This window comes from Photobacterium kasasachensis (assembly GCF_050336885.1).
GTDB lineage: Bacteria > Pseudomonadota > Gammaproteobacteria > Enterobacterales > Vibrionaceae > Photobacterium > Photobacterium kasasachensis.
Window position 1 is genome coordinate 112,310 of record NZ_JAKJSH010000016.1, and the last position, 44,906, is coordinate 157,215.

Annotated in this window: 39 protein-coding genes and 11 tRNA genes (1 of these 50 cut by a window edge); 44 read left to right on the plus strand and 6 right to left on the minus strand. The window is 51.6% G+C overall.

All coding sequences use genetic code 11. The features are described from left to right. The 3 genes in view from L4D19_RS21290 to ygfZ are tightly spaced (at most 20 nt apart) and all read right to left on the minus strand, a layout consistent with a single transcriptional unit that may run on beyond the window. On the minus strand, positions 1-483 hold the 5' portion of the coding sequence (locus tag L4D19_RS21290; RefSeq protein ID WP_428454144.1) for a LysR substrate-binding domain-containing protein. It extends 456 nt beyond the left edge of the window; only the first 483 of its 939 coding nucleotides appear in the window; the start codon lies at positions 481-483; its stop codon lies beyond the left edge, outside the window. A 20-nt stretch (positions 484-503) separates the two neighbouring features. Continuing rightward, positions 504-965 carry an aminoacyl-tRNA deacylase gene (locus L4D19_RS21295; protein ID WP_428454145.1) on the minus strand — a complete coding sequence of 154 codons (462 nt, stop codon included), beginning with the start codon at positions 963-965 and terminating at the stop codon, positions 504-506. A gap of 3 nt (positions 966-968) precedes the next feature. Continuing rightward, positions 969-1,949 (minus strand): tRNA-modifying protein YgfZ, encoded by a 981-nt coding sequence (gene ygfZ / locus L4D19_RS21300; protein ID WP_428454146.1) that lies wholly within the window; start codon positions 1,947-1,949, stop codon positions 969-971. Positions 1,950-2,270: 321 nt separating this feature from the next. Here ygfZ and L4D19_RS21305 point away from each other — a divergent pair, with 321 nt between their 5' ends. The 3 genes from L4D19_RS21305 (at position 2,271) to L4D19_RS21315 (ending at position 4,977) form a co-directional block, all read left to right on the plus strand. Continuing rightward, on the plus strand, positions 2,271-2,531 hold the full coding sequence (locus tag L4D19_RS21305) for an FAD assembly factor SdhE (protein ID WP_428454147.1): 261 nt from the start codon (positions 2,271-2,273) through the stop codon (positions 2,529-2,531). Beyond that, on the plus strand, positions 2,500-2,934 hold the full coding sequence (locus tag L4D19_RS21310) for a protein YgfX (RefSeq protein ID WP_428454148.1): 435 nt from the start codon (positions 2,500-2,502) through the stop codon (positions 2,932-2,934). Before L4D19_RS21305 ends, L4D19_RS21310 begins: the two co-directional genes overlap by 32 nt. A gap of 213 nt (positions 2,935-3,147) precedes the next feature. Beyond that, on the plus strand, positions 3,148-4,977 hold the full coding sequence (locus L4D19_RS21315; protein WP_428454149.1) for a methyl-accepting chemotaxis protein: 1,830 nt from the start codon (positions 3,148-3,150) through the stop codon (positions 4,975-4,977). Between the two features lie 179 nt (positions 4,978-5,156). Here L4D19_RS21315 and nadB read toward each other — a convergent pair whose 3' ends face one another. Next, complete coding sequence (gene nadB, locus L4D19_RS21320; protein WP_428454150.1) at positions 5,157-6,776, minus strand: L-aspartate oxidase; 1,620 nt, start codon at positions 6,774-6,776, stop codon at positions 5,157-5,159. Positions 6,777-7,427: 651 nt separating this feature from the next. On the opposite strand from nadB, the gene rpoE reads away from it, so the two are divergent. From rpoE to acpS, 11 genes are all read left to right on the plus strand, one after another. Next, positions 7,428-8,006, plus strand: coding sequence for an RNA polymerase sigma factor RpoE (rpoE, locus tag L4D19_RS21325; protein WP_075763110.1), 579 nt, complete (start codon positions 7,428-7,430; stop codon positions 8,004-8,006). A 25-nt stretch (positions 8,007-8,031) separates the two neighbouring features. Beyond that, entirely contained in the window at positions 8,032-8,679 is a 648-nt protein-coding gene (locus L4D19_RS21330; RefSeq protein WP_428454151.1) for an RseA family anti-sigma factor, read from the plus strand. Between the two features lie 12 nt (positions 8,680-8,691). Then, positions 8,692-9,681 (plus strand): sigma-E factor regulatory protein RseB, encoded by a 990-nt coding sequence (gene rseB / locus L4D19_RS21335; RefSeq protein WP_428454152.1) that lies wholly within the window; start codon positions 8,692-8,694, stop codon positions 9,679-9,681. Continuing rightward, positions 9,678-10,175 carry a SoxR reducing system RseC family protein gene (locus L4D19_RS21340; RefSeq protein ID WP_428454153.1) on the plus strand — a complete coding sequence of 166 codons (498 nt, stop codon included), beginning with the start codon at positions 9,678-9,680 and terminating at the stop codon, positions 10,173-10,175. The genes rseB and L4D19_RS21340 overlap by 4 nt, the downstream gene beginning before the upstream one ends. Before the next feature lie 78 nt (positions 10,176-10,253). Then, a complete protein-coding gene (gene lepA / locus L4D19_RS21345; protein ID WP_160654182.1) occupies positions 10,254-12,050 on the plus strand; it encodes a translation elongation factor 4 in 1,797 nt (598 codons plus the stop codon). Between the two features lie 136 nt (positions 12,051-12,186). Further along, positions 12,187-13,086 (plus strand): signal peptidase I, encoded by a 900-nt coding sequence (lepB, locus tag L4D19_RS21350; RefSeq protein ID WP_075763105.1) that lies wholly within the window; start codon positions 12,187-12,189, stop codon positions 13,084-13,086. A gap of 10 nt (positions 13,087-13,096) precedes the next feature. After that, positions 13,097-13,771 (plus strand): ribonuclease III, encoded by a 675-nt coding sequence (gene rnc, locus L4D19_RS21355; protein WP_075763104.1) that lies wholly within the window; start codon positions 13,097-13,099, stop codon positions 13,769-13,771. Beyond that, entirely contained in the window at positions 13,768-14,673 is a 906-nt protein-coding gene (gene era / locus L4D19_RS21360; protein WP_160654179.1) for a GTPase Era, read from the plus strand. The genes rnc and era overlap by 4 nt, the downstream gene beginning before the upstream one ends. 8 nt (positions 14,674-14,681) lie before the next feature. Continuing rightward, positions 14,682-15,392, plus strand: coding sequence for a DNA repair protein RecO (recO, locus tag L4D19_RS21365; protein WP_075763102.1), 711 nt, complete (start codon positions 14,682-14,684; stop codon positions 15,390-15,392). Next, positions 15,389-16,120 carry a pyridoxine 5'-phosphate synthase gene (pdxJ, locus tag L4D19_RS21370; RefSeq protein ID WP_428454154.1) on the plus strand — a complete coding sequence of 244 codons (732 nt, stop codon included), beginning with the start codon at positions 15,389-15,391 and terminating at the stop codon, positions 16,118-16,120. The genes recO and pdxJ overlap by 4 nt, the downstream gene beginning before the upstream one ends. Then, complete coding sequence (gene acpS / locus L4D19_RS21375) at positions 16,120-16,500, plus strand: holo-ACP synthase (RefSeq protein WP_428454155.1); 381 nt, start codon at positions 16,120-16,122, stop codon at positions 16,498-16,500. The genes pdxJ and acpS overlap by 1 nt, the downstream gene beginning before the upstream one ends. A gap of 164 nt (positions 16,501-16,664) precedes the next feature. Here the strand turns inward: acpS and barA are convergent, their stop codons facing one another. Next, positions 16,665-19,433: a two-component sensor histidine kinase BarA gene (gene barA / locus L4D19_RS21380; protein ID WP_428454156.1), complete on the minus strand. Its 2,769-nt coding sequence runs from the start codon at positions 19,431-19,433 to the stop codon at positions 16,665-16,667. A gap of 156 nt (positions 19,434-19,589) precedes the next feature. On the opposite strand from barA, the gene rlmD reads away from it, so the two are divergent. The 13 genes from rlmD to rpoS all read left to right on the plus strand — a co-directional run bounded on the left by rlmD (position 19,590) and on the right by rpoS (position 33,585). Beyond that, positions 19,590-20,933 (plus strand): 23S rRNA (uracil(1939)-C(5))-methyltransferase RlmD, encoded by a 1,344-nt coding sequence (rlmD, locus tag L4D19_RS21385; RefSeq protein WP_428454157.1) that lies wholly within the window; start codon positions 19,590-19,592, stop codon positions 20,931-20,933. Positions 20,934-20,974: 41 nt separating this feature from the next. Beyond that, positions 20,975-23,200: a GTP diphosphokinase gene (gene relA, locus L4D19_RS21390; protein ID WP_428454158.1), complete on the plus strand. Its 2,226-nt coding sequence runs from the start codon at positions 20,975-20,977 to the stop codon at positions 23,198-23,200. Between the two features lie 80 nt (positions 23,201-23,280). Next, positions 23,281-24,084, plus strand: a complete 804-nt coding sequence (mazG, locus tag L4D19_RS21395) for a nucleoside triphosphate pyrophosphohydrolase (protein WP_428454159.1) — start codon at positions 23,281-23,283, stop codon at positions 24,082-24,084. Between the two features lie 210 nt (positions 24,085-24,294). Next, a complete protein-coding gene (pyrG, locus tag L4D19_RS21400) occupies positions 24,295-25,935 on the plus strand; it encodes a CTP synthase (RefSeq protein WP_428454160.1) in 1,641 nt (546 codons plus the stop codon). Between the two features lie 80 nt (positions 25,936-26,015). Beyond that, the gene (gene eno / locus L4D19_RS21405) at positions 26,016-27,317 is read left to right on the plus strand and encodes a phosphopyruvate hydratase (RefSeq protein ID WP_428454161.1); all 1,302 of its coding nucleotides are present in this window, start codon (positions 26,016-26,018) and stop codon (positions 27,315-27,317) included. A gap of 250 nt (positions 27,318-27,567) precedes the next feature. Next, positions 27,568-27,840, plus strand: a complete 273-nt coding sequence (ftsB, locus tag L4D19_RS21410) for a cell division protein FtsB (RefSeq protein WP_428454162.1) — start codon at positions 27,568-27,570, stop codon at positions 27,838-27,840. 89 nt (positions 27,841-27,929) lie between these two features. Continuing rightward, entirely contained in the window at positions 27,930-28,637 is a 708-nt protein-coding gene (ispD, locus tag L4D19_RS21415; protein ID WP_428454163.1) for a 2-C-methyl-D-erythritol 4-phosphate cytidylyltransferase, read from the plus strand. A 5-nt stretch (positions 28,638-28,642) separates the two neighbouring features. Then, on the plus strand, positions 28,643-29,116 hold the full coding sequence (gene ispF, locus L4D19_RS21420) for a 2-C-methyl-D-erythritol 2,4-cyclodiphosphate synthase (RefSeq protein WP_175577503.1): 474 nt from the start codon (positions 28,643-28,645) through the stop codon (positions 29,114-29,116). Between the two features lie 84 nt (positions 29,117-29,200). Beyond that, complete coding sequence (gene truD / locus L4D19_RS21425; RefSeq protein WP_428454164.1) at positions 29,201-30,265, plus strand: tRNA pseudouridine(13) synthase TruD; 1,065 nt, start codon at positions 29,201-29,203, stop codon at positions 30,263-30,265. Then, positions 30,246-30,995 carry a 5'/3'-nucleotidase SurE gene (surE, locus tag L4D19_RS21430; RefSeq protein ID WP_428454165.1) on the plus strand — a complete coding sequence of 250 codons (750 nt, stop codon included), beginning with the start codon at positions 30,246-30,248 and terminating at the stop codon, positions 30,993-30,995. Before truD ends, surE begins: the two co-directional genes overlap by 20 nt. Continuing rightward, positions 30,968-31,627 carry a protein-L-isoaspartate(D-aspartate) O-methyltransferase gene (locus tag L4D19_RS21435; protein ID WP_428454166.1) on the plus strand — a complete coding sequence of 220 codons (660 nt, stop codon included), beginning with the start codon at positions 30,968-30,970 and terminating at the stop codon, positions 31,625-31,627. The genes surE and L4D19_RS21435 overlap by 28 nt, the downstream gene beginning before the upstream one ends. A gap of 48 nt (positions 31,628-31,675) precedes the next feature. Next, entirely contained in the window at positions 31,676-32,542 is an 867-nt protein-coding gene (locus L4D19_RS21440; protein WP_428454167.1) for a peptidoglycan DD-metalloendopeptidase family protein, read from the plus strand. Between the two features lie 56 nt (positions 32,543-32,598). After that, complete coding sequence (rpoS, locus tag L4D19_RS21445) at positions 32,599-33,585, plus strand: RNA polymerase sigma factor RpoS (RefSeq protein WP_075763087.1); 987 nt, start codon at positions 32,599-32,601, stop codon at positions 33,583-33,585. 115 nt (positions 33,586-33,700) lie between these two features. On the opposite strand, the gene mutS is transcribed toward rpoS, so the two are convergent. Continuing rightward, on the minus strand, positions 33,701-36,265 hold the full coding sequence (gene mutS / locus L4D19_RS21450; RefSeq protein WP_489685921.1) for a DNA mismatch repair protein MutS: 2,565 nt from the start codon (positions 36,263-36,265) through the stop codon (positions 33,701-33,703). A 207-nt stretch (positions 36,266-36,472) separates the two neighbouring features. Here mutS and L4D19_RS21455 point away from each other — a divergent pair, with 207 nt between their 5' ends. The 17 genes from L4D19_RS21455 to L4D19_RS21535 all read left to right on the plus strand — a co-directional run bounded on the left by L4D19_RS21455 (position 36,473) and on the right by L4D19_RS21535 (position 44,772). After that, a complete protein-coding gene (locus L4D19_RS21455; protein ID WP_428454169.1) occupies positions 36,473-36,964 on the plus strand; it encodes a CinA family protein in 492 nt (163 codons plus the stop codon). Between the two features lie 131 nt (positions 36,965-37,095). After that, positions 37,096-38,142, plus strand: a complete 1,047-nt coding sequence (gene recA, locus L4D19_RS21460; RefSeq protein WP_428454170.1) for a recombinase RecA — start codon at positions 37,096-37,098, stop codon at positions 38,140-38,142. An 85-nt stretch (positions 38,143-38,227) separates the two neighbouring features. Further along, a complete protein-coding gene (gene recX, locus L4D19_RS21465) occupies positions 38,228-38,689 on the plus strand; it encodes a recombination regulator RecX (protein ID WP_428454171.1) in 462 nt (153 codons plus the stop codon). A 265-nt stretch (positions 38,690-38,954) separates the two neighbouring features. Then, positions 38,955-41,579, plus strand: a complete 2,625-nt coding sequence (alaS, locus tag L4D19_RS21470) for an alanine--tRNA ligase (protein ID WP_428454172.1) — start codon at positions 38,955-38,957, stop codon at positions 41,577-41,579. A 58-nt stretch (positions 41,580-41,637) separates the two neighbouring features. Then, the gene (locus L4D19_RS21475) at positions 41,638-42,834 is read left to right on the plus strand and encodes an aspartate kinase (RefSeq protein WP_428454173.1); all 1,197 of its coding nucleotides are present in this window, start codon (positions 41,638-41,640) and stop codon (positions 42,832-42,834) included. A gap of 97 nt (positions 42,835-42,931) precedes the next feature. Continuing rightward, entirely contained in the window at positions 42,932-43,129 is a 198-nt protein-coding gene (gene csrA, locus L4D19_RS21480; RefSeq protein ID WP_075763080.1) for a carbon storage regulator CsrA, read from the plus strand. 227 nt (positions 43,130-43,356) lie between these two features. Beyond that, positions 43,357-43,448: transfer RNA gene (locus L4D19_RS21485), tRNA-Ser, on the plus strand. Positions 43,449-43,469: 21 nt separating this feature from the next. Next, a tRNA-Arg gene (locus L4D19_RS21490) sits at positions 43,470-43,546 on the plus strand. Between the two features lie 52 nt (positions 43,547-43,598). Next, positions 43,599-43,675, plus strand: a tRNA-Arg gene (locus L4D19_RS21495). A gap of 11 nt (positions 43,676-43,686) precedes the next feature. After that, positions 43,687-43,778, plus strand: a tRNA-Ser gene (locus tag L4D19_RS21500). A gap of 48 nt (positions 43,779-43,826) precedes the next feature. Continuing rightward, positions 43,827-43,903 (plus strand) — tRNA-Arg (locus L4D19_RS21505). Positions 43,904-43,959: 56 nt separating this feature from the next. Then, positions 43,960-44,036: transfer RNA gene (locus tag L4D19_RS21510), tRNA-Arg, on the plus strand. 11 nt (positions 44,037-44,047) lie between these two features. After that, positions 44,048-44,139: transfer RNA gene (locus L4D19_RS21515), tRNA-Ser, on the plus strand. Positions 44,140-44,194: 55 nt separating this feature from the next. Then, positions 44,195-44,271, plus strand: a tRNA-Arg gene (locus L4D19_RS21520). 101 nt (positions 44,272-44,372) lie between these two features. Continuing rightward, a tRNA-Arg gene (locus L4D19_RS21525) sits at positions 44,373-44,449 on the plus strand. Between the two features lie 93 nt (positions 44,450-44,542). After that, positions 44,543-44,619, plus strand: a tRNA-Arg gene (locus tag L4D19_RS21530). Between the two features lie 76 nt (positions 44,620-44,695). Further along, a tRNA-Arg gene (locus L4D19_RS21535) sits at positions 44,696-44,772 on the plus strand. Positions 44,773-44,906: the final 134 nt, after the last annotated feature.

Consider the following 44,906-nt stretch of genomic DNA (forward strand, 5'->3'; position numbering starts at 1 on the left):
CGGTAGCTCCTTCATGGAGCCAATAACCAGGTTGATTTTCTGCTCCTCAATGGCGGACTGGTAATTGTTGCGGTCCACATTGCAGAAGCTGAGCTGGCACTGGGGAGCCTGTGCGGTAATTGCATCGAACAGGGCCGGGGCAAACAAAAGCTCGGCGTAGTCGGTAAGGCCGATACGGAAGCTGCCTTGATAGTCCTGGGGGGTAAAATCGCTCGGCTGAAGGATCTCGGTGGTGACAAGGTGAAGAATATTATCGATCACAGGGGCCAGCTCGACTGCTTTGTCGGTCGCGATCATCTGGTGTCCCTGACGCTCGAACAGCGGATCATTGATCAGTGCCCGCAGCCGAGACAGGTTATGGCTCATGGCAGACTGCCCGATGGATAACCTGGCAGCAGCCTTGGTGACGCTCCGGGTTTCCATCAGGGCGGAAAATGCAATTAAGAGGTTAAGGTCGACCCCCCGCCAGTTGATATTCTTCACGCTTGTTCCTACTCCCTTGATCAGCGACAGATATCGGCAAACATGGGATCGCACAGCAATAGCAGATCCTCGGTTTCTAGCTCGACGCCGGCCATACGATCACCGCTGCTGATATTGACTTTGTGGTGCTTTTTGATGCTGTGGTCAAAAATGACCGGCAGCGGACGTTTCAGTCCGACCGGTGCCACGGTACCGATCACCAGACCCGTGACTTTTTCGACATCACTGGCATCGGCGCAGGTCATACGGCGACAGCCAAACATGGCACGGACTTTTTTCGGATCAACTTGCGCGGGGCCCGGCACGCAGGCCAGCACATGGAATCCGCCCATGTCTCTGAGCAGGATGGATTTGACCATCTGCTCGGGGTTTACCCCACGTTCCTGGGCCGCTTCATCAACAGTTTTGGCTGGTTTGGTGTGGGGCAGGAGCCGGTATTCGACGCCTTCTTGCTCCAGATAGAAGGTAACAGGTGTTTGCATTGCTTATTGATCATCTTCCAGCGAGTAAGGCAGCGGCTGTTTGTGCCAGATCGATGCCTGTCCGGCAAGGCGGAACTGGCTGTCTTCATCCAAATCATTGGGTAGGCCAACAAGTGCGATAGCCTGGTCGTCGGTAAATTGGTAGGCGGCGATAATCGTTCCGCCCTTGCGCCAGTTCTCGCCGACACTGCGCTCGAGGGCATCACCCGGCTGCGGGCATTGCTCTGCTTCACCGCGAACAATATACATGGCCCGCTTGTTAATTCCGCGGTATTTGGCCCGTGCCACAGTCTCCTGACCGGTATAGCAGCCTTTCTTGAAGCTAATACCATCAACGGCCTGCAAGTTCATTGCTTGAGGAATGAACTCCAATTCGGTTGCCGCATCGACACGCGGGATCGCGTGCTGGATGTCGTAGAGATCCCACAGTGTACTGTCGGACAGCTCTGCGTCTGCTGCCAGCTTCTCGGCGATGGTTGCAGCCTGATCTGCCGCAACGGCAATTAGCCAGCGCTGCTGATCAATCTGTACTGCGGTCCCGCCAGGAATGGCACGGACATTACCTTCACCGCCAAACTCACGCTCAATGACCTCGCCTGCCTTGTTACCAGTTAGCCCTAGCAGAACATCGTCGCTTTGCTTGATGTCGACCTTGGAAAAGACAGCATATTTTTTCAGCTCTGGAAGCTGGGTAGCCATAACGCTCTGGCGCTGAAAGCAACCGTAGCCATCGCGGTGATGGAATAGGCGGAAAACCGTACGCATCTTGCCTTTGGCGTCGCAATGGGCACCTAACGTTGATTGGTCGGCAGCCAGGGTGGCAACATCGCAGGTAACCTGACCTTGCAGGTATGATTTTTTGTCTTCGCCGATCAGGGTGATCAGACTCCAGTCAGTGAGGTCGACCAGCGCCAGCTCCGGTAGGCTGTCTTGGGAAGATAAAGCAATAGGTTTGAAATTCAGAACGTTTGACCAGGTGCTCATAGGATTTCCATGATGTGCAGGTAACTTGCCGGAGGCTTTGCTCTTCTCGGCCTGAGAATTGGCAGAGCAAGGGCGGCGAGTTACTTTGGTTGGGTGAATATCTCTGTTTCTGCTATGTTAAATCGCCGGCAGGCATTTGTCAGCATATATACCCAAGCTACGGCAAAGTGCTTGAGTATACACCTGATTAGTTTGGCTGATTATTATGGATCATAGGTCTCATCTTGGTGCATTGCTTGTTCCTGCGCATAGTCGGCCTGGGCCTTGGCTGCTAGTATTGGGCAAATTGTAAAACGACCATATTGAACGTTGAGGTTGTATATGTTGAGTGCAGATGAAAAAGCACGGGTAAAGTGGGCATGCCGCCGCGGTATGCTGGAGTTGGATGTGATCATCATGCCTTTTTTCGAAGAGTGCTTTGATGCTCTGCCCGAGCAGGAGCAGCGGGACTTTATTTCTTTGCTGACTTGCGATGATCCGGATCTGTTTACATGGGTTATGCAGCACGGTAGGAGTGACAACCCTGCCCATGCGGCGATGGTGGACAGAATTGTCGCCCACAACAACAGCAAGCTTCGCTGATCTTGATATAACCCCATCTCGATTAATGGCTGTCGCACTGACACTCCTCTATGTTAGTGCGGCAAGCCTGTTATTGCTTTCCTGGTTTCGTAACACTCTTCCTTTTCCGCTGGTCATTGTCTGCCTGGAGTTCTTATGGTTCGAATGGTTGCAGCGTCTTATTGACTGCCGTCTGATGCAGGGAAGGCTGGTGGTCAAATCGTCTGGTGAACTGCAGTGGCAGCAGCAATCGTGGGTGGTTGAGCAGGTTAAAATTCGCTCTCGCTATCTGCTGCTTTGGCGACTGCGTCAGAATGATCAGCGATGTTGGTTATTGATTTGTCATGATGCATGTGAAGAAGCGGAATATCGTTCGCTGTCTTTGATATGCCATCACTTGGTTATTGATTCGGCCAGTAAATAATAAATATAAAATTTATTTTTACGGTTGATTTGATCGAAATCTAATTACCTTTCAGTGTTTTATTCCTTGTTTTGCGCTTTGTGACCATTCGCCATAACCTTCATTCCCTAAAGGTATTGCCTTCAGGGCCGATATCTTTTTCGTAATAGCACTGCCGAAACACGGTTATCTGCCCATACCTGGCGCAGGTGATTAGGCAAGGACGATGTAGAAATGAAAATTAAATATAAATTATTAGGACTTACCGCTCTGGCGGTTGTCGCTCTATTGGCTGTATTGGGAATGACCTGGAAGGCAAATGAGCGGGTGATGAAGATCAATGACTCTAGTGCGGCAGTTAGCCAGCTAGAGGTGATTTTGCTTAACTTGCGCCGTAACGAGAAAGATTTCCTGATGCGGATGGATATGAAGTATCAGGGCAAGTTCCAGAAAAACTATGATTCCTTTCAATCTCAGCTGACTGTGTTGAAAGGCGACTTAGCGTCGTTGTCTATTGCTATTCCGAGCCTTGAAACCTTGCCGGGTGCGATGCAGAACTACCAGGTAGGAATGATGGCCCTGATCAAGGGCTATCAGCAGCTTGGACTAACGTCTTCTGATGGCCTGTTCCGTGAGTTTTTTGAATCTTCAGAGCAACTGGTTAATGCCGCCAGCGATCAGGATCGAGACATTTTGGAAGCCTATAGTCTTGAGGAGGCAGCCAAGCTATTTCTTGTGACGGGTAAAAAGGAATATCTCGAGGACTATCAGGCAGCTTCTGCCCGCTATAGCCAAAAGCTAGCCGACGATTTTGGGCCTGTCTATACCCGCTTTGCCGATACGACTGAAAAAATCATTACCCAGCAGAAAACAATAGGCTTAAACCATAACCTCGGGTTGCGAGGAGAAATTCGTAAGCAATCCCATATGGTTGAGGAAGTCTTTTCAGAGGTTGTCCAGCAGCTTGAAGAAAAGGTTGCTGCTGAGCGGAGCTTGATCAGCCAGCTAACCATAGCTGCTGTGTTGGTGGTGATTATCGCATTGGTCAGCCTGTCATGGTTTATCAGTCAGTCGATCCAGCGTAGGGTGCAGACACTGAGTCAGTTGATGGCGAATATTGCGGCGAGCAACGATCTTACCCAAATCGCCGATGAGAGCGGTAATGATGAGCTTGGTGAAATGGCGACGAACTTTAACGGCCTGTTGGCAAGCTTGCGTAATCTGGTAGGTAATGTGCAGGGAGCCGTGACCGAGCTGGGTGCTGCATCAGAACAGCTTCAGAGTCGTAGCCAGGAGTCGGAAAAGGCGATGGAGCAGCAGCAGTCTGAAACGGACTCAGTGGCAACCGCGATCACCGAAATGGGGGTAACGATCCGCGAAATAGCCTCGAATACCGAGAATGCGGCAGCCAATGCCGACCAGAGCTATAACGGGGCGCAGGAAGGCCTGAATGAGGTGATTGCAACCAAAGAGCGTATTCGTACTCTGTCTGAAGATCTTTCGCAAACCAGCGATGAGGTAGCCAGCTTGTCAACGCTGTCGGAGAATATTGGCTCCGTATTGGATGTGATTAAGGCCATTGCCGAGCAGACTAACCTGCTGGCATTGAATGCAGCGATTGAAGCGGCACGGGCAGGCGAACAGGGACGGGGCTTTGCCGTTGTTGCCGACGAGGTGCGCTCACTGGCGCTGCGTACCCGTCAGTCGACGGAGGAAATCACGACGATCATTGCTTCGTTGCAGGAGCAGACTGATCAGGTGGTGGTCCATATCGGCCGCTGCCGGGAGCAGGGGGATTTGAGTGTAACTCAGGCTGACAGCGCAGAAGTGAGGATCAGCCAGATCATGAGTGATATGCAGCTGATCATGGATACCAGTACCCAGATTGCAGCCGCGGTCGAGCAGCAAAGCCTGGTGTCAGATGAAATTGGCCAGAATGTCACCTCGATCCGTGATATTACCAATCTTAACTCCTCAGTGGCCCATGAAAACGCCCTGGCTGCCAATGCGGTAGCTAATCAGGCTTCTTCGCTTGATGAGGCTATTGCGGAATTTAAGGTTTAATAACAGGAGCAAGATCCTGGAACCTAGATCCTAGATAGAACGGGAAAAGTAGGCCCTAGGGAGAGCAAAAGTTTGATACTTCTCTTAGGCTTTTGGAACCCGGACCACAAAAAAGCGAGAGGTTTTCACCACTCGCTTTTTTTATCTCGAATTAAGTACCGGCCCTAGGAACTAGCCCCTCAACACGGCTGATCCGGGGTGAGGACGGTTGGTTGCGAGCTTTCCTGTTGTTCCGGGAAATCGAGATTATAATGCAGGCCGAGGCTCTCTTTTCGCTCCAGTGCGCAACGCACCATCAGCTCGGCAACCTGAAGCAGGTTACGTAGCTCTAGCAGGTTATTGGAGACCCTGAAGTTGCTGTAGTACTCGTTCACTTCTTCGTTGAGCAACTGGATACGGCGCATGGCACGTTCGAGACGCTTGGTGGTTCGTACGATACCGACATAATCCCACATGAACAGGCGAAGCTCATGCCAGTTGTGCTGGATCACGACTTCTTCGTCTGAGCAGTTAACCTGGCTTTCGTCCCAGCTTGGTAGGCTTGCGGGCAGGCTGACGTGCTCAAGCTCTTGCGTAATGCTCTCGGCAGCCGCCCAGGCATAGACTACGCACTCCAGCAGCGAGTTCGATGCCATGCGGTTGGCACCGTGCAGGCCGGTATAGCTGACTTCACCGATGGCGTAGAGGCCATCGAGATCCGTGCGCCCTTCCTTGTCGACGATAACGCCGCCACAGGTATAGTGGGCAGCCGGGACAATCGGGATCGGCTCTTTGGTGATATCGATACCGAATCCCAACAGCTTCTCGTAGATTGTCGGGAAGTGCTTCTGGACAAAGTCGGCCGGCTTGTGGCTGATATCCAGGTACATGCAGTCTGCACCCAGGCGCTTCATTTCAAAATCGATGGCACGGGCCACGACATCACGGGGGGCTAGTTCGGCGCGCTCGTCGAAATCCTTCATAAAGCGGCTGCCGTCAGGACGGCGCAGATAGGCTCCTTCGCCTCGCAGGGCCTCGGTCAGCAGAAAGTTTCGCGCTTCCGGGTGGAACAGGCACGTCGGGTGGAACTGGTTGAATTCGAGGTTGGCAACCCGGCAACCTGCCCGCCAGGCCATGGCAATACCGTCACCGGAGGACACATCGGGGTTCGAGGTGTACTGGTAGACCTTCGAGGCACCGCCTGTTGCCAGTACGACGAATTTGGCCCGGACGGTTTCGACCACTTCCTGGTTACGGTTCCAGATGTAGGCGCCCAGCACCCGGTTTGGCTCGTCGCTACGGCCTAACTTCTGGTTGGTGATCAAGTCCAGCGCATTGTGACGCTCCAGCACCTCGATATTCGGGTGGTTGTGAACATTGTCTTGCAGTGAGTTTTGTACTGCCATACCGGTTGCGTCTGCAGCATGCAGGATCCGGCGGTGGCTGTGGCCGCCCTCGCGGGTCAGGTGATAGCGAGGTGCATCGTCACTGTCGCTTTCCTCGCGGTCGAACGGTACCCCGCCGTCGATCAGCCACTGGACACAGTGCTTGGCATTTTCGGCAATGAAGCGAACGACCTCTTCATCGCACAGGTGTGCACCGGCAACCTGGGTGTCCTCGACATGAGATTCAACACTGTCCGATTCGTCAAAGACGGCTGCAATTCCGCCCTGAGCATAATAGGTGGCGCCTTCGCTGCGTGGCCCCTTGCTCAGGACCATGACTTTCCCTAGTGGCGCTAAGCGCAATGCCAGCGATAGTCCGGCAGCGCCACTACCAATGACTAGTACATCGCATTGATGTTCACGGTTTTCATTCATATCGATATCATATCCCTGTGGTAATCACTCTATGTTACCAAATTCCATCTCAATTGGTCATTTTTGACTGTTAGTTAACCACTTATCGTCTTGACGCGGTATAATGTTGAGTTAATAGCAATTGTTATATACCCAAGCTACCTCAAGATGCAGGGTTCAGAGTGAGACCAGCGAGCTCAGTTCAAGGAAAATGACGGTAGGAATGGTATTCCCTTTCAACGTTATTTGACACAGAAATGAGTTCGCTGGCTCACTCCCAGAGGGCGAGTTTACTTGGCTTCTATGCGGTGTTACCGATTATTAATTTAGAGCCACTAGATTTTCTAATCGGTGCCTAGCCTACAAGCCAAGTAATTCTCGCTGAAACGAGCATCTTGAGGTAGCTTGGGTATACTGCTTCATTGCGGATAAAAAATCGCGCACTATTAATGAGAAATTATTTCTTTCGCACGGGGAACTTTGCTTTTATCGCCGAGTCTTAGATAGTGCTCATGCTCATATTTTTCATACGACCCTGTTTTGACTGAGCTTTATACTGTTGTAACAAAGCGCGTCCAGGCTTAGGCCTTATGATTTGGGACGTTGGACCCGGCAGTTGGCAGGCGAGTTAGAAATCACGAGTGAAAGACGGATATAGGAGTACACGCTCGAATGAGCGAGCAGCAAACTGATCAGGTATTAATTGAGCGGGTACAGCGTGGTGACAAGCAGGCATTTAACCTGTTGGTGGTTAAATACCAGAATAAGGTATGTAGCCTGGTTGCCCGATATGTCAGCAACTCCGGTGACGTGCCGGATGTCGCTCAGGAAGCGTTCATAAAAGCGTATCGTGCTTTGCCGACATTTCGTGGGGAAAGTGCGTTTTATACATGGCTGTACCGAATTGCCGTCAACACGGCGAAAAACTATTTGGTTGCCCAGGGACGCCGTCCGCCGGCGTCAGATGTCGATGCTGAAGAGGCTGAATACTACGAAAGTGGAAATGCCTTGAAAGAAATATCGAACCCTGAGAACCAAATGTTGTCAGATGAATTGAAGCGGGTAGTCTTTAGTACCATTGAAGCATTACCGGATGATCTCAAAACCGCAATCACATTGCGCGAGCTGGAAGGTTTGAGCTATGAAGAAATTGCAGAAGTCATGGGATGTCCGGTTGGTACGGTAAGATCACGTATTTTCCGTGCACGAGAGGCGGTCGAAAAACGGATTCGTCCTCTAATGCAGCGATAAATGTTAAGCCAATACGGTGAAAAAAATGGCTGATAAACAAAAGATTTCGGCACTATTAGATGGTGAAGAACTGGATCAGAGCATTATTAATGCCTTGGCCGTTGATGATGACAGCCAGCAAACTTGGCAGCACTTCAATCTGATCGGTGATGTAATGCGGGGGGAAGCACCGCAAAACAAGGATTGGGATATTGCTGCGAGTGTGGCAATGGCGTTGGAAAATGAGCCGGCCCATACTGGCGTATCAGAGCCAGCGCAAGTGGTTCAGCTTGCTACGGTACGTGAGACCGTCGAGCCACAACCGACACCGCAACAGGCAAAACGCACCCTGCCAGCCTGGTTGACTCAGTTTGGCCAGGTGGCTGTCGCGGCCTGTGTCTCTTTGGCAGTGATTGTTGGTGTTCAGCAGTACAACGGTGGTGACGATGGCGTCGTCAGCAACCCTGCTGATTCACAGATCCCGGTACTACAGACCATTCCTTTTGCCGGTACGGCCGAACCTGTTAGTCTGACCCGAGATTCTGTGCGCAGTAATAGCCATGCCGCGCCGAGTGAAGCCCAGGTGATGGAGCAGCGACGCCGTATTAATGCGATGCTTCAGGATTATGAACTCCAGCTGCGTTTGAATGCCGAAGACGGCAGTATTGATAAAACTTTGTTAGAAACAAACTGATCTGGCGGATAAATGAGAAAGATTCTGGTCGGTGTAGTGACACTGGTCAGCCTTATGATGCCATTGCAAGCCTCTGCGGAAGACTCAGTTTCTTCTGCAGAGGCTTTGTTGCATCAAATGGATGAGGCTAGCCGTGGGCTCAGCTATGAGCTGTCGTACATACTTATCAAGAAAAACAGTATTGAGCCGTTACGTTATCGCCATACCTTTGAAGACGGCGAGACATACGCGCACCTGGTTTACCTGAGCGGTCCACCGCGAGAGGTTATCCAGCGGGGCAGCGAGGTGAGCTATTTTGAACCGGGTCTCGATCCGTTCACCATCAACAGCAACAAGATGGTTGCGCCTCTGCCGCCGATCATGAAGTCAGATATCGAGGAGCTGGCACAGTTCTATGACTTCATTTCAATGGGGCGGGCCCGGGAAGCGGGGGTTGCCTGTGATGTTGTTCGTATCGCACCGAAAGACGGGGCGCGCTATTCCTATCTGATATGGGTTGATACCCGGAGCAAGCTGGTAATGCGGGCCGATCTGCTGGATCGCGACGGCGAGCCGCTTGAGCAGTATCGTGCCGTCTCCTATGTCGTGAACCCGAAAGTCGGGGATGTATTGAGAAGCCTGAAAACCGTCGAGTTGCCAGCGGTGGTCAAATTGCCTCCGCAGCCTCAGGCGGAGCTGAGCTGGCATGCCAACTGGCTGCCTCAGGGGTTTGAATCGGTATCCCGTAACCGTCATCGCCTGATGATGACCGAGCGTCCGGTCGAAAGTAAAATGTACAGTGATGGCCTGTTTAGCTTTTCTATCTATGTCTCGTCTGCCGACAGCTTTACTGTCAGGGAGCAGCTGGTACGTCAGGGGCGCAGAACCCTGCATAGCTACCTGCTTAAGGATAAAGAAGTGACTGTGGTTGGCGATATTCCACCGGCAACAGCCCGTCGTGTAGCCGAGTCAGTCGCGTTTCTGACCGGCAAGACCAATGCTGCAGGAGAAACGACGCCATGATGCGCTCATTGGCGACGGTAGTAGCCGTCGGCCCCGGTGTCATTACGGTGACCTGTCAGCAGCAGACCAGTTGTGGTCACTGTGCGTCACGAGATAGCTGCGGAACCGGTATCGTCAGCAAGGCGGTCCCGGGGCGTAGTCATCGGGTACAAATAGCGACCCGGACTCGGGTATCGGTTGGCGAAGTCGTCGAAATTGGCTTGCCCGAACAAAGTATGTTGCATTCGGCAGTACTGGTTTATGTGCTACCTTTGCTATCCTTAGTTCTGGGAGCAGCATTCGGGCAATGGTGGTTTGTTGAATTGGCCGGTGGTGGTGAGCTGGGAGTGATCCTGACAGCAGTGTTGAGTGCGGCCGCGGGCTTGTTGCTGGCACGTCGTCTGGCCAAGCGTCTGGAAGGTAATTCGGCCTATAAACCGAACCTGATTCGGGTGTTGGGCAACCCCATATCTGCCGGCAGTACAATAAATGCCGCATCGAAAGATAGCGACTAGCCGTTAAATTCGGTAGAATCTGTCAACTTGATCTGTAGATCCCATTCATTTTTAATCACGAGTTAGTCACGCCAATTCATGAAGCACATTCGTAACTTTTCGATTATTGCACATATCGACCATGGTAAGTCGACCCTATCTGACCGTCTAATCCAAGTCTGCGGCGGCCTTTCCGATCGTGAGATGGAAGCGCAGGTTCTGGATTCCATGGACCTTGAACGCGAACGCGGTATCACCATCAAAGCCCAGAGCGTGACGCTCGACTATAAGGCGAAAGATGGTGAGACTTATCAGCTTAACTTTATCGACACCCCGGGACACGTCGACTTCTCTTACGAAGTTTCACGTTCTCTGGCAGCCTGTGAAGGTGCGCTGCTGGTGGTCGATGCCGGTCAGGGGGTAGAAGCCCAGACGCTGGCCAACTGCTATACAGCAATGGAAATGGATTTGGAGGTAGTGCCGATTTTGAACAAAATCGACCTGCCGGCTGCCGATCCTGAGCGTGTATCAGAAGAAATTGAAGAAATCGTCGGTATCGACGCACTGGAAGCGACACGCTGTTCGGCGAAAACGGGTCTGGGTGTCGAAGATGTTCTTGAAAACATCGTTACTGCGATTCCTGCACCGGAAGGTGATCCTGACGCGCCGTTACAGGCACTGATTATTGACTCATGGTTTGATAATTACCTGGGTGTTGTTTCTTTGGTTCGAGTGAAAAACGGCTCACTGAAGAAAAATGCCAAGATAAAAATGATGAGTACTGGTCAGGTCTGGGGCATTGACCGTCTTGGTATCTTCACACCAAAACAAATTGATACACCAGAGCTAAATACCGGCGAAGTGGGTTGGGTTGTTTGTGGTATCAAAGACATCCTCGGTGCACCTGTGGGTGATACCATCACGCTATCGAAAGGCGGTTGTGAAGAGCCTTTACCGGGCTTCCAAAAAGTGAAGCCTCAGGTTTATGCGGGTTTGTTCCCTGTCTCTTCAGATGACTACGAGAACTTCCGTGATGCACTGGGCAAACTAAGCCTGAACGATGCCTCTCTATTCTACGAGCCAGAAAGCTCGGCGGCACTGGGTTTTGGTTTTCGTTGTGGCTTCCTGGGTATGCTCCATATGGAGATCATCCAGGAACGTCTGGAACGTGAATATAACCTCGCGCTAATTACCACGGCACCAACCGTAGTATATGAAGTCGAGAAAACTGACGGCGAAACGATTTACGTCGATAGCCCGTCTAAGCTGCCAGCAGTGAACGATATCGAAACCATCGGTGAGCCAATTGCTCGCTGTAATATCCTTGTACCGTCTGAGTACCTTGGTAACGTTATTACCCTGTGTATCGAAAAGCGTGGTGTACAGGTGGATATGGTTTACCACGGTAACCAAGTGGCATTGACTTACGATATTCCGATGTCCGAAGTGGTACTGGATTTCTTCGACCGTCTGAAGTCAACCTCGCGTGGTTATGCATCTCTGGATTACAACTTCCAGCGTTACGAAGCGTCGAACATGGTACGTGTTGACGTCATGATCAATGGCGAGCGTGTTGATGCGCTAGCTATCATTACGCACAAAGACAACGCTCATGGCCGTGGTCGTGATTTAGTCGACAAGATGAAAGAATTTATTCCTCGTCAAATGTTCGACATTGCGATTCAGGCAGCCATTGGCGGTATGATCATTGCCCGTGCAACGGTTAAGCAGTTACGTAAAAACGTAATCGCGAAATGTTACGGTGGTGATATCAGTCGTAAGAAGAAACTGCTACAGAAGCAGAAAGAAGGTAAGAAGCGTATGAAGCAGATCGGTAACGTCGAGCTGCCTCAGGAAGCGTTCCTGGCGATTCTGCATGTAGGTAAAGACAAGTAAGTAACTACTTTACTCATTGTCATTGCCTCAGAAAGCATACCAATGGCCGGAGGCAACTCCGGTGTTCTGAAGCAAGTGTCAATGAGCAGTGCAGCAAGAGTTTCTTGCTGCACTGTTACATTTATTAGGGATTAAAATGGCTAATACTTTTTCGCTAATTCTGGTTCTGGCGACGCTGGTAACCGGGATCATTTGGGCATTGGATAAATTTATCTGGGCGCCGAAGCGCCAATTGAAAATTGAAGCTGCCGCCGCAAATGCCGGCGATCAAGTCGATGCTAAAACCCTGCAAGCCGTAGCACCGCAACCGAGCTGGGTGGAATCAGCCAGCTCGATGTTTCCGGTGATTGCGCTAATTATGGTATTTCGCTCTTTTATTTATGAGCCGTTCCAGATCCCATCCGGTTCGATGATGCCGACATTGCTTGTTGGCGACTTCATCCTGGTTGAGAAATATGCCTACGGTCTCCGAGATCCTGTTTTCCGTCACAAGCTGGTTGAAACGGGTGAGCCGGAGCGTGGTGATATTGTGGTCTTTAAGTTTCCGCCTCAACCTCAAATTGACTACATCAAGCGCGTAGTCGGTATGCCGGGCGACACGGTGCGTTATAGTGCTCACAAACAGATTTGTGTTGCACCCAAAGGGGCTACCGAGTGTAAGCCGGTGCCGCTGGAAAATATGACGGACAGCGAGTTTAGCCAGGGCATGACGCGTTTGGTTCAATTTAACGAAAAGCTGGGTGAGCATGAACATCAGATCCTGGTGCATCCACTGAAGCGTGACCGCACGCTGGCATACCAGCCGCGCCCGGGTGTCAGCGAGTGGGTTGTACCTGAAGGACAGTACTTCGTTATGGGTGATAACCGCGACAACAGTGCAGATAGCCGTTATTGGGGCTTTGTGCCTGAAGCCAACCTGGTTGGCAAGGCGGTCGGGATCTGGATCAGCTTTGAGTTTGAACGAGGTGCTGATAGTGCACTTCCATCTTGGATTCCTACCGGTGTGCGCTTTAGTCGCATCGGTGGCATAAACTGATCGGGATAAAATGACATCTCCTGCAAATAGACTTCAGCGTAAGCTGGGTTACCAATTTAAGAATATTGATTTAATGACCCTGGCACTGACACATCGCAGTGCCAACGGGACGCATAACGAACGCCTGGAGTTTCTGGGTGACTCAATCCTGAGTTTCGTTATCGCAGATGATCTCTACCACCGTTTCCCGAATGTGGATGAAGGTGACATGAGCCGCATGCGTGCCACTCTGGTCCGTGGCAAGACCCTGGCTGAGCTTGGTCGTGAGTTTGATCTGGGTGATCACTTGCTGCTTGGTCCGGGCGAGCTCAAGAGTGGTGGTTTCCGTCGTGATTCCATTCTGGCTGACTGCGTGGAAGCGATTATCGGTGCCATCTACCTCGACAGCGATATCGAAGTGGTTCGCAAGATCGTGCTGGACTGGTATCAGTCGCGTTTGGATACCATCAAACCGGGTATTAACCAGAAAGATCCGAAGACACGTCTGCAAGAGTGTCTGCAGGGGCGTCGCTTGCCGCTTCCAGCATATACTGTAACTAAGGTACACGGTGAGGCTCACAATCAAGAGTTCACGGTACAGTGTGAAGTGACGGGCCTGGATAAGCCTGTTATCGGTAAGGGCGGCAGTCGGCGCAAGGCAGAGCAGGCAGCAGCAGAAATTGCGCTTAAGCAGTTGGAATCATGACAGATAAACAACATTGCGGCTTTATTGCCATTGTCGGTCGACCGAATGTCGGCAAATCGACCCTATTGAACCGTCTGGTTGGCCAGAAGCTGTCAATCACCTCGCGCAAGCCACAGACTACGCGCCACCGCATTATGGGGGTTGATACCCGTGACGGTTACCAGGCTGTGTACGTGGATACGCCGGGACTTCATATCGAAGAGAAACGTACGATCAACCGCCTGATGAACCGTGCGGCCAGCAGCTCGCTGACGGATGTCGAGCTGGTTCTGTTTCTGGTTGATGGCACGATGTGGACTGACGATGATGAAATGGTACTGAATAAGCTGATTAAAAGTGAGCTGCCGACAGTACTATTGCTCAACAAGGTCGATAACGTCAAAGACAAACACGAGCTGTTCCCGCACCTGGAAGAATTGTCTCGCAAGATGGAGTTCGTGGATGTCGTGCCGGTATCGGCCAAGCACGGGACTAACGTCGACGCGGTAGAAAAAATCGTTCGTGAGCACCTGCCTGAGGGGGAGTACTACTTCCCGGAAGAGTATGTGACGGATCGTTCCCAGCGCTTTATGGCGTCGGAAATTATCCGTGAGAAGCTGATGCGCTTCCTGGGTGATGAGCTGCCGTATTCCGTGACGGTTGAAATCGAGCGTTTTGATTATAATCCGCGTACCAATGGCTTTGATATCAACGGTTTGATTCTGGTTGAGCGTAAGGGCCAGAAGAAAATGGTGATCGGTAAAAATGGTGAGAAGATGAAAGTCATCGGCCGTGAAGCCCGTATTGATATGGAAGAGCTGTTCGAGCGCAAGGTATACCTGGAACTGTGGGTCAAAGTGAAGTCGGGCTGGGCAGATGACGAACGTGCACTGCGAAGCCTGGGTTATATTGACGACCTGTAAGGGACACCATGGAGGGACTACAGCGCTGTTTTGTCCTTCATACTCGTCCTTATAGTGAGACGAGCCTGATCCTTGATGTATTCAGTGAAGAATCAGGCCGTGTCACTGTCCTATCGAAGGGAGCGCGCCGCAAGCGCTCCAATCTCAAAGGCACATTGCAGCCTTTCACTCCGCTGTTTATGAAATGGTCAGGCCGGGGCTCGATGCCTGTGCTGACCCATGCCGAGCCGATCAGCATCGGGTTGCCGATGCGCAGCTATATTCTGTATTCTGCGATGTACGTCAACGAAGTATTGGCCCGGGTACTGGAAAATGATACGCCTTATCCGGTGTTGTTTCTGGATTATCTGAATGTGCTGCGGGAGCTGGCACAGGCTGATAATCCAGAGCCGGCATTGCGGCGTTTTGAACTCGCCTTACTGCATCATCTTGGTTACGGCATTGATTTTCTTCACTGTGCCGGTAGCGGCCTGCCTGTCGAAGACACCATGACTTATAACTACCGTGAGCAGCGCGGCTTTATTGCCTCGATGGTGAAAGGCCAGCTGTCGTTTACCGGTAGCCAGCTAAAAGCCATTGCGGCGAGACATTTTGAAACCCCGGACCAGCTCCGGGCTGCAAAACGCTTTACACGTATAGCATTAAAGCCGTATCTTGGCGGAAAACCATTAAAAAGCAGGGAATTGTTTATCCCTAGAGGAAGGAGTACCGGAAAATGAACAACATCTTACTCGGCGTGAATATCGATCATATTGCAACACTGCGAAACGCCCGAGGTACTCGATACCCTGATCCGGTGCATGCCGCAGAGGTGGCCGAGCGTGCGGGTGCCGACGGCATCACTATTCACCTGCGTGAAGACCGCCGCCATATCAATGATCGGGATGTTCGAATTTTGCGCGAAACCATCCAGACCCGTATGAACCTGGAAATGGCCGTGACTGACGAGATGGTCAAGATTGCGCTGGAAACCAAGCCAGAGTTTGTCTGCCTGGTACCGGAAAAGCGTGAAGAGCTGACAACGGAAGGCGGTCTGGACGTTGCCGGTCAGCTGGAGAAAATCAAGGCTGCGACTGCCAAGCTGACTGAGGCTGGCATTAAAGTATCCCTGTTTATTGATGCTGACCGTGAGCAGATTGATGCGGCGGTAGCCTGCGGAGCGCCGTATATCGAACTGCATACCGGCCATTATGCCGATGCCGAAACGGAAGAAGAGCAACAGGATGAGCTGAAGAAAATTGCCGCGGCGGCCAGCTATGCTGACGATCAGGGTATCAAGGTTAATGCCGGCCATGGCCTGACTTACCACAACGTGAAGCCAATTGCGGCACTGCCAGAGCTTTATGAACTGAATATCGGCCACTCAATCATTGGTCGTGCAGCATTCGACGGTCTGCAAAAAGCCGTTGCCGATATGAAAGTTGAAATGCTGGATGCCCGTCGTTAATGGCCATCTTGGGCCTTGGCACTGATATTGCCGATATTGAGCGGGTCGAAAAAGTCTTTGCCCGCTCTGGTGATGCGTTTGCCGAGCGGGTGCTGTCGCCTTCCGAGCTGGCTATATTTCATAGTCTGAAGTTGAAGGGGCGCTATCTGGCCAAGCGGTTCGCCGTCAAGGAGGCAGCTTCCAAGGCGCTGGGGACCGGGATTGCCTGCGGGGTAACCTTCCACGACTTTACCGTCAGCAATGACGAGCGGGGCAAGCCTATTCTGACCTTGTCGGGCAAGGCAGCCGAGCTGGCCGAGGCAATGGGGGCGAACCATGTTCACCTCACAATTGCCGATGAAAAAAAGTATGCGGTCGCGACGGTGATCCTAGAATCGTAGATCCTAGGAAAAGTAGGCTCTAGGAAGATCAGAAGCTTGACCCGGTTTAAGGTTCGGATAACTTGTCAGCAGGACCCAGGACCCAAAATAAATAAAGGAGAGCCAATGCTCTCCTTTTTAGTGCTTCCTCTAAGAACCCATAGCTAGGCTCACGTCTCTAATAGTCAATGCCGATACGTTTTTGACGCTTTCACCACGTTATTCATTTCATCGATCAGCTCGAACAGCTCCGGCTCGATATCTTCTGTCTTCGCATCAGCTTTCAGGGCCGTTTCAATGGTGTAGCAGAGGTTTTTCAGCCTCGGCACCCCACTATAGGCACAGCTGCCGTGAAGCTTGTGGATTGGCGGCCAAAGCTCGATATCCTTACCGTCCAGCGCTTCGTTGACCAGCATTTCGACTTCCGGCATATAGTCGAGCAGCATTTGCAGCATGTCTTTAGCCAGCTCTTCCTTGCCGGCAGCCTGTTTCAGCGCCAAATCCCAATCCCAGCTGACATTGTGGTTGACGGGCGGTGCTGGTTCCGGCTCGGACATTGATTCTGCATTGGCCTGCAGATGGGTGTCGGCATCATGCGGACGGGTCCACTTGGCCAGGATCTGCTGCAGGATATGCTCCTCGATTGGCTTGGTCAGGTAGTCATCCATCCCGGCATTGATCAGGCGCTCGCGCTCACCGGCCATGGCATGGGCCGTGACGGCGATAACCGGGGTATTGTGGTTCAGTTCAGTCTTGTGGATCTCCTGACAGGCCGTGACGCCGTCCATTTCCGGCATCTGGATATCCATGAAGATCAGGTCAAAGCCTTTCTGGTGGGCATATTCCACCGCTTTGCGTCCGCCCGTTGCGGTGATCACGGTCTCGACCCGCTCGCTGAGCAGGGCGGAAATCAGCTTAAGGTTGGCCGGGTTGTCATCGACGGCCATCACTGTTAGTGGCTGGATGCTCTCGCTTGGCTCTGGCAACAGCTGCGGTGCCGGCTCGGAAAGCATGTCAGGTTCGCTGACCAGTGTCTCCAGTAGCTTGCGGTGTGCCAGAGGTTTAGGCAGACAGGCGGATACCCCTGCATTGACCAGGCGCTCGGACAGGGCCAGTTCGGTGGTCGGCAGGCAGACCATCACCTTGTCGGTCAGTTGCTCGGCCTTGAACACCATATCCAGCAGGCTCGCGATCGGCGGCTGCTCGCCCGGTGTCAGGTTGAGCAGGGCAAAGTGGTGATGCTCGGCATCTTCCGGCATCGTCGAGCGGTAGGTAACATGGATCCCTGCCTTGATCAGGCGCTGCTGGATCACCGAGGCAGCCTGCATGTTAGGCTCGATAAGCAGTAGTTTCTTGCCGCTCAGCGACGAGGTATCAATCGGCTGGGAGACCGGCAGATCGGTTTTGGTCAAGCGCAGGCTGAACCAGAACGTCGACCCCTGGTGAAGGCGGCTGGTCAGGCTGATTTCGCCACCCATCTGGGTAACCAGTTTCTGGGTGATCACCAGTCCCAGCCCGGTACCGCCGTAGCGGCGGGAAATGCTGGCATCGGCCTGGCTGAAGGCCTGGAACAACTGCGCCTGTTGGCGCTCGGAAATCCCGATCCCGGTATCACGCACCATAAACTGCAGCTCGATGTTCTCGTCGCGGTCGGTTTTGAGTTCGACCGACACATCGATATTGCCGCGCTCGGTAAATTTCACCGCGTTGCCAATCAAGTTGGTCAGTACTTGCTGGATCCGTAGCGGATCGCCGATCAGCCCGGTCGGGATCCGGTTGTCGACTTTCAGTGTCAGCTCAAGTCCCTTCTCGTGGGCGCTCGGCGCCAGCAGTTTCATCACTTCATCCAGCGATTCGGTGAAGTCGAACGGGATATTTTCCAATAGTAGTTTACCGGCTTCCAGTTTCGAGAAGTCGAGAATGTCATTGATGATGGTCAGCAGGTTGTTGGCTGATTTCTCGATGGTCTGCAGGTAATCCTGCTGGCTGGTGCTGAGGCGTGTTTTCAGCATCTGGCGGGTAAAGCCAATGACCCCGTTGAGCGGGGTTCGCAGCTCGTGCGACATATTGGCCAGGAACTCTGATTTCACGCGGGCCGCTTCCTGGGCGCGTTTTTTGGCAATATCCAGCTCGACGTTCTGGATCTCCAGCTGCTCCAGGGTCTCGCGCAGATCCGAGGTGGCCTGGTCGATACTCTGCTGCATTTCGATGTGGTATTCCGACAGCGAGATGGCCATGGCGTTGATACCGTTCTTCAGGGTATCGAGCTCACCAAGCAGCTCACCTTCGATTCGGATATCAAGGTGGCCGCGGCGGATCCTGTCCACCACGCTGACCATATGGGAAATTGGTCGGGTGACATCTTTCATCAGACGGTAGGCAAACAGGGACGACAATGTCAGCCCGAGAAGAAGTACCATCAGGGCGGTAAAGACTTCCTGGTATTGTTGCAGGCGCAAGGCGCTCAGATCCAACTCTAATGCAATATAGCCCAGTGCCTCCGCCTGGTAGCCCGGTGCGGATATCGAGGAAAACTGGCCTTCGCTCAATATCGGAGCGCGGAGGATCAGTGAGTTCTCGTTGAGCCGGGTATCAAGCAGCATCGGGATCGGCTGATCGTCCGGATACATCAGGGTTTCAAAATTGCGGTGGAAGTTCGAGGTGACAAACAGCTGGTTGTCGGCATCGAAAACGGCAATGCTGCGGACTATCTGCGAGTGCTTGCGGTGGGCATAGCTGATCAGACGGCGAACGGCTTCGCGGTTCTTATCTGTCATTCCGTATTCGGTTGAAATCGCAAGGGGTTCGACGATACTGGCACCGGTCGAAATCAGCTGATGCTCGAGATCCCGATAACGGCTCATGGTAAAAAATGCGCTTAATAGCAGGCCAATAATCAGTGTCGGTGCTAATGTCAGGGTGAAGACCCTGGCACGAAGTCCATATTTGGTCATGGTTCTCTTAATTACAAGAAAGCGATTCTGTGGGAGAATTGTCGTCCATCTGTGGCCGTTAGCTTAATGAAACTATGGCTATTCGACAATCAACTAATACCAAACTGCCGACAATATCACTCAGTTTGGTTTATCTGCTCCGTGAGTCAAAACACTATGGCACGCTTTTTTAAGCCTCAAAAACGAAAAGTAACTGATACCAAGCATAAAGAAATTGAAATTAGCCGCCTGGATCACCTGGGCGCCGGTATTGGTCATATCAACAGAAAACCGGTCTTTGTTGATGGCCTGTTGCCGGGTGAAAAGGCGTTGGTTCAGTTTACCGAAGACAAGAAGCAGTTCGCGCGTGCCAAGGTCATAAAACGTCTGGCTGACAGTCAGGCACGTATTAAACCGTATTGTCCTATCTATGACCAGTGTGGCGGATGCAACTTGCAACATTTGTCCCATTCAGGACAGGTTGAAGCCAAGCAGCAGGCATTGAGTGAGCTGATGAGTAAGTTTTCGACCACGGACAGGGAGCAGGCGTTCAACCAGGCGGAACCGATTGTCGGCAGTGACAAGCACTACCGCCGCTGTTCTCGCTTTAGCCTGAGGCTGGGAGGCGGGAAGCTGCAGTTCGGTTTTCGCAAAAAGCAGAGCAAGGATATTGTCGATGTTGAGCAGTGTCCGGTGCTGGCACAATCATTAAATGAACTATTACCACCGTTACGTAGTCTGTTAACTCGGCTGAAGGGGCAAAAGCACCTTGGTCATGTCGAGCTGGTGGAAGCGGATAATGGCAGGGTCGTGCTGATCCGTCACCTGCAGCCATTTAATGACAAAGATATGACCTTGCTGCGTCAGTTTGCCGAGCAATACGATGTTATTCTGTATTTAGCCCCAACATCTGATTCAATCGATAGAATTTCGGGTCAGGCTCCGTATTATGAGTTAGATGGTCAGAAGTTGTATTTTTCCCCGAAAGACTTTATTCAGGTTAACCGGGATGTGAATAGCCAGATGGTCCATCAGGCTATTGACTGGCTGGATGTCGGGCCGACAGATCGGGTGTTGGATTTGTTCTGTGGTTTGGGTAACTTTAGTCTGCCACTGGCAAAACGGGCAAAGGCGCTGGTCGGTGTTGAAGGTGTCGACGAGATGGTGCATCGTGCTAGTGATAATGCACTGATAAATCAGTTAAACAACGCCTCGTTCTACCAGGCCAACTTGGAGGAGGATGTTACCTCCATGGTTTGGGCGCAAGAACACTTTAATAAAATTCTGCTTGATCCGGCACGCGCCGGGGCAGCCGGGGTCATGCAGCATGTTGTCAATTTGAACCCGGAAAGGGTCGTGTATGTTTCATGCAACCCTGCCACGCTGGCACGAGACAGCCAGGTGTTGCTGAAGCAAGGTTATCAGTTGGAACGTCTGGGTATGTTGGATATGTTCCCGCATACCGGGCATCTAGAGTCTATGGCCCTGTTTATCAAAAATAGTCTGGGCACCAAAAAGTAGTGTTTATTCAACATTAACAAGAGAACTTACAGGATAGAGAAATGGTCGCAGTTCGCGGTGCGCATTTAAAGGAAAATGATACATTTGAGCTTTCATCTTGGGTCGAGAGTTTGCAACAAGACGCCAAAGTGGCGAAACGCATTACGCAAACCTACCAGCGATGTATCGAATTAACGTCAGAGGAAGAGTCCGCGTCGTTATTGCTATGGCGCGGCCGCGAAATGGTGGAGATCCTTGTTACCCTGAGCATGGACAAGGATACTCTGGTCGCTGCCTTGTTGTTTCCGTTGGTCGAGGCAGGCGTCTACGATCCGGAACAGCTGAAGGAAGACTATAACAATACGATTTTGCAGATGGTGACCGGGGTGGGCCAGATGGCTGCCATCGGTCAGTTAAATGCAACCACCGAAGGAGCGGCACAGTCGGCTCAGGTCGATAATATCCGTCGTATGCTGCTGTCGATGGTGGATGACTTCCGCTGCGTGGTGATCAAGTTGGCCGAACGTATCTGTAACTTACGTGAGGTGAAAGACGAGCCGGATGAGGTTCGCCGTGCGGCGGCGAAAGAGTGTGCCAACATCTACTCACCGCTGGCCAACCGCTTGGGTATCGGTCAGCTGAAGTGGGAGATTGAAGACTACGCATTTCGCTATAATCACCCGAATACCTACAAGCAAATTGCCAAACAGCTTTCCGAGCGCCGGATAGACCGCGAGCAATACATTGATCACTTTGTCTCAGATCTAGACGAGTCAATGAAAGCATCGCATATCAAGGCGGAGGTGCATGGTCGTCCCAAGCACATCTACAGCATCTGGCGCAAGATGCAGAAGAAGAACCTGGCCTTTGACGAACTGTTCGATGTCCGGGCGGTACGCATCATTGCGGATCAGCTGCAGGATTGCTATGCGGCCCTGGGTGTCGTGCATACCAAGTATCGCCATCTGCCGAAAGAATTCGATGACTATGTCGCCAACCCCAAGCCAAACGGCTACCAGTCGATTCATACAGTCGTGTTGGGGCCGGAAGGCAAGACCATTGAGATCCAGATCCGCACCAAGCAGATGCACGAAGAGTCCGAGCTTGGTGTTGCGGCGCACTGGAAGTACAAGGAAGGCTCTTCGGGTGGTGCCAAGTCGGCCTACGACGAGAAAATTAACTGGCTTCGGAAGCTACTTGCGTGGCAGGAAGAAATGTCCGATTCTGGCGAAATGCTCGATGAGCTTCGTAGCCAGGTATTTGATGATCGGGTGTACGCCTTTACCCCGAAAGGGGACGTGGTGGATTTGCCGCTTAACGCAACGCCGCTGGATTTTGCCTACCACATTCATTCCGAGGTGGGCCACCGTTGTATTGGTGCCAAGGTAGAAGGGCGCATTGTACCGTTTACCTATCGCTTGCAGATGGGGGAGCAGGTAGAAATTATTACCCAGAAAGAGCCAAACCCCTCACGTGATTGGCTGAACCCTAACCTTGGATTTGTCACTTCCAGTCGTGCACGAGCCAAGGTACATGCCTGGTACCGTAAGCAGGATCGCGACAAGAACATTGCAGCCGGACGTGAGATCCTTGAAGCAGAGCTGACTAAGGTTGGTGCAACGCTGAAGGATGCCGAGGCCTACGCGCTAAAACGCTTTAACGTCAACTCTGCTGTGGAGCTGTATGCCGGAATCGGGAGCGGTGATCTGCGTATTAATCAGGTGATCAACCATATTAATGCTCTGGTTAACAAGCCGACGGCGGAAGAGGAAGACCAACAGCTGTTGGAGAAATTGGCCGAGGCCAGTACCAAGGTCGAAACCAGCAAGAAGCCTCAGCGTGATGCAGTCGTCGTTGAAGGGGTCGATAACCTGATGACTCATCTTGCACGCTGTTGCCAGCCAATTCCTGGTGATGAAATTATTGGTTTCGTAACGCAAGGGCGGGGTATTTCTGTACACCGTAGCGATTGTGAGCAGCTTGAAGAGTTACGCCATGTTGCGCCTGAGCGGATCATCGATACGGTATGGGGCGGCGGCTTTGTCGGCAACTACAATATCACGGTCAGAGTCACGGCATCGGAGCGAAATGGCCTGATCAAGGAGCTGACGAACACCTTTGCCAACGAGAAAGTCAAGGTCTCGGGCATGAAGAGCCGGATTGATTTCAAGAAGCAGATGTCAATCATGGACTTTGACCTGGAACTGACGGATCTCGAAGTTCTTAGCCGGGTACTCAAGCGTATTGAGCAGGTGAAGGACGTCGCTGAAGCCAAGCGCCTGTACTAACGTTATGCTAAATATCAAAAGCGGGTGGCCTGATGCCGCCCGTTTTTTAATGGAAATGAAAGAGCAGAAGAACAGTAACTATGAGTGATAAACAGCACACCCCGATCGAGCAGCTAGTAGACATTATGGCGACCTTGCGCGATCCGAACAAAGGCTGTCCGTGGGATCTCAAACAGAACTTTGCCTCTATCGTGCCCCATACCATCGAAGAGGCCTATGAAGTTGCCGATGCCATCGAGCAGCAGGACTGGAATGACGTGCGTGAAGAGCTCGGGGACTTACTGTTTCAGGTGATTTTCTATAGCCAGCTGGGCAAAGAGCAGGGACTGTTTGATTTTGATGAGGTTGTTGCCGGTATTAACGACAAGCTGATCCGTCGTCATCCCCATGTTTTTGGCGAGGCCGAGTTTGCCGATGACGAGGCCATCAATGCCAACTGGGAGGCTGAGAAGGCCAAGGAACGGACGGCGAAAGGGGAAGATACCAGCCTTCTGGCCAATATTCCCAAGGCCCTTCCGGCGCTGACACGGGCTGATAAAATCCAGAAGCGCTGTGCCAAGCATGGTTTTGACTGGAATACGGTTGGTCCGGTCGTCGAAAAAGTGAAAGAAGAAATTGATGAGGTGATGGAGGAAGTCATCCAAGTGTCACCAGATCAGGGTAAGATCGAGGAAGAAGTCGGGGATTTGCTCTTTGCTGTGGTTAACTTGAGTCGTCACCTCAAGGTCAAACCGGAGTCTGCCCTGCAGCGGGCAAACAAAAAGTTTGAGCGTCGGTTTCGCGAAGTTGAAAAAAGTGTGCTAGAACAAGGGAAGCAATTTGACGATTGTTCGCTGGAAATGCTCGATAGCGAGTGGGAGAAAGTGAAAAAGCGGGAAGGCTAGCTTACTCGTCTAATTGGCAATGGTGTCCATGTAACTATGCACAGGGCTGTTGTGGTAAGTGAGTCATGCTATTGGGTATATTTGATTTGAGACAAAAAAAAACAGCCAATGCTGTGATAGATTTCACGTTGTGGCGATAAACTGTGTCTGGTATACTAATTTCCCGTCCAGATACATTTTAATCCTCTACACCAATCTTCCAGGTTAAACATGACAACGAATTATATTTTTGTTACGGGCGGGGTCGTATCCTCACTAGGTAAAGGTATTGCTGCAGCATCTCTGGCAGCTATTCTAGAAGCACGTGGTCTTAACGTGACTATGATGAAGCTAGACCCTTACATCAACGTTGACCCAGGCACAATGAGCCCAATTCAACACGGCGAAGTATTCGTTACGGAAGACGGTGCAGAGACCGACCTCGACTTAGGTCACTACGAGCGTTTCATTCGTACCAAGATGACAAAACGCAACAACTTTACTGCAGGCCGTGTCTATGCGGACGTATTGCGTAAAGAGCGTCGTGGTGATTACCTAGGTGCAACGATTCAGGTTATCCCACACATCACTAACGCTATCAAAGAGCGTGTGATTGCCGGTGCTGAAGGACATGATGTGGCTATCGTGGAAGTGGGCGGTACTGTCGGTGATATCGAATCACTACCGTTCATGGAAGCAATTCGCCAGCTGGCTGTAGAACTAGGTCGCGAGCGTGCAATGTTTATGCACCTGACACTGGTTCCTTACCTTGCCGCTGCCGGCGAAGTAAAAACCAAGCCAACCCAGCACTCGGTAAAAGAACTACTTTCTATCGGTATTCAGCCTGACATCTTGGTATGTCGTTCTGACCGTAATATTCCTGCTAATGAGCGTGCGAAGATCGCGCTATTCTGTAACGTACAGGAAAAAGCAGTTATCTCGATGAAAGACGTAGATTCAATCTACAAAATCCCACAGCTTATTAAAGCGCAGGGTCTGGATGACCTTGTATGTCAGCGTTTTGGTATTACAGCACCAGAGGCAGACCTTACCGAGTGGGAACAAGTTATCTACGAAGAAGCCAACCCGACAGCCGAAGTTGTTATCGGTATGGTTGGTAAATACATCGAACTACCGGATGCCTACAAGTCAGTCAACGAAGCACTGAAGCATGCAGGTCTTAAAAACCGCCTGTCTGTGAAGATCAAGTATGTTGACTCTCAGGACGTTGAATCTAAAGGTGCAGAAGCACTGCAAGGCCTTGATGCCATTCTGGTTCCAGGTGGTTTCGGCGGTCGTGGTGTAGAAGGCAAGATCCTGACTGCACAATACGCCCGTGAAAACAAAATTCCATACCTGGGTATCTGTCTGGGTATGCAAGTGGCACTGATTGAGTTTGCACGTAACGTTGCGGGTCTTAAAGGCGCGCACTCAACAGAGTTCGATGCAGAAACGAAGAACCCAGTTGTTGGCCTAATCACGGAGTGGGTTGACGGTGAAGGTAAAGTTGAAGAGCGTACTGAAAACTCGGATCTAGGCGGAACCATGCGCCTTGGTTCTCAGCTATGTCACCTAGCGGACGGCTCGAAAGCGCGTGAGCTATACGGAGATGCAACGGTCCACGAGCGCCACCGTCATCGCTATGAAGTTAACAACAACCTGCTGCCTAAACTAGAGAAAGCAGGCTTGAAGATTTCTGGTCTATCGGCAGACAAGAAGCTGGTGGAGATTATTGAGATCCCGAACCACCCATGGTTTGTGGCTGCTCAGTTCCACCCTGAGTTCACCTCAACGCCTCGCGATGGTCACCCATTGTTCGAAGGCTTTGTAAAAGCCGCTGGTGTACACCAGCGCGGTGAGCTGAATAAGTAAGGATTACGGATAGCTGTAGCGGCTATGGCTGCAGCTATTTTTTTAGCTTTTAAATTGAAGATAAAGCAAGAGGAAACATAATGTCTAAGATCGTTAAAGTTCTAGGTCGTGAAATTATCGATTCACGTGGTAACCCAACTGTTGAAGCTGAAGTTCACCTAGAAGGCGGTTTCGTTGGTATGGCTGCTGCTCCATCTGGCGCATCAACTGGTTCTCGTGAAGCTCTTGAGCTACGTGACGGCGACAAGTCTCGTTTCCTAGGTAAAGGCGTTCTTAAAGCTGTTGAAGCTGTGAACGGTGCTATCGCTGAAGCTCTTGTTGGTAAAGATGCGAAAGACCAAGCTGCAATCGACCAGATTATGCTTGACCTAGACGGTACTGAAAACAAGTCTAACTTTGGTGCTAACGCTATCCTTGCTGTTTCTCTAGCGAACGCTAAAGCTGCTGCTGCAGTTAAAGGCATGCCTCTTTACGAGCACATCGCAGAGCTAAACGGTACTGCTGGTCAGTTCTCTATGCCTCTACCAATGATGAACATCATCAACGGTGGTGAGCACGCTGACAACAACGTTGACATCCAAGAGTTCATGATTCAGCCAGTTGGCGCTAAAACTCTTAAAGAAGGTCTACGTATCGGCGCTGAAGTATTCCACAACCTAGCTAAAGTACTTAAGGCGAAAGGCCTAAGCACTGCAGTTGGTGATGAAGGTGGTTTTGCTCCTAACCTAGAATCAAACGCTGCTGCACTTGCTGCAATCAAAGAAGCGGTTGAAGCTGCAGGTTACGTACTAGGCAAAGACGTTACTCTAGCAATGGACTGTGCTGCATCTGAGTTCTACGACAAAGAAGCAGGCAACTACAACATGAAAGGCGAAGGCAAAATCTTCACTTCTGAAGAGTTTAACTTCTACCTACAAGACCTTGCTAACCAGTACCCAATCGTTTCTATCGAAGATGGCCTGGACGAGTCTGACTGGGCTGGCTTCAAGCACCAGACTGAACTAATGGGCGACAAGCTTCAGCTAGTTGGTGACGATCTGTTCGTTACAAACACTAAGATCCTTGCTGAAGGTATCGAGAAAGGCGTAGCTAACTCTATCCTTATCAAGTTCAACCAGATCGGTTCTCTAACTGAAACTCTGGCTGCTATCAAGATGGCTAAAGACGCAGGCTACACAGCTGTTATCTCTCACCGTTCTGGTGAAACTGAAGATGCAACTATCGCTGACCTAGCGGTAGGTACTGCTGCTGGCCAGATTAAGACTGGTTCTATGAGCCGTTCTGACCGTGTTGCTAAGTACAACCAGCTAATTCGTATCGAAGAAGCGCTAGGTGAAAAAGCACCTTACAACGGTCTTAAAGAAGTTAAGGGCCAAGCTTAATCATTAGCTTGCCTTTGGAGTGAAGTTATCACTCTGAGTTATCGAACCGCCTCCTCGTGAGGCGGTTTTTTTATGTCCGAATACATGATGTGTTTGGCATTCGGCGCTAGTCACATCTTGCGCTTTATGGGATTATTACCCCATTGCAATTTTATTAACTAATTGCGCTATTCTATTTGGCGTAAATAAGTACTATTAGTTAGGAAAATTGCCGTCACTGAACTAATTGCATGAAATAACGGGGAGCGGCATGCGCTTGTTAACTGTCTTGCTGCTGGTGGTACTGTGCTGGCTTCAGTATGATTTTTGGCTTGGTAAAAATGGCATGATGGATTATTTGGCAGCAAGAGATAATGTTGCCATCCAGCAGCAGGCCAATGCCGAGCTAAAGCAGCGGAATCAGCAAATGTATGCTGAAATTCATGATCTCCATCGCGGTCAGGAAGCTGTCGAAGAGCGGGCGCGCAATGAGCTTGGCATGATAAAGCCGGGAGAAACTTTCTTTCGAATTGTGGGTGAATAGCCCCGCCTTGCTCAATACGCCTGAACGCAGGCATTGGCATTGATAATGTAACTGGTATTACTTTAACTCTGAGCGTAAACACCTTACTCATGACCGAAAAGATCACCGCAGTTGTACCTGCTGCTGGAGTTGGCAGCCGAATGGCAGCAGACCGTCCGAAGCAATACCTGCAGATAGCAGGAAAGACAATTTTAGAACACACCATTGATCGTTTGTTTTGCCATCCGGCAATAGAGCGCGTGATCATTGCGATAAGCAATAGTGATCCCTACTTCGAGGCGCTGCCGCTAGCCAGTGATCCGCGGATCACTCGTGTCGACGGCGGGGCGGAACGGGCTGATTCGGTGTTTGCAGGGCTGGCAGCGATTGACGATGAAGACAGCTGGGTGCTGGTTCATGATGCCGCCCGGCCTTGCTTGCAGCTCGCCGATCTGGATCGTTTGATTAATGCCGCGCTGCAGAGCGAGAGCGGTGCCATTCTGGCGGCGCCGGTACGGGATACGATGAAGCGTGGCGTGGTGCTCGCTGGTGATAACCAGCAGGGGATACGCGAAACCGTGGATCGCGAGAACCTCTGGCATGCCCTGACGCCGCAGATGTTCAAGGTCAGACAGCTCCGCGACTCGCTCCGGTATGCGCTGGAGAAGGGGGCAGTGATCACCGATGAGGCGTCGGCTCTTGAGTTTTGCGGATATGTGCCGCAATTAGTAAAAGGGCGGGCTGATAACCTGAAAGTGACCCAGCCCGAAGATCTGGCCCTGGCCGGTTTTTATTTACAACAAATAACGAAGGATTAGCCATGATGCGAATTGGACACGGTTTTGATGTACACAAGTTTGGTGGTGAAGGGCCGGTGATCATTGGCGGTGTGGCAATCCCCTATGAGCAGGGGCTGATCGCGCATTCTGACGGAGATGTGGCCTTGCATGCGGTCTGTGACGCCTTGCTTGGGGCGATCGGGGCCGGTGATATTGGCCGTCATTTCCCGGATACCGATGCTGAGTGGGAAGGGGCCGATAGCCGTTTTCTGCTGCGGGATGTCTATAGTAAAGTGAAGGCGAAGGGCTATCGCCTGGGTAATCTGGACGTCACTATTATTGCCCAGGCACCGAAGATGGCGCCTTACATTGAGGCGATGTGTCAGACCATTGCCGATGATCTGGAAACAGAGATTGATAATATTAATGTAAAGGCAACGACTTCAGAGCGTCTGGGTTTTACCGGGCGCAAAGAAGGGATTGCTTGTGAGGCTGTTGTACTCCTTAACAAACAATAAGATTATTTCCCTGCTGCTCGTTTTGTCTGCAAGTTAGCAGCAGGTTTCGCGGCAAGTGTTTTGCCGCTAACAAACGGTGTATTTATGTCTAACGTAATGGACAATTTTAATTGGTTATACGGTAAGCCTGGTTGCCAGGGGCGAATCAAAGTCCTGCCTGAACATTTTGTGGTTAAAGAAAATTTAGGCTTTGATTTTGCCGGAAGCGGTGAACATTTTATGGTGAAAGTCCGCAAAACGGGCGAGAACACCAAATATGTTGTCAATGAACTGGCCAAGGCCTGCGGAGTTAAGTCCCGGGATGTCAGCTGGGCTGGTTTGAAAGATCGCCATGCCGTGACCGAGCAGTGGCTAAGTGTGCATCTGCCGGGCAAGCCGGATCCTGACTTGACGCACTTTGTTGCCGAACACCCTGGCGTCGAGGTGCTGGAAACAGCCCGCCATGATAAAAAATTACGACCGGGTGATCTTGTCGGCAACTGGTTTCAACTGCGCCTGATTGACTTGGACATGCCGCAGGATGTCATCACCCGCCTGGAGCAGGTTAACCTGCATGGGGTGCCTAACTATTTTGGTGAGCAACGGTTTGGCCACAACGGTAATAATGTAGTTAAGGCGCGCAGCTGGGGCAATGACGAATTCCGCGTTCGTGACAAGAGCAAGCGCAGCTTCTATTTGTCTGCAGCACGTTCTTGGTTGTTTAATATGGTGCTGTCATCTCGTATCGAACAAGGCAAGGTACATACCTTGATGGCGGGCGATAGCCTGCAGCTGGACGGTGACGAGCGAGGTCAAATTGTTGAGTCGGTCTCTGCCGAGCTGCAGCAGCAGGTAGATGACGGCAGTATGGCAATCACCGCCCCGATGATGGGGGATAATGCCCTGCCAACTACCGCGGATGCCGAGGCGTTTGAGATGGCTGTTGTCGAGCAGGAGCCGCTGTTGCTCAAACTGATCCGTGATAACCGGATGCGCCATGAGCGTCGCACCTTGCTGTTAAAACCCCAGCAGATGGAGTGGCAGCAGGATGGTAATGATCTGACTGTGTCGTTTTCGCTGCCGGCTGGCTGTTTCGCGACTGCGGTGGTGCGTGAACTAATGATTGAGCGTGAGCTAGAGGATGGCGACCATGCGAATTTTGATCAGTAATGATGATGGCATTTTTGCCGATGGAATAAACACGCTGGCAGCAGCGCTGGAAGAGATCGGCGAGGTGACCGTTGTGGCGCCGGATCGGAACCGTTCTGGTGCCTCGAACTCCCTCACGTTAGATAACCCGCTGCGTATTCGCGAGGAAGACGAGCGCCGGGTCTCGGTTGAAGGCACACCGACAGACTGTGTTCACTTTGCGCTGAACGAATGGCTGGAGTATCGTCCGGATATTGTTGTGGCCGGTATTAACCATGGTGCAAATCTCGGTGATGATGTGCTTTACTCCGGTACGGTTGCCGCGGCGACAGAAGGTCACTTTCTGGGTGTTCCGGCGATTGCTGTCTCTTTGGTTGGCTCGCAACACTTTGATACCGCGGCTATGGTTATCAAAGATATTGTCGGCAAGTTGACGGAACAGCCGTTGCCGACCAACAAGATATTGAACATCAATGTACCTGATGTCCCCTTTTCCGAGTTGGGTGACTGGCAAGTGACACGTCTGGGTGCCCGCCATCGCGCCGAGAAAATGGAAAAGGCCGTGGATCCGCGCGGTAAGACGATATACTGGTTGGGTCCGCCGGGAGCATGTCAGGACGCCGGCCCGGGGACGGATTTTTACGCCATAGAGCACAACCATGTATCGATCACGCCGCTACAGGTTGATCTGACTGCACATGATGCGATTAACGACATTGAACAATGGCTAACACAAGTGGAGACAAATTAAGGATGCGCTATGCGGAAGAACGACATAGTCTGCTGACATTTTTGCATCAGCTGGGTATCCGTAACGATAACGTGTTGCAGGCGATGGCAGCAGTTCCCAGGGAGCTGTTTATCGACGAGGCTTTATCCCACAAAGCCTATGAGAATAATGCCTTGCCTATTGGTTGCGGACAGACGATCTCGCAGCCATATATTGTGGCGAAAATGACGGAGCTGCTGGACCTGAAGCCGAGCTCCCGGATCCTGGAAATCGGGACGGGCTCGGGTTATCAGACCGCGGTATTGGCACATATTGTTGAACATGTATTTTCTGTGGAGCGGATCAAAGCCTTGCAATGGCAGGCAAAGCGCCGCTTCAAACAGCTCGACCTCCACAATATTTCGACCAAGCACGGTGACGGCTGGCTCGGCTGGCCGAGCAAAGGGCCATTCGATGCGATTATCGTAACGGCTGCTGCCGACGATATCCCGGTAGAGTTGTTGGCTCAGCTGGCTGATGGCGGTCGCCTGATCATTCCGGTCGGTGACGAGTATCAGGTACTGAAGCAGATTGTTCGTAACGGTGAGCAATACCTTTCCCAGGACATTGAGGCAGTTCGTTTTGTTCCTCTGGTCGCAGGAGAGCTGGCGTAAATTCCGATGGGTGTGATGGTGAATAGATCGAACTGGCGAGTAACGACTATGGCAGTCGCATGTCTACTGCTGTCAGCCTGTAGCACCCATATACCAGCGCCTGTAACCAGTCTTGAAAAAGATTACAACAGCCTGAAGCGAGGAAGCTTTCGTGGCAGTTATTATCAGGTAGAGAAAGGGGATACTCTGTATTTCATTTCTTATATAACTGGTCGTGAAGTAAAAGATATTATTGCCAGTAATAAGCTTTCTCCTCCTTATACCATTTACCCGGGGCAGACCCTCCAGCTTTGGAAACCGAAGTATGTTGCCCCTGCATACGGAAAGGCCGGCACCGTCGCAGTTGCTAAACCCCCAGTAAAAACAGTGGCTAATGCTGCCAAGCCTAAACCGCCCCCACCGCAGGTAGTCAAACCGGTGCCAAAACCGAAGCCGGCTGAACAAAAAACAGCCAATAAAAATGTTGATCCTGCTCGCACAAAAGAGTACTCTCAAAATTCAAATAGTAACAAAGTTGTTACAAGTAAGGCGAATAATAGCAACAAGGTGGCTAGCTGGTCATGGCCGACAAAAGGTCGCGTTATTGCTAAGTTCTCCAGCGCAGAAAACGGTAACAAAGGCATAGATATTGCCGGAAAAAGAGGTCAGGCCGTCAAGGCATCAGCTGGAGGAACGGTTGTATATGCAGGCAACGCCCTGCGCGGTTATGGCAACCTGGTGATTATTAAGCATAGTGATGATTATCTCAGTGCTTATGCCCACAACGAGAAAGTGCTGGTCAAAGAGCAACAGAAGGTAAAAGCGGGGCAGAAGATTGCTTCAATGGGAAGCTCCGGTAGCAACAGTGTTCGCCTACATTTCGAGATCCGTTACAAAGGTAAGTCGGTTAATCCGCTTCGGTACTTGCCGAAATAGACAACATGGCATAGTGAAGTTGTAATGTCTTGCTAACTCGCCATCTGGGAGGCGCTATGAGTAGAAGCAATACTGCTACAAATATCGAGAACTTTGACTTTGATGATGTGGAAATAGACTCGGCAGAGGTTGAGGCAAAAGCTGCATCGACGGAAACAACGAGTGATGAAGTCGATATTTCGCAATATGGGGCCACGCAGAAAGCCCTTGATGCGACACAGCTTTACCTGGGGGAGATCGGTTTTTCTCCGCTTCTGACTGCGGAAGAAGAGGTTCTGTATGCCCGTCGGGCATTGCGTGGCGATGAAGTGGCCCGCAAGCGAATGATTGAAAGTAACCTGCGACTGGTGGTGAAGATCTCCCGTCGTTATAGCAACCGTGGCCTTGCTTTGCTGGATTTGGTAGAGGAAGGTAACCTTGGGTTGATCCGCGCCGTCGAGAAATTTGATCCGGAACGCGGCTTCCGTTTTTCTACCTACGCAACATGGTGGATCCGTCAAACCATTGAACGGGCTATCATGAACCAAACCCGAACTATCCGTTTACCTATCCACGTCGTCAAAGAGCTGAATGTTTACCTCCGTACTGCCCGTGAGTTGGCTCAGAAGCTGGATCACGAACCGACGGCGGAAGATATCGCCCTGAAACTGGATAAGTCTGTCGATGATGTCAATCGCATGCTGCGTTTGAACGAACGTGTCGGCTCGGTTGATAACCCGATTGGCGGTGATTCGGAAAAAGCCTTGCTGGATATCATTCCGGATGAGAAAGGAGGCGGCCCGGAGACATCGACTCAGGATGACGATATCAAAACCTCGATTGTGACCTGGTTGCAGGAGCTAAACCCGAAACAGCGTGAAGTGCTGGCTCGCCGCTTTGGTCTGCTGGGCTATGAGGCATCAACCCTTGAAGATGTTGGTCGCGAAATCGGTCTGACCCGTGAGCGTGTACGCCAGATCCAAGTCGAAGGCCTTCGTCGTCTTCGTGATATGCTGACGCATCAGGGATTGAACATCGAGTCTCTGTTTAATCAGGACATGTAGACAATTCATGTAAGCCGATATACCTATTGAGTACGATACCTAGTTTGGCTTACAGACCCATAGAATGAAAAAGGACGCATGATGCGTCCTTTTCTCTTTCCTGTTTATGTTACTGCTACAGAAGCGCTTTCAGGCGATAGAGCTCTTCCAGTGCCTGACGCGGGGTCATATCGTCAGGATTGACATTCGCCAGCGCCTCTTCCACCTCGCTCGGTTCGGGGATCAGGCTCAGTTGCTGTTCGGCTTTTGGCGCGATGTTGGCTGGAGCGCTCGCCTGCTGGTGACCGCTGGCCTCTAGTTGCTGAAGCTTGATCTTCGCCCGCTTGATCACGGACTTCGGTACTCCGGCCAGGCTGGCAACTGCCAGACCGTAAGACTTGCTGGCAGCGCCTTCCTGTACGGCATGCATAAAGGCGATCTCGTCGCCGTGCTCGACAGCATCCAGGTGGACATTAGCCAGTCCTTCCATCATCGACGGCAGCTCGGTCAGTTCGAAGTAGTGGGTTGCAAACAGGGTCATGGCCGCAATTTTCTCAGCCAGCCACTCGGCACTTGCCCAGGCCAGCGACAGGCCGTCATAGGTACTGGTACCGCGGCCGATTTCATCCATCAATACCAGACTATGCTGGGTTGCATTGTGGAGGATATTTGCGGTCTCGGTCATTTCTACCATGAAGGTTGAGCGACCGGAGGCAAGATCGTCCGAGGCACCGATACGGGTAAAAATGCGATCCAGCGGCCCCATTTTCACCGACTCGGCCGGAACAAACGATCCGACATGTGCCATCAGGGCGATCAGTGCCGTCTGGCGCATATAGGTCGACTTACCGCCCATGTTCGGACCGGTAATGATCAGCATCCGGCGATCATGATGCAGGGAAATCGGGTTGGCGATAAACGGTTCGCTCAGGACTTGCTCGACCACAGGGTGACGGCCGGCATTGATCTCAATACCGCTCTCGGCTGTGAGCTCCGGACGGCAGTAGTTGAGGGTATCGGCCCGTTCTGCCAGGTTGGCCAGCACGTCGAGTTCAGACAGGGCATTGGCTGCATTTTGCAGCTGTTCCAGGTGAGGCAGCAGCAAGTCAAACAGCTCTTCCCACAGCTTTTTCTCTAGTCCTAACGCCTTGGACTTGGAGTTCAGTACCTTGTCCTCGTGCTCCTTGAGCTCGGGAATGATATAGCGTTCGGCATTTTTCAGTGTCTGGCGGCGGACATAATGGCTCGGTACCAGATGGCTCTGGCCGCGGCTGACCTGAATAAAGAAGCCGTGGACCTGGTTGAAGCCAACTTTCAGGCTGTCAATATCATGGTGTTCACGTTCGCGGGCCTCAAGCTCATCAAGGTATTTTGATGCGCCGTCAGCCAGATCGCGCCATTCATCCAGCTCGGCGTTATAGCCCGGTGCCAGTACCCCGCCATCGCGGATCACCACCGGCGGGTTGTCGATAATCGCCCGTTCCAGCAGCTCGCAAAGCTCATCCATCGGTGCGGCAAACTGGGCCAGCTCGCCGATCCGCGGCTGGTTGATTTCTGCCAGCAGCTCAGCTAGCTCAGGAAGATGCTGCAAGGCGGTGCGCATGCGGGCCAGATCTCGTGGTCGGGCTGAGCGCAGGGCCAGGCGCGCCAGAATACGTTCCAGATCGCCCATGTGGCGCAGCACACCGGCTAGATCAGTAAAGAAACCGGTATCCTTAAAGGCGGCGATGGCATCAAAGCGGTTATTGAGCTGTTGCGGATCGCGGATCGGTTGGTGCAGCCAGCGCTTGAGCAATCGGCTTCCCATTGGGGTTGCGGTCTGATCCAGTACAGAGGCCAGTGTGTTGTCAAACCCGCCAGCCAGGTTCTGGGTCAGTTCCAGGTTGCGGCGGGTAGCTGCATCTAAGATCACAGCATGATCTTTGGTGTCTTGGGTGATCGCGCGGATATGCGGTAGCGCAGTACGCTGGGTATCTTTGACATACTGCAGCAGACAGCCGGCAGCGCACAGACCGCGCTCGGCTGTTTCGACCCCGAAGCCGACCAGATCGCGGGTACCGAACTGCATGGTCAGTTGCTGGCGTGCGGTGTCCAAATCGAATTCCCAGACCGGACGGCGGCGGGTACCTTTCTGCGACTGCAGCAGGCCCGGCAGTGCAAAATCCTCAGGGTAGAGCAACTCGGCAGGGCTGGTACGTTGCAGCTCGGCCTGCATGGCTTCTTCTGTTTCAGGTTCGGTCAGCATAAAGCGGCCGGAGGTAATATCCAGCGTGGCATAGCCGAACCCGTCGTTATTCTGGTAAATCGCCGCAATCAGGTTGTCGTGGCGTTCATTGAGCAGTGCCTCGTCACTGACTGTACCCGGTGTCACAATACGTACCACCTGGCGCTCGACCGGTCCTTTACTGGTCGCCGGATCGCCGATTTGCTCGCAGATCGCCACTGATACGCCCTGCTGGACCAGCTTGGCGAGGTAGCCTTCGACCGCATGGTAGGGGACACCGGCCATCGGGATCGGCTGGCCGTTGGAGGAGCCGCGTTTAGTCAGGGAAATATCCAGCAGTTGAGAGGCCTGTTTGGCGTCGTCAAAAAATAGTTCGTAGAAGTCGCCCATACGATAGAACAGCAGAACATCAGGGTTTTCTGCCTTGATCCTCAAAAATTGCTGCATCATGGGGGTGTGCTTTTCTAAACCTTTCACTGTCACGATATTGCCTGCTTATTGATGCCGGAATTGAAAACGTACCGGGTAAATTTCTGGAGGCTAAGGATACGTGAATCGGTTCAGGGAGCAAAGTCGCAATTGGTTCTCTTGCGCACAATTTCCTTGCCTTTGAAGGCTGGGTAGAGTTGCCGCCGAAGGCGTGGCAGAGTATGGTTGGGCTGGAATTATCGACGGGAGGAAGGGATGACGGATATCCAGCAATTGTCTCGGGAACTTGGTACGGCTCTGAGCCGGCACGGGGGCGTCGCCACCACGGCAGAGTCCTGCACCGGTGGCGGTGTCTCTGCGGCTATTACTGATATTGCCGGTAGCTCAGCTTGGTTTGATCGTGCGTTTATTACCTACAGCAATGAAGCGAAACAGCAGATGCTCGGTGTGGGAAGTGACGTGCTCGAAGCGAATGGCGCTGTGAGCGAGCCTGTCGCCGAGCAGATGGCAGTGGGCGCGTTGAGGCATTCAGCTGCGACGATCAGTGTGGCAATTAGCGGCATTGCTGGTCCGGGTGGAGGGACACCTGATAAGCCGGTCGGCACGGTGTGTTTTGCCTGGGCAGATACCTCCGGCTGGATACAGTGCGAAACCTGTTTTTTTGATGGTGATCGCAATGCGGTAAGACAGCAAGCTTGCCAAAAAGCCCTGTCAGGTATGTTGCAACGCCTGCAACTGCTGGGCTGAGCAGAAAATGACGTCAGTGTGAGAGTGGCACCGGGCAAAAAAATTTTCATACAGTGCTAGACACTGTATGAATAGACAGTATACTAATCATCATTATCAGTATTTAATTTAAGCATCCGTTGGAGAGTCGAATGGACGACAACAAACAGAAGGCTCTTGCCGCAGCGTTAGGCCAGATTGAAAAGCAGTTCGGTAAAGGTTCCATCATGAAGCTGGGCGATAACCGTACCATGGATATTGAAACGGTTTCGACTGGCTCCCTGTCGCTTGATATCGCGCTGGGTGCAGGCGGCTTACCAATGGGACGTATCGTTGAAATCTATGGTCCTGAATCATCAGGTAAGACGACGCTGACGCTTGAAGTGATTGCCGCGGCCCAGAAGCAGGGCAAGACATGTGCATTTATCGATGCCGAGCATGCCCTTGATCCTGTCTATGCCCAGAAGCTGGGTGTGGACATCGATAACCTGCTGGTGTCTCAGCCAGATACTGGTGAGCAGGCACTGGAAATTGCTGATGCACTGGCGCGTTCAGGCGCGGTTGATATTCTGGTCGTCGACTCCGTTGCCGCACTGACACCAAAAGCCGAAATCGAAGGTGAGATGGGTGACAGCCACATGGGCTTGCAGGCTCGTATGCTGTCGCAGGCGATGCGTAAGATCACCGGTAACCTGAAAGCATCAAACTGTATGTGTATCTTCATCAACCAGATCCGTATGAAGATTGGTGTGATGTTCGGTAACCCGGAAACCACTACAGGTGGTAATGCCCTGAAGTTCTACGCTTCTGTTCGTCTTGATATCCGCCGTACCGGTGCCATCAAAGACGGTGACGAAGTTGTGGGTAACGAAACGCGTATCAAGGTTGTTAAGAACAAGATTGCTGCTCCGTTCAAGCAGGCTGAAACCCAAATCCTTTATGGTCAGGGCTTTAACCGCCTGGGCGAGCTGGTTGACCTTGGCGTGAAGAACAAGATGGTTGAGAAGGCGGGTGCCTGGTACAGCTATCAGGGTGACAAGATTGGCCAGGGCAAGGCAAATGCCTGTAAATTCCTGGCTGAGCATCCAGAGATTGCCGAAGAGCTTGATAAGAAACTACGTGAATTACTGCTAACGACACCAGTCGAGCAGGAAGATGCGGCAGAAGAGAAAGATGCTGAGAAAGATCAGGCATTCTAAACACTCTTATCATCTAGAATCTTGACAGCAACGGGCCCGGTACGCGAGTACTCGGCCCGTTTTGTCTATGCAAGGCCTGAGAGCAATGAAAAAGCAAGCACCAAAGCAAAGCGCCAAAGAGGCAGCTATCGGTTATCTGTCACGCCGGGACCATGCCGAGAAAGAGCTGCGACAGAAATTAAAGACGCGTGGCTATTGCGAGTCGGATATTACCGAGGCGATTGATTTTTGTCAGGATTACAACTGGCTTGATGATGCTCGCTACGCGGGCATGATGATGCGCAACGGCATTGCCAAGGGGTGGGGTGAGCTGCGGATCAAGCAGGAAATGAAGATGAAAGGGGTGCATGGCACCATTGTCAGCCAGATTTTCGAAGAAAATGATACGGACTGGTACGAGCAAGCCCGTGAGGTTGCCCGGCGCAAGTTTGGTAATAGCGAGATGGATACCCCAAAAGAAAAAGCTCGCCGTTTTCGCTTTATGCAGTACCGCGGCTTTGATTTCGATCAGATCAAATACGCGCTGGATACCGATGACGACGAATAATCTCACCAGTCTCAACTAGCCTCTTGCTGCCAACATGTCTGGCTTGGCAGCACTGCCCTATATAAATTCCGTTAATTCTTAACATAACATTTCCCGTAGCGCCTGCCGTTGTTTTACAATAGCCCCCAAAGAATTTATCTTAGTTCGATTAAAGCCTGCTGACATAAGCGTCGAGCCGTGTGGCCCGGATGCATATTCAAAGCAGTTACATCATCGCTTAAGTGCGATTTTTCGGTTTATAAAAGCATTTATTCAGGATTTGCCAATGTACATGAGCACTGATGAGATTCGCCGTGCGTTTCTTGCGTTTTTTGAGAGCAAAGGTCACCAGATCGTAGAAAGCTCTTCTCTTGTACCTGCTAACGACCCAACACTGTTGTTTACCAACGCAGGTATGAACCAATTTAAAGATACATTTTTAGGTCTGGAAAAGCGCAGCTACACTCGAGCGACAACAGCTCAGCGCTGTGTACGTGCCGGTGGTAAGCACAATGACCTAGAAAACGTCGGCTTTACCGCCCGTCACCATACTTTTTTCGAAATGCTGGGTAACTTCAGCTTCGGTGACTACTTCAAACAAGACGCGATCAAGTACGCGTGGGAATTTCTGACCGACGTGCTTAAGCTTCCTCAGGACCGCCTACTGGTGACTGTCTACGAGACCGATGACGAGGCATTCGACATCTGGAACAAAGAGATGGGTATCCCGGCGGATCGTATCGTTCGTATCGGCGATAAGAAGGGTGGCAAGCCATACGAGTCAGACAACTTCTGGCAGATGGGTGACACCGGTCCTTGTGGTCCGTGTACCGAGATCTTCTACGATCACGGCGAGCATATCTGGGGCGGCCGTCCGGGCACTCCGGAAGAAGACGGTGACCGTTTCATTGAGATCTGGAACAACGTATTCATGCAGTTCAACCGTCAGGCTGACGGTACCATGGAGCCGCTACCTAAGCCGTCGGTAGATACCGGTATGGGGATCGAGCGTATTGCGGCGATCATGCAGGGCGTGCATTCGAACTACGAGATTGATATTTTCCAGACCCTTATCAAAAAAGCCGCCGACGTGATTGGCTACGAAGACCTGTCGAACCAGTCGCTACGTGTGGTTGCCGACCATATCCGTTCATGTGCCTACCTGATTGTCGATGGCGTAATGCCGTCAAATGAAGGTCGTGGTTACGTGCTGCGCCGCATTATCCGTCGTGCTGTTCGTCATGGTAACAAGCTGGGTGCCCAGGGCGCCTTCTTCTATAAGCTTGTTGGCCCGCTGGCAGAGATCATGGGTACAGCCGGTGAAGAACTGAAGAAACAGCAGGCGATGGTTGAAAAAGTACTGAAGATCGAGGAAGACAACTTCGGCCGTACTCTTGACCGTGGTATGACAATTTTAAACGACGCGCTCGATAGCCTAGACGGCAAAGTGCTGGACGGCGAGACGGTATTCAAGCTGTATGACACCTACGGCTTCCCGGCTGATTTGACCAATGACGTTGCTCGCGAGCGTGGCTTCTCTATCGATGAAGAAGGCTTCAACAATGCAATGGAAGCCCAGCGCCAGCGTGCCCGTGAAGCGGGTCAGTTCGGTGTTGACTATAACGAAGCGATTAAGGTAGACGCCAGCACCGAGTTCTGTGGCTACACAGATACCGATGGTGAAGGCGAGGTGGTTGCCCTGTATCGCGGCGGTGAAGTCGTGGACAGCATCAGTGCCGGTGAAGAAGCGCTGGTGGTAATGAACAATACGCCTTTCTATGCCGAATCAGGTGGTCAGTGCGGTGATACCGGCGTCATGACAGCGGCTGGTATCCAGTTTGATGTGGCTGATACCCAGAAGTTCGGCGATGCTATCGGTCACAAAGGTACGCTGGCGGAAGGCGCGCTAAAAGTGGGCGACAAGCTGACGGCGACAGTCGATGCGTCGCGTCGCGCGGCAATTAGCCTGAACCACTCGGCAACGCACCTGTTGCATGCGGCACTTCGCAATCTGCTGGGCGAGCATGTTGCGCAGAAGGGCTCGCTGGTTAAGCCTGAGTCCTTGCGTTTTGACTTCTCGAACCTGGAAGCCGTGAAGCCTGAGCAGCTACGTGAAATCGAGCGTGTTGTGAATGAGCAGATCCGCCTGAACCATTCTATCGATACCAACATTATGGATATCGAGGCGGCGAAAGAAAAAGGTGCGATGGCACTGTTTGGCGAGAAGTACGACGATGAAGTTCGCGTACTGAGCATGGGCGAGTTCTCGACCGAGCTGTGTGGCGGTATTCACGCCAGCAACACCGGTGATATCGGCCTGTTCAAAATCATCTCTGAAGGTGGTATCGCCGCCGGTATCCGCCGTATCGAAGCGGTAACAGGTGAAGGGGCAATCGAGGCACTGCACAAGCAAGAAGCGCTGCTGTCTGAAACAGCGACGCTGGTGAAGTCTGATGCGGCATCGGTAGCAACCAAAGTAAGTGCACTGGTTGCTCATAGCAAGCAGCTAGAGAAAGAAATCCAGCAACTGAAAGATAAGCTGGCAGCACAGGAAAGTGCCGGTCTTATCAATCAGGCGCAAGACATCAACGGTGTCAAAGTCTTGATTTCCAAACTAGACGGTGCTGACAACAAAGCCCTGCGCGGTATGGTTGACGAGCTGAAGAACCAGATGGGCAGCGGTATCGTGGTATTGGGTAACGTCAATGGCGACAAAGTCGGTTTGATCGCAGGTGTTACCAAAGATCTTGTCGGTAAAGTGAAGGCCGGTGAGCTTGTTAACATGGTCGCCCTGCAAGTTGGTGGTAAAGGTGGCGGTCGCCCGGATATGGCACAAGCTGGCGGTACGGACGCAAGTGCATTGCCAGCAGCGCTAGAGTCGGCACAAGCATGGATCGCTGAGCGCCTTTAAGGCGCTCTTTATCAAAAAGTTAGGTAACGGGGTATTAGCCCCAGGAAGGTGAAGTAAAGTGACGCAGATTGCGCGTAATTCGCTAATAGTGCAAAAGTTTGGTGGTACGTCTGTAGGTTCGATAGAGCGTATCCAGGCTGTCGCCGAACGAGTCATTAAAGCTAAAGAAGAGGGCAAGCAACTGGTCGTGGTTGTTTCTGCCATGTCTGGTGAGACGAATCGTCTACTAGGCCTTGCACAGCAAGTTGATGCTGTGCCTGCAGAGCGAGAACTTGACGTTCTCTTGTCAGCGGGCGAACAAGTCTCTATGGCTTTGCTCGCAATGATGTTGAATAGGCTGGGGCATAAAGCGATATCGCTAACAGGTTGGCAGGCAGGGATTAAAACCAGCAGTCAGCACAATGATGCGCAGATCACTGATATTGACCCTAGCTACATTCAGCAATTGCTCGAACAAGACCAGATAGTGATAGTTGCTGGTTTTCAAGGCATTAATGATGAAAGGGATATAACCACCCTTGGCCGTGGGGGCTCAGATACCACGGCAGTTGCACTGGCAGGTGCTTTACGCGCAGACGAATGTCAGATTTTCACCGATGTGGACGGCGTCTATACGTGCGATCCGCGACTCGTACCGCAAGCTCGACGCCTGGATGTCGTTCATTTTGATGATATGACATCCATGGCGCGAAACGGTGCGAAAGTGCTACAATTACAGTCAGTTGAATATGCTCGACAGCATAGAGTCCCACTGAGGGTCCTGTCTTCGTTCGAAGAGGGGAAGGGGACGCTGGTTAGTTTTGATTCCTCTGCCGCAGCGGATGTTGTGGGGGTAGCGCTAAAGAATCAGCAAACACTGCTTGATGTCGATATGCCTCTGCCTGAGTTGCAGGAGCAGCTAAACCTGTTCGGCATGCAGTGCTGGTGTAAGGCCGTTGCTGCTGATTCAACACAAATTGTTACAGCAAATGAAGATTTGGCACGATTAAAGCTCGTGCTGGGTAATAAAATGCACCCGATCGCGACGGTGTCGACCCTATCCGTAATAGGGGAGGATGTCTCTGATCTGGCAGATAATATCTGTGCCGTGCTGGCGGAAGCTGGCATACGCGTGCGCCAAAATAAACGGTCGGCTCATTGTCTTTCTTTGTTGATAAATGAGGATGATCATCAATTAGCTGTAGATATCGTCCACAAAAGGTTTGTGGTTGAGCCAGAAAGTCTGGATAATCGACCACTTCTCGCTGTTTCTTGAGCAGTGACCATTTATGCCTTCGTGACCGGAGGCATAAATATTGTTGGATAATAAACTTTAACTCTTAATAGACTGAGATTACTCAAGGAGCACACGAATGCTAATTTTGACACGTCGCGTAGGTGAGACGCTAATGATCGGTGACGAAGTGACTGTTACTGTACTTGGCGTTAAAGGGAATCAGGTTCGCATTGGTGTTAACGCGCCAAAGGAAGTATCTGTTCACCGTGAAGAAATCTACATGCGAATTCAAGCGGAAAAAGAAACCGGCTCTCAGGGTTCTGGTAACTTCTAAATCGAAAAAGGTCAGTCTATTGCTGGCCTTTTTTGTCTCTGGAATCTGCCCGGATCTATTTGGCTCATTGCGCCATTTATTTGAAAAAAGACAAGATACTATTGCGTTTACGCAGGTTTAATTGTCTTGTTGGCTATTAAGTGTGCACCTGCGCCGTGAATGTCGTTTTTTGACGATAAAGTGTTTGACTTATTTTCGGCTAGCAGTAATATGAGCCCCCGCAAGACGGTGAGGTGGCCGAGAGGCTGAAGGCGCTCCCCTGCTAAGGGAGTATACGGTTTATCCCGTATCGAGGGTTCGAATCCCTCCTTCACCGCCATTTCTTGCAATGATTATCTGCGCGTCCGTAGCTCAGCTGGATAGAGTACCTGGCTACGAACCAGGCGGTCGGAGGTTCGAATCCTCCCGGACGCGCCAGTTATTCACAATATGGCCCAAGTTGGCGGTATTGATAAAAAGATATTAGTGTGCGCTCGTAGCTCAGCTGGATAGAGTACCTGGCTACGAACCAGGCGGTCGGAGGTTCGAATCCTCCCGAGCGCGCCATTAATCTGTGTGGTGAGGTGGCCGAGAGGCTGAAGGCGCTCCCCTGCTAAGGGAGTATACGGTTTATCCCGTATCGAGGGTTCGAATCCCTCCTTCACCGCCATTCTTTCTCGTTCCTGAAATTTATCGGGAGTGAGCAAAGAAAGCCTGCGCGTCCGTAGCTCAGCTGGATAGAGTACCTGGCTACGAACCAGGCGGTCGGAGGTTCGAATCCTCCCGGACGCGCCATTATTGAAACGCATGGTATCGAAATAGATACGGTGCAGTAAAACCGAATTAAGTGTGCGCTCGTAGCTCAGCTGGATAGAGTACCTGGCTACGAACCAGGCGGTCGGAGGTTCGAATCCTCCCGAGCGCGCCATTAATTTGTGTGGTGAGGTGGCCGAGAGGCTGAAGGCGCTCCCCTGCTAAGGGAGTATACGGTTTATCCCGTATCGAGGGTTCGAATCCCTCCTTCACCGCCATTCTTTCTCTTCTTTGAAGTAAGTTAGTCTTAGTTCTTTGAATATGAAAACCTGTGCGTCCGTAGCTCAGCTGGATAGAGTACCTGGCTACGAACCAGGCGGTCGGAGGTTCGAATCCTCCCGGACGCGCCATCTCTTTTTGAGATGATTAAGGTATGGTTTTTAAGTACCAATGGACTGTTACTGACAATAATTGGAGCCTTTATTAGGTTTCGGTTTACAAAGATTTCTGCGCGCTCGTAGCTCAGCTGGATAGAGTACCTGGCTACGAACCAGGCGGTCGGAGGTTCGAATCCTCCCGAGCGCGCCATTCTTCTCGATATCAGTTTGAACCGTTTAGGTTTTTACGGGTATCATTCTTTCCTGTTCTGATATTTTCAGATATAGAGTAAAGAAAGCCTGCGCGTCCGTAGCTCAGCTGGATAGAGTACCTGGCTACGAACCAGGCGGTCGGAGGTTCGAATCCTCCCGGACGCGCCATATCTTCTAAGTATCATAGAATGTTACTTATTGATAACCGAATCGGATTGATGATTCGGTATAAAGCAATTCCTGCGCGCTCGTAGCTCAGCTGGATAGAGTACCTGGCTACGAACCAGGCGGTCGGAGGTTCGAATCCTCCCGAGCGCGCCATTCTTCTCGATATCAGTTTGAACCGTTTAGGTTTTTACGGGTATCATTCTTTCCTGTTCTGATATTTTCAGATATAGAGTAAAGAAAGCCTGCGCGTCCGTAGCTCAGCTGGATAGAGTACCTGGCTACGAACC

Excerpts from the sequence above, each read along its gene's own strand:
- recA (WP_428454170.1), top strand. The coding sequence starts at position 37,096 with ATGGACGACAACAAACAGAAGGCTCTTGCCGCAGCGTTAGGCCAGATT.
- acpS (WP_428454155.1), top strand. The coding sequence starts at position 16,120 with ATGGCCATCTTGGGCCTTGGCACTGATATTGCCGATATTGAGCGGGTC.
- L4D19_RS21305 (WP_428454147.1), top strand. The coding sequence starts at position 2,271 with ATGTTGAGTGCAGATGAAAAAGCACGGGTAAAGTGGGCATGCCGCCGC.
- L4D19_RS21440 (WP_428454167.1), top strand. The coding sequence starts at position 31,676 with ATGGCAGTCGCATGTCTACTGCTGTCAGCCTGTAGCACCCATATACCA.
- rpoE (WP_075763110.1), top strand. The coding sequence starts at position 7,428 with ATGAGCGAGCAGCAAACTGATCAGGTATTAATTGAGCGGGTACAGCGT.
- L4D19_RS21295 (WP_428454145.1), bottom strand. The coding sequence starts at position 965 with ATGCAAACACCTGTTACCTTCTATCTGGAGCAAGAAGGCGTCGAATAC.
- surE (WP_428454165.1), top strand. The coding sequence starts at position 30,246 with ATGCGAATTTTGATCAGTAATGATGATGGCATTTTTGCCGATGGAATA.
- eno (WP_428454161.1), top strand. The coding sequence starts at position 26,016 with ATGTCTAAGATCGTTAAAGTTCTAGGTCGTGAAATTATCGATTCACGT.
- ygfZ (WP_428454146.1), bottom strand. The coding sequence starts at position 1,949 with ATGAGCACCTGGTCAAACGTTCTGAATTTCAAACCTATTGCTTTATCT.
- relA (WP_428454158.1), top strand. The coding sequence starts at position 20,975 with ATGGTCGCAGTTCGCGGTGCGCATTTAAAGGAAAATGATACATTTGAG.
- ispD (WP_428454163.1), top strand. The coding sequence starts at position 27,930 with ATGACCGAAAAGATCACCGCAGTTGTACCTGCTGCTGGAGTTGGCAGC.
- era (WP_160654179.1), top strand. The coding sequence starts at position 13,768 with ATGACAGATAAACAACATTGCGGCTTTATTGCCATTGTCGGTCGACCG.
- recO (WP_075763102.1), top strand. The coding sequence starts at position 14,682 with ATGGAGGGACTACAGCGCTGTTTTGTCCTTCATACTCGTCCTTATAGT.
- rpoS (WP_075763087.1), top strand. The coding sequence starts at position 32,599 with ATGAGTAGAAGCAATACTGCTACAAATATCGAGAACTTTGACTTTGAT.
- L4D19_RS21340 (WP_428454153.1), top strand. The coding sequence starts at position 9,678 with ATGATGCGCTCATTGGCGACGGTAGTAGCCGTCGGCCCCGGTGTCATT.
- ispF (WP_175577503.1), top strand. The coding sequence starts at position 28,643 with ATGCGAATTGGACACGGTTTTGATGTACACAAGTTTGGTGGTGAAGGG.
- barA (WP_428454156.1), bottom strand. The coding sequence starts at position 19,433 with ATGACCAAATATGGACTTCGTGCCAGGGTCTTCACCCTGACATTAGCA.
- recX (WP_428454171.1), top strand. The coding sequence starts at position 38,228 with ATGAAAAAGCAAGCACCAAAGCAAAGCGCCAAAGAGGCAGCTATCGGT.
- L4D19_RS21330 (WP_428454151.1), top strand. The coding sequence starts at position 8,032 with ATGGCTGATAAACAAAAGATTTCGGCACTATTAGATGGTGAAGAACTG.
- lepB (WP_075763105.1), top strand. The coding sequence starts at position 12,187 with ATGGCTAATACTTTTTCGCTAATTCTGGTTCTGGCGACGCTGGTAACC.
- csrA (WP_075763080.1), top strand. The coding sequence starts at position 42,932 with ATGCTAATTTTGACACGTCGCGTAGGTGAGACGCTAATGATCGGTGAC.
- pdxJ (WP_428454154.1), top strand. The coding sequence starts at position 15,389 with ATGAACAACATCTTACTCGGCGTGAATATCGATCATATTGCAACACTG.
- L4D19_RS21455 (WP_428454169.1), top strand. The coding sequence starts at position 36,473 with ATGACGGATATCCAGCAATTGTCTCGGGAACTTGGTACGGCTCTGAGC.
- L4D19_RS21315 (WP_428454149.1), top strand. The coding sequence starts at position 3,148 with ATGAAAATTAAATATAAATTATTAGGACTTACCGCTCTGGCGGTTGTC.
- lepA (WP_160654182.1), top strand. The coding sequence starts at position 10,254 with ATGAAGCACATTCGTAACTTTTCGATTATTGCACATATCGACCATGGT.
- ftsB (WP_428454162.1), top strand. The coding sequence starts at position 27,568 with ATGCGCTTGTTAACTGTCTTGCTGCTGGTGGTACTGTGCTGGCTTCAG.
- rseB (WP_428454152.1), top strand. The coding sequence starts at position 8,692 with ATGAGAAAGATTCTGGTCGGTGTAGTGACACTGGTCAGCCTTATGATG.
- L4D19_RS21435 (WP_428454166.1), top strand. The coding sequence starts at position 30,968 with ATGGCTAACACAAGTGGAGACAAATTAAGGATGCGCTATGCGGAAGAA.
- rlmD (WP_428454157.1), top strand. The coding sequence starts at position 19,590 with ATGGCACGCTTTTTTAAGCCTCAAAAACGAAAAGTAACTGATACCAAG.
- pyrG (WP_428454160.1), top strand. The coding sequence starts at position 24,295 with ATGACAACGAATTATATTTTTGTTACGGGCGGGGTCGTATCCTCACTA.
- nadB (WP_428454150.1), bottom strand. The coding sequence starts at position 6,776 with ATGAATGAAAACCGTGAACATCAATGCGATGTACTAGTCATTGGTAGT.
- rnc (WP_075763104.1), top strand. The coding sequence starts at position 13,097 with ATGACATCTCCTGCAAATAGACTTCAGCGTAAGCTGGGTTACCAATTT.
- alaS (WP_428454172.1), top strand. The coding sequence starts at position 38,955 with ATGTACATGAGCACTGATGAGATTCGCCGTGCGTTTCTTGCGTTTTTT.
- truD (WP_428454164.1), top strand. The coding sequence starts at position 29,201 with ATGTCTAACGTAATGGACAATTTTAATTGGTTATACGGTAAGCCTGGT.
- mazG (WP_428454159.1), top strand. The coding sequence starts at position 23,281 with ATGAGTGATAAACAGCACACCCCGATCGAGCAGCTAGTAGACATTATG.